General features: G+C 69.7%; 44 protein-coding genes and 1 pseudogene. 27 read left to right on the forward strand and 18 right to left on the reverse strand.

Going from position 1 to position 57671, the window contains the following annotated elements; genetic code table 11:
• The 4 genes and pseudogenes from ACWD3I_RS41340 to ACWD3I_RS41355 form a co-directional block, all read right to left on the reverse strand.
• A pseudogene (locus ACWD3I_RS41340) lies at positions 1–126 on the reverse strand (sulfate adenylyltransferase subunit CysD); the annotation flags it as partial.
• Complete coding sequence (gene cysC / locus ACWD3I_RS41345) at positions 123–674, reverse strand: adenylyl-sulfate kinase (RefSeq protein ID WP_365398979.1); 552 nt, start codon at positions 672–674, stop codon at positions 123–125. The gene cysC and the pseudogene ACWD3I_RS41340, both read right to left, overlap by 4 nt.
• Positions 675–789: 115 nt before the next feature.
• Positions 790–1602: a PaaX family transcriptional regulator gene (locus tag ACWD3I_RS41350; RefSeq protein WP_365398976.1), complete on the reverse strand. Its 813-nt coding sequence runs from the start codon at positions 1600–1602 to the stop codon at positions 790–792.
• Between the two features lie 15 nt (positions 1603–1617).
• Entirely contained in the window at positions 1618–3210 is a 1593-nt protein-coding gene (locus ACWD3I_RS41355) for an AMP-binding protein (protein ID WP_365398974.1), read from the reverse strand.
• Between the two features lie 221 nt (positions 3211–3431).
• On the opposite strand from ACWD3I_RS41355, the gene ACWD3I_RS41360 reads away from it, so the two are divergent.
• Positions 3432–4742 (forward strand): acyl-CoA dehydrogenase family protein, encoded by a 1311-nt coding sequence (locus tag ACWD3I_RS41360; RefSeq protein ID WP_365398971.1) that lies wholly within the window; start codon positions 3432–3434, stop codon positions 4740–4742.
• Entirely contained in the window at positions 4739–5137 is a 399-nt protein-coding gene (locus ACWD3I_RS41365; protein ID WP_365398968.1) for a RidA family protein, read from the forward strand. Before ACWD3I_RS41360 ends, ACWD3I_RS41365 begins: the two co-directional genes overlap by 4 nt.
• 10 nt (positions 5138–5147) lie before the next feature.
• Here ACWD3I_RS41365 and ACWD3I_RS41370 read toward each other — a convergent pair whose 3' ends face one another.
• On the reverse strand, positions 5148–5330 hold the full coding sequence (locus ACWD3I_RS41370) for a DUF5999 family protein (protein WP_365398965.1): 183 nt from the start codon (positions 5328–5330) through the stop codon (positions 5148–5150).
• Between the two features lie 238 nt (positions 5331–5568).
• On the opposite strand from ACWD3I_RS41370, the gene ACWD3I_RS41375 reads away from it, so the two are divergent.
• Positions 5569–5985, forward strand: coding sequence for a DUF6299 family protein (locus ACWD3I_RS41375; RefSeq protein ID WP_365398962.1), 417 nt, complete (start codon positions 5569–5571; stop codon positions 5983–5985).
• Here the strand turns inward: ACWD3I_RS41375 and ACWD3I_RS41380 are convergent.
• Positions 5966–7129, reverse strand: a complete 1164-nt coding sequence (locus tag ACWD3I_RS41380; RefSeq protein WP_365398959.1) for a helix-turn-helix domain-containing protein — start codon at positions 7127–7129, stop codon at positions 5966–5968. The two genes, ACWD3I_RS41375 and ACWD3I_RS41380, sit on opposite strands and share 20 nt — an antisense overlap.
• Before the next feature lie 220 nt (positions 7130–7349).
• Here ACWD3I_RS41380 and ACWD3I_RS41385 point away from each other — a divergent pair, with 220 nt between their 5' ends.
• Positions 7350–9146 (forward strand): FAD-binding dehydrogenase, encoded by a 1797-nt coding sequence (locus ACWD3I_RS41385; protein ID WP_365398956.1) that lies wholly within the window; start codon positions 7350–7352, stop codon positions 9144–9146.
• A 57-nt stretch (positions 9147–9203) separates the two neighbouring features.
• Here ACWD3I_RS41385 and ACWD3I_RS41390 read toward each other — a convergent pair whose 3' ends face one another.
• The 3 genes from ACWD3I_RS41390 to ACWD3I_RS41400 form a co-directional block, all read right to left on the reverse strand.
• Positions 9204–10733, reverse strand: coding sequence for a helix-turn-helix domain-containing protein (locus ACWD3I_RS41390; protein WP_365398953.1), 1530 nt, complete (start codon positions 10731–10733; stop codon positions 9204–9206).
• A 74-nt stretch (positions 10734–10807) separates the two neighbouring features.
• A complete protein-coding gene (locus ACWD3I_RS41395; protein ID WP_365398950.1) occupies positions 10808–11008 on the reverse strand; it encodes a DUF4236 domain-containing protein in 201 nt (66 codons plus the stop codon).
• A 38-nt stretch (positions 11009–11046) separates the two neighbouring features.
• Positions 11047–11826, reverse strand: a complete 780-nt coding sequence (locus ACWD3I_RS41400) for a DUF6985 domain-containing protein (protein ID WP_365398947.1) — start codon at positions 11824–11826, stop codon at positions 11047–11049.
• Between the two features lie 295 nt (positions 11827–12121).
• On the opposite strand from ACWD3I_RS41400, the gene acnA reads away from it, so the two are divergent.
• The 5 genes from acnA (at position 12122) to ACWD3I_RS41425 (ending at position 19164) form a co-directional block, all read left to right on the forward strand.
• Positions 12122–14836 (forward strand): aconitate hydratase AcnA, encoded by a 2715-nt coding sequence (gene acnA, locus ACWD3I_RS41405; protein ID WP_365398944.1) that lies wholly within the window; start codon positions 12122–12124, stop codon positions 14834–14836.
• A gap of 153 nt (positions 14837–14989) precedes the next feature.
• Positions 14990–15715: a response regulator transcription factor gene (locus ACWD3I_RS41410; RefSeq protein ID WP_365398941.1), complete on the forward strand. Its 726-nt coding sequence runs from the start codon at positions 14990–14992 to the stop codon at positions 15713–15715.
• Positions 15712–17208, forward strand: coding sequence for a sensor histidine kinase (locus ACWD3I_RS41415; RefSeq protein ID WP_365398938.1), 1497 nt, complete (start codon positions 15712–15714; stop codon positions 17206–17208). Before ACWD3I_RS41410 ends, ACWD3I_RS41415 begins: the two co-directional genes overlap by 4 nt.
• A gap of 302 nt (positions 17209–17510) precedes the next feature.
• Positions 17511–18593 carry a lytic polysaccharide monooxygenase auxiliary activity family 9 protein gene (locus ACWD3I_RS41420; RefSeq protein WP_451084324.1) on the forward strand — a complete coding sequence of 361 codons (1083 nt, stop codon included), beginning with the start codon at positions 17511–17513 and terminating at the stop codon, positions 18591–18593.
• Between the two features lie 148 nt (positions 18594–18741).
• Positions 18742–19164 carry a hypothetical protein gene (locus tag ACWD3I_RS41425; RefSeq protein ID WP_365398932.1) on the forward strand — a complete coding sequence of 141 codons (423 nt, stop codon included), beginning with the start codon at positions 18742–18744 and terminating at the stop codon, positions 19162–19164.
• On the opposite strand, the gene ACWD3I_RS41430 is transcribed toward ACWD3I_RS41425, so the two are convergent.
• Complete coding sequence (locus ACWD3I_RS41430) at positions 19143–19898, reverse strand: helix-turn-helix domain-containing protein (protein WP_365398929.1); 756 nt, start codon at positions 19896–19898, stop codon at positions 19143–19145. The two genes, ACWD3I_RS41425 and ACWD3I_RS41430, sit on opposite strands and share 22 nt — an antisense overlap.
• 103 nt (positions 19899–20001) lie before the next feature.
• Here ACWD3I_RS41430 and ACWD3I_RS41435 point away from each other — a divergent pair, with 103 nt between their 5' ends.
• Positions 20002–20745, forward strand: a complete 744-nt coding sequence (locus tag ACWD3I_RS41435) for a methyltransferase domain-containing protein (RefSeq protein WP_365398926.1) — start codon at positions 20002–20004, stop codon at positions 20743–20745.
• A 7-nt stretch (positions 20746–20752) separates the two neighbouring features.
• Here the strand turns inward: ACWD3I_RS41435 and ACWD3I_RS41440 are convergent, their stop codons facing one another.
• The gene (locus tag ACWD3I_RS41440) at positions 20753–21343 is read right to left on the reverse strand and encodes an HD domain-containing protein (protein ID WP_365398923.1); all 591 of its coding nucleotides are present in this window, start codon (positions 21341–21343) and stop codon (positions 20753–20755) included.
• Positions 21344–21675: 332 nt separating this feature from the next.
• Between ACWD3I_RS41440 and ACWD3I_RS41445 the strand changes: the two genes are divergently transcribed.
• The gene (locus ACWD3I_RS41445; RefSeq protein WP_365398988.1) at positions 21676–24900 is read left to right on the forward strand and encodes a GH92 family glycosyl hydrolase; all 3225 of its coding nucleotides are present in this window, start codon (positions 21676–21678) and stop codon (positions 24898–24900) included.
• A 1-nt stretch (position 24901) separates the two neighbouring features.
• Here ACWD3I_RS41445 and ACWD3I_RS41450 read toward each other — a convergent pair whose 3' ends face one another.
• Both ACWD3I_RS41450 and ACWD3I_RS41455 read right to left on the reverse strand, forming a co-directional pair.
• The gene (locus ACWD3I_RS41450) at positions 24902–25387 is read right to left on the reverse strand and encodes a hypothetical protein (protein ID WP_365398920.1); all 486 of its coding nucleotides are present in this window, start codon (positions 25385–25387) and stop codon (positions 24902–24904) included.
• Between the two features lie 28 nt (positions 25388–25415).
• Positions 25416–26405 (reverse strand): acetylxylan esterase, encoded by a 990-nt coding sequence (locus ACWD3I_RS41455; protein WP_365398918.1) that lies wholly within the window; start codon positions 26403–26405, stop codon positions 25416–25418.
• Between the two features lie 227 nt (positions 26406–26632).
• On the opposite strand from ACWD3I_RS41455, the gene ACWD3I_RS41460 reads away from it, so the two are divergent.
• Genes ACWD3I_RS41460 through ACWD3I_RS41485 form a run of 6 tightly spaced genes read left to right on the forward strand, consistent with a single transcriptional unit; the run spans position 26633 to position 34357 of the window.
• Entirely contained in the window at positions 26633–27616 is a 984-nt protein-coding gene (locus tag ACWD3I_RS41460; protein ID WP_365398915.1) for an ABC transporter permease, read from the forward strand.
• Positions 27610–28482, forward strand: coding sequence for a carbohydrate ABC transporter permease (locus tag ACWD3I_RS41465; protein ID WP_365398912.1), 873 nt, complete (start codon positions 27610–27612; stop codon positions 28480–28482). The genes ACWD3I_RS41460 and ACWD3I_RS41465 overlap by 7 nt, the downstream gene beginning before the upstream one ends.
• Positions 28483–28519: 37 nt before the next feature.
• A complete protein-coding gene (locus ACWD3I_RS41470; protein WP_365398910.1) occupies positions 28520–30175 on the forward strand; it encodes an ABC transporter substrate-binding protein in 1656 nt (551 codons plus the stop codon).
• Complete coding sequence (locus ACWD3I_RS41475) at positions 30172–31683, forward strand: GH39 family glycosyl hydrolase (RefSeq protein WP_365398907.1); 1512 nt, start codon at positions 30172–30174, stop codon at positions 31681–31683. The genes ACWD3I_RS41470 and ACWD3I_RS41475 overlap by 4 nt, the downstream gene beginning before the upstream one ends.
• The gene (locus ACWD3I_RS41480) at positions 31680–32360 is read left to right on the forward strand and encodes a hypothetical protein (RefSeq protein WP_365398904.1); all 681 of its coding nucleotides are present in this window, start codon (positions 31680–31682) and stop codon (positions 32358–32360) included. Before ACWD3I_RS41475 ends, ACWD3I_RS41480 begins: the two co-directional genes overlap by 4 nt.
• Positions 32357–34357, forward strand: coding sequence for a beta-galactosidase (locus ACWD3I_RS41485; protein ID WP_365398902.1), 2001 nt, complete (start codon positions 32357–32359; stop codon positions 34355–34357). The genes ACWD3I_RS41480 and ACWD3I_RS41485 overlap by 4 nt, the downstream gene beginning before the upstream one ends.
• A 6-nt stretch (positions 34358–34363) precedes the next feature.
• Here the strand turns inward: ACWD3I_RS41485 and ACWD3I_RS41490 are convergent, their stop codons facing one another.
• Both ACWD3I_RS41490 and ACWD3I_RS41495 read right to left on the reverse strand, forming a co-directional pair.
• Complete coding sequence (locus tag ACWD3I_RS41490; RefSeq protein WP_365398900.1) at positions 34364–36316, reverse strand: alpha-glucuronidase; 1953 nt, start codon at positions 36314–36316, stop codon at positions 34364–34366.
• Positions 36317–36336: 20 nt separating this feature from the next.
• Entirely contained in the window at positions 36337–40107 is a 3771-nt protein-coding gene (locus tag ACWD3I_RS41495) for a GH92 family glycosyl hydrolase (RefSeq protein ID WP_365398897.1), read from the reverse strand.
• 346 nt (positions 40108–40453) lie between these two features.
• On the opposite strand from ACWD3I_RS41495, the gene ngcE reads away from it, so the two are divergent.
• The 9 genes from ngcE to ACWD3I_RS41540 all read left to right on the forward strand — a co-directional run bounded on the left by ngcE (position 40454) and on the right by ACWD3I_RS41540 (position 52616).
• Positions 40454–41899, forward strand: coding sequence for an N-acetylglucosamine/diacetylchitobiose ABC transporter substrate-binding protein (gene ngcE, locus ACWD3I_RS41500; RefSeq protein WP_365398895.1), 1446 nt, complete (start codon positions 40454–40456; stop codon positions 41897–41899).
• Between the two features lie 74 nt (positions 41900–41973).
• Positions 41974–42903 (forward strand): carbohydrate ABC transporter permease, encoded by a 930-nt coding sequence (locus ACWD3I_RS41505; RefSeq protein ID WP_365398892.1) that lies wholly within the window; start codon positions 41974–41976, stop codon positions 42901–42903.
• Positions 42904–42923: 20 nt separating this feature from the next.
• Entirely contained in the window at positions 42924–43859 is a 936-nt protein-coding gene (locus ACWD3I_RS41510; RefSeq protein ID WP_365398889.1) for a carbohydrate ABC transporter permease, read from the forward strand.
• A 194-nt stretch (positions 43860–44053) separates the two neighbouring features.
• Entirely contained in the window at positions 44054–45253 is a 1200-nt protein-coding gene (locus ACWD3I_RS41515) for an ROK family protein (RefSeq protein WP_171143186.1), read from the forward strand.
• 133 nt (positions 45254–45386) lie between these two features.
• Positions 45387–46472, forward strand: coding sequence for a sugar ABC transporter substrate-binding protein (locus ACWD3I_RS41520; RefSeq protein ID WP_365398985.1), 1086 nt, complete (start codon positions 45387–45389; stop codon positions 46470–46472).
• A 247-nt stretch (positions 46473–46719) separates the two neighbouring features.
• The gene (locus ACWD3I_RS41525; RefSeq protein ID WP_365398885.1) at positions 46720–47511 is read left to right on the forward strand and encodes an ATP-binding cassette domain-containing protein; all 792 of its coding nucleotides are present in this window, start codon (positions 46720–46722) and stop codon (positions 47509–47511) included.
• Entirely contained in the window at positions 47508–48839 is a 1332-nt protein-coding gene (locus ACWD3I_RS41530; protein ID WP_365398883.1) for a sugar ABC transporter permease, read from the forward strand. Before ACWD3I_RS41525 ends, ACWD3I_RS41530 begins: the two co-directional genes overlap by 4 nt.
• 215 nt (positions 48840–49054) lie before the next feature.
• Positions 49055–50974, forward strand: a complete 1920-nt coding sequence (gene dxs / locus ACWD3I_RS41535) for a 1-deoxy-D-xylulose-5-phosphate synthase (RefSeq protein WP_365398880.1) — start codon at positions 49055–49057, stop codon at positions 50972–50974.
• 142 nt (positions 50975–51116) lie between these two features.
• Entirely contained in the window at positions 51117–52616 is a 1500-nt protein-coding gene (locus ACWD3I_RS41540) for an amino acid permease (RefSeq protein WP_365398877.1), read from the forward strand.
• Between the two features lie 6 nt (positions 52617–52622).
• On the opposite strand, the gene ACWD3I_RS41545 is transcribed toward ACWD3I_RS41540, so the two are convergent.
• Positions 52623–52994, reverse strand: a complete 372-nt coding sequence (locus ACWD3I_RS41545) for a PIN domain-containing protein (protein ID WP_365398874.1) — start codon at positions 52992–52994, stop codon at positions 52623–52625.
• A 79-nt stretch (positions 52995–53073) separates the two neighbouring features.
• Between ACWD3I_RS41545 and ACWD3I_RS41550 the strand changes: the two genes are divergently transcribed.
• Positions 53074–54093, forward strand: coding sequence for a hypothetical protein (locus tag ACWD3I_RS41550; RefSeq protein WP_365398871.1), 1020 nt, complete (start codon positions 53074–53076; stop codon positions 54091–54093).
• Positions 54094–54258: 165 nt separating this feature from the next.
• Here the strand turns inward: ACWD3I_RS41550 and ACWD3I_RS41555 are convergent, their stop codons facing one another.
• Both ACWD3I_RS41555 and ACWD3I_RS41560 read right to left on the reverse strand, forming a co-directional pair.
• Positions 54259–56397: a 3-hydroxyacyl-CoA dehydrogenase NAD-binding domain-containing protein gene (locus ACWD3I_RS41555; protein ID WP_365398868.1), complete on the reverse strand. Its 2139-nt coding sequence runs from the start codon at positions 56395–56397 to the stop codon at positions 54259–54261.
• Complete coding sequence (locus ACWD3I_RS41560; RefSeq protein WP_365398865.1) at positions 56394–57620, reverse strand: thiolase family protein; 1227 nt, start codon at positions 57618–57620, stop codon at positions 56394–56396. Before ACWD3I_RS41560 ends, ACWD3I_RS41555 begins: the two co-directional genes overlap by 4 nt.
• Positions 57621–57671 lie beyond the last annotated feature (51 nt).

Genomic DNA, 57671 nt, shown 5'->3' on the forward strand with positions numbered 1-57671 from the left:
GCCGGAGAAGAGGATCACCGGCCGCTCGAACTCGCCCGCCACCTCGCGGAAGATGTGCACGGCCTCGGATTCGAGAGCGTCCAGGTGGGAGAGGGTGAAGTTCCTCCCGGTGGTCACGGTGCTCACACCAGCCCCCGCTCCGCCAGCACCGCGTAGACCGCGGCCGCCGACTCCTGCGGGGTCTGCGCCTGCGTCTCCAGCACCAGCGCCGCGTCCACCGGCGGCTCGTACGGGTCGTCGATGCCGGTCAGCCCGGACAGCTCGCCCGCGGCCTGCCTGGCGTACAGGCCCTTGACGTCCCGCTCGCTGCACACCTCGACCGGGGTGGCGACATGCACCTCGATGTACGGCGTCCCGCTCGCCTCGTGCCGCTTGCGGACGGCCTCGCGGCTGTCGGCGTAGGGCGCGATGACGGGGACGACGGACAGCACGCCGTTGCGGGCGAGAACCTCGGAGACCAGCCCGATGCGCTGCACGTTCGTGTTGCGGTCCTCGCGGGAGAAGCCCAGGCCCGCGGAGAGGAAGCGGCGTATCTCGTCGCCGTCGAGGACCTCCACCCGGTGTCCCTCGGCCTTCAGCCGCTCACCGAGGTGACGGGCGATGGTCGTCTTGCCCGCGCTCGGCAGCCCGGTGAGCCAGACCGTGGCTCCCTGCACCCTTGCCGTGGTGGTCATGCGCAACAGTCCTCTTCCTTACCTTCGGGCGACCTGAGGGACCCTAGGTAAGAAACTTGAGAAGAGGGGCAGAGGAACCTGAGGGTTCCCTTAGCTACCTGTGTTGTGCGTGAGGTCACAGACCGGCGAAGCCGGCCCCCGCGTCCCGGAGCCGCCGGTGCAGCCCCCGGAACACCGCCGCCGAGCGGCTGCCCGGCCAGTCCTCCGGGAGCAGCCGGGCGGGCAGGCCGGGATCGGCGTAGGGGAGGTGGCGCCAGGAGTCCAGGGCGAGGAGATAGTCGCGGTACGCCTCCTCGGGCGGTGTGTCCTCGCGCTGCTCCCAGTCCCGCAGCACGCGCGCGTGGCGGTCGAGGAAGTCCTCGTGCTCCTTGGCGATCGCCGCGAGATCCCACCAGCGGGCCACGGACTCGACGGTCGGGGCGAAGCCGAGGTGCTCGCCGCGGAAGAAGTCGACGTACGGGTCGAGGCGGAGCCGCTGGAGCACGTGCCGGGCCTCCTCGTACAGCCGCGCGGGCGCGATCCAGACGCCCGGTGCCGCGGTGCCGAAGCCGAGGCCCGCCAGTCGTGAGCGCAGCACGTGCCGCTTCTGCCGCTCGGACTCCGGCACGGAGAACACGGCGAGCACCCAGCCCTCGTCCTCGGGCGGCTCGACGGCGTAGATGCGCCGGTCGCCGTCCTCCATCAACTGGCGGGCGTCCGGCGACAGTCCGTACCCGGCCGCGCCCTGCGCCGTACGGGCCGGCACGAGCAGCCCGCGCCGTTTGAGTCTGGAGACCGACGAACGTACCGAGGGGGCGTCCACGCCGACCGCCGCGAGCAGCCGGATGAGCTCGGCGACCGGTACCGGGCCGGGCACGAAGCGGCCGTAGGCGCCGTAGAGCGTGACGATGAGAGACCGTGGTGCATGCTGGTCGGACACGTTGATCATCTTAGGTCTTCGGCATCACTGCTGGTCACCCTCGGTGCGCAACCTGAACCTCTGGAGCTTGCCGGTCGCCGTGCGGGGCAGCGCGTCCAGGAAGACGATCTCGCGCGGGCATTTGTAGGGCGCCAACTCCGTCTTCACGAACCCGCGCAGCGCCTCGGCGTCCCGCTCGGCGCCCTCCTTGACCACGGCATACGCCACCACGACCTGCCCCCGCGCCTCGTCCGCCCGCCCCACGACCGCGGTCTCCACGACGTCGGGGTGGCGCAGCAGCGCGTCCTCGACCTCGGGGCCCGCGATGTTGTACCCGGCCGAGATGATCATGTCGTCCGCGCGGGCGACATAGCGGAAGTAGCCGTCGCCCTCACGGACGTAGGTGTCCCCGGTGATGTTCCAGCCGCCGCGCACGTACTCGCGCTGCCGCGGATCGGCGAGATAGCGGCAGCCGACGGGACCGCGCACGGCGAGCAGCCCGGGCTCCCCGTCGGGCCTGTCCCGGCCGTCCTCGTCGACCACGCGCGCGTGCCAGCCCGGTACCGGCACCCCGGTGGTCCCCGGCCTGATGTGCTCGTCGGCGGCCGAGATGAAGATGTGCAGCAGTTCGGTCGCGCCGATGCCGTTGATGATCCGCAGCCCGGTCCGCTCGTGCCAGGCCCGCCAGGTGGCCGCGGGAAGGTTCTCGCCTGCGGAGACACAACGGCGCAGGGAGGCGATGTCGTACGCGTCCAGCTCGTCGAGCATGGCGCGGTAGGCGGTCGGCGCGGTGAACACGACCGAGACCCGGTGTTCGGCGATCGCGGGCAACAGCTGCTTGGGACCGGCCTGTTCGAGCAGGAGCGCGCTGGCGCCGGCTCGCAGAGGGAAGACGACGAGCCCGCCGAGGCCGAAGGTGAACCCGAGCGGGGGACTGCCGGCGAAGACGTCGTCCGACCGTGGGCGCAACACATGCCGCGAGAAGGTGTCGGCTATCGCGAGCACGTCCCGGTGGAAGTGCATGCACCCCTTGGGGCGCCCGGTGGTGCCGGAGGTGAAGGCGATCAGCGCCACGTCGTCGGCGGCGGTCTCCACGGCGGGGTACGGCGTGTCCGGCGCCGTCCGGTTCAGCAGGTCGTCGGGCGCGTCACCGCCGTAGGCCGTGATCCTGAGCCCCGGTATCTCGGCCTTCGCGAGGTCGTCGACCGCCCGGATGTCGCACAGTGCGTGCCTGACCTGCGCGATCTCGCACATCGTGGCCAGCTCGTGCGGCCGCTGCTGCGCCAGCACCGTCACCGCGACCGCGCCCGCCTTCAGGACCGCCAGCCAGCAGGCCGCGAGCCAGGGTGAGGTCGGTCCGCGCAGGAGCACGCGATTGCCGGGTACGACGCCGAGATCCCCGGTGAGCAGATGCGCGAGCCGGTCGACGCGGGCGCGCAGGGTGCCGTACGTCCAGGTCTCCTCGGTGGGGGTGTGGAACACCGGGTTGTCGTCGGGCGGGCCGGTCAGCAGCTCGGCGGCACAGTTCAGCCGATCGGGGTACCGCAGCTCCGGCAGATCGAAACGGAGTTCGGGCCACTGGTCCGGGGGCGGGAGATGGTCGCGCGCGAAGGTGTCGACGTGCGCCGAGAGGTTCATGGCGGTTCGCCCCCTGCCTGATGGCTGCCTTGTGGGCGTGGTGAGTGGGCCTAGGGCCTGTCCGGCGGGCCATGCCGGCGTCGCGGGGTCTGGTGCGCACTGTTCATCGCGGCCGGGCTGGTCCGCCGGACAGGCCCTAGCGCAACGAGCGTATCGTCTTGGTGACGACAGTCAATGGGACGCGATATCGTCGAAGGCCCAGTGGTGAGAGGGGACCGGCAATGCCCGCATTCTCGCTCGATCCGGTACAAACCGCCTGGTGTGCGGAGCTGCGTGCCATGGCCGCGGAGCGGCTGCGCCCGCTGGCGGAGAAGGGCGAGCCGGGACGCGTGAACCGGCCGCTGGTCGCCGAACTCGGTCAACTGGGCCTGCTGCGAAGGCTGTTCACCTCCGGCGCGCTCGATCTGTGCCTGATGCGGGAGTCCCTCGCCTATGCCTGCACCGAGGCGGAGACCGCGCTCGCGCTCCAGGGACTGGGTGCCTGTCCCGTCCACGCGTACGGGACACCGGCGCAGCGGGAGCGCTGGCTCCCCGCGGTGAGCGAGGGCCGCGCAGTGGCCGCGTTCGCGCTGAGCGAGCCGGGGGCCGGGTCTGACGCGGCGGCACTGGCGCTGCGAGCGGAGCGGGCCGGGGCGCCTGGCGACGGGCCGGACGCGGGCGCTCCCGGTGACGGAGGGCGGCGGGCAGATGCTTCCCGTGGTGAATCGCGCGCGGAGGTTTCCGTAGGCGGCCCGCGCGCGGATGTCCCCGGCGTCGAGGCGCCTGTCGGTGTCGAGCCGGAAGGCGGAGTGCTCGGCGCCGAGCCCGACGGTTCCTCCCGCTGGCGTCTCAGCGGTGAGAAGTGCTGGATCTCCAACGCGCCCGAGGCCGACTTCTACACCGTCTTCGCCCGCACCACCCCCGGTGCCGGAGCACGTGGTGTGACCGCCTTTCTCGTCCCCGCAGATCGTCCCGGACTCACCGGCACCGCACTCGACATGCTCTCCCCGCACCCCATCGGCGCCCTCGGCTTCGACGACGTGCCCGTCACCGCCGACGACGTCCTCGGCGAGCCCGACCGCGGCTTCCGGGTGGCGATGGGCACCCTCAACCTGTTCCGCCCCAGCGTCGGCGCCTTCGCGGTCGGCATGGCCCAGGCGGCCCTGGACGCGACCCTCGCCCACACCGCGCAACGGGACGCTTTCGGCGGCAAGTTGAAGGACCTCCAGACGGTCGCCCACCGGGTCGCCGAGCTCGCCCTGCGCACCGACGCGGCCCGCCTCATGGTGTACGCGGCGGCGACGGCGTACGACGAGGGCGCCCCCGACGTCCCCAAGCGCGCCGCGATGGCGAAGCTGCTCGCCACCGAGACCGCGCAGTACGTCGTCGACGCCGCCGTCCAACTGCACGGCGCCCGCGCCCTGCAACGCGGCCACCTCCTCGAACACCTCTATCGCGAGGTACGCGCCCCACGCATCTACGAGGGGGCGAGCGAGGTCCAACGCGGCATCATCGCCAAGGAGTTGTATGCGGAGACGGAGGCACCCAGGTGAGCACCGAGCGCGTGAACCCGCCCCACCTCTCCCCACCGGCCGGCTTCTCCCACGCCGTCGTCGCCACCGGCACCCGCGTGGTCTTCCTGGCCGGCCAGACCGCCCTCGACACCGACGGGAAAGTCGTGGGGGCGGGGCTCGTGGAGCAGTTCGAGAGGGCGCTCACCAATCTGCTGGGAGCGTTGACAGCGGCCGGCGGCACCCCCGCCGACCTCGCCCGCGTCACCGTCTACGCCACGGATGTCGCCGACTACCGCACCCGAGCCGCTGAACTCGGGGGTATCTGGCGGAGGTTGGCGGGCCGGAACTTCCCCGCGATGGCCGTCGTCCAGGTCGTACGCCTGTGGGACGAGGAGGCGCTGGTGGAACTGGACGGCTTCGCGGTCCTGCCCTAGATCCCGGGGATCAGGCCGCCATGGCCAGTCGCTCGACCGGCCCCACGGCACTCCCGTCCGGCCGCAGCTCACCGGTGTCGTCGAAGACGATCGCCCCGTCGCACAACAGGCTCCACCCCTGCTCGGGATGGGCGGCCACGATGTGCGACGCGGCGGTGTCGGAGGAAGGGCACGAAGGCTGGTGGGAACACATGACGCACCTCCACGTCGGAGGACGATCCGTACGGGGCCGTCCCTATGGATAGACCATGCTCCCACCGAGAACTCATCGGAACGGCCGGACGCCAACCGTGACAACACGCGGACAACACCAGGACCGATCCACGAAGACCGCTGCGGACTCGCCACCGAAGGAGTGACGATCACGCCCGTCGGGGCGCCCGACCGGTACGAGTGGGGGATCCTGTTCCGCTCATTCGGAAGGCACCCCCATGCCCGTACGCCCCGCCCTCGTCCTCGCCGCGCTGCTCCTCCTGGCCACGGCCCCCACCGCCACCGCCGACCCCTACGAGACGGTCACCGTCGACCCGGCCGGCAGCATCGCCGCCGACGGCACGGTCACTCTCTCCGGCACCTACCGCTGTCTCGGCAACTCGGGCCCGGTCTTCGTGAGCTCCTCCGTGGGACAGAAGTCCCCGTCCGTCCGCCACGGCATCGGCGGCACCCAGGCGGTCTGCGACGGCGTCGAGCGCCGCTGGGAGAACACGGGCAAGCCCTCGCCCGGAGCGCTCGAGCCGGGCGCGGCCCAGGTCGAGGCCACCGTCATGGAACTCGCCCCCCAGGGCGGCCTGCCCCTGCCCCGCTTCCACGCGTCCCGGCAGCAGGACGTCACGCTGACCGAGGGCTGACCTCCAGCCAGGTGGTGAGCGCCCACCGCCAGTGAAGCGTGTGCAGCGGCCCCGAACCGCCGTCCGCGAGCGGCTCGTTCAGTGATCCGGCGGTGATCTCCCGGAGCCTGCCGAGCCGGTAGCGGACGGTGTTGGGGTGGGTGAACAGGGCCGCGGCCGTCTGGTCGAGACGGCGGCCGTTGTCCAGGTACGTCAGCGCGGTGAGCGCCAGTTGGCGGTGGAAGTCGTCGGAAGGGTTGAGGGCGCCGAGCAGCTCGCGGCTCAGATACGCCCCCAGCAGCGGCTGCTCCGCCAGGGCGATCTCGGCGGCGAAGTCCGTGAGGTCGTACAGGCCCTCCCGGCCCTGCCGCCGGCCGATGTCCAGCGCGCGCACGCACAGCCGGTACAGCGCGCGCAGCTCGGGCGGGGGAGCGGCCGGTGCGACCACCACCAGGGCGCCCGGACCGATCTCCGCCGGCTGCGGCGGCCTCGGACACAGCCCGGCCAGGTGCCCCTCCACGACCGCCGTCGCCGCGCGCAGGGCGGGCAGCGCGTGCGGGTCCGCGGGGTCGGCGGCGAGGCAGTGGTACCGGCCCTCGGCGTTCGGGCGCAGTCCCGCCCGCGCCAGCTCCCCGGCGGGCGGCACCAGTCCGCCGAGCAGCAGCTGGCCCAGCAGCCGGGTGCGCAGGGCGCCGGTCTCGCGCGGCGGCTCCTGCTCGGCGGCCCGGTAGCCGCCCACGACATGCCGCTCGACCGTGTCGCCGTACTCCTTCATCCGCAGCACCACGGACAGCAGTACGGCGTCGGAGACGCCCGCCGACCGGCAGCGCTCCAGGGTGATCTCGACCGCGCGCGTCAGTGCTGCCTGTACTCCGCGCAGTACGGCGGTCATCGGGACACCCTGGACGGCGCGGTCGGCGCCGAGGAGCAGCGCGGCGGCGAAGTCCTGGTCGGCCAGGGCCTCCACCTGGTCGAACGTGGTGAACCAGGCGCCGGCCGCGCGGATCAGCGCGGTGACGTGCGAGCGGGTCTCGGCCTCGGTGAGCCGGGCCAGTTCGGGGGAGCGGGCGCGGGCCGCGCGGACCAACTCGCCGCAGACATCCGTGTCGACGGCCATGGCACGCAGGACCTCGATGACCGGCTCGGGTTCGTGGACGACGGTCATGGGCCCCTCCCCGCTTCGCTGCGAGCGCTGCGCCGAGCTCTGTCTCCGGGCCACAACGAAGCGGCGTCGGCGTTGACGTCCGGCGACTACCGCACTGTCTTGGCGAGCTGTTTACCTTGTGGGCTACCGAAGGTAACAGCACCTCTCTCGCATCAACACCCCTCACCTTTCCCCCGCGTCCCCTCCCGCACCCGCAGTGCCGCTATCCGGAAGGCCGCCCATGGAGACCACCGAGAACCCGGCGAACGGCGACGGCCCCGCCACCTTCTCCCGCCGTCGTGCCCTCACCGTCGCCGGCGGCGTCCTCGCCGGTGCCTACCTCACCGGGGCCATGCCGGCCTCCGCCGCCGAGTCGCAGGACGCGGACGCGATCGTCGTCGGTCACGGTCTCGCGGGGCTCGTCGCCACGGCCGAACTCGCCGCCGCGGGACACAAGGTGCTCCTCCTCGACCAGGAGCCGGAGGCGAGCCTCGGTGGCCAGGCGTTCTGGTCCTTCGGCGGACTGTTCCTCGTGGACTCCGCCGAGCAGCGTCTGATGGGCGTCAAGGACTCCCACGACCTGGCCTGGCAGGACTGGCTGGGCACGGCCGGCTTCGACCGGGGCATCTCCGACCCGGCCGGGCAGGACCACTGGGCGTACAAGTGGGCCGAGGCGTATGTGGACTTCGCGTCCGGCGAGAAGCGCTCCTGGCTCGCCGGCCTCGGTATGCAGTGGTTCCCGATCGTCGGCTGGGCCGAGCGCGGCGGCGGTCTCGCGGACGGCCACGGCAACTCGGTGCCCCGCTTCCATGTCACCTGGGGTACCGGGCCCGCGGTGGTGGAGCCCTTCGAGAAGAAGGTCCGCGCGGCGGTCTCCGACGGCAAGGTGACCTTCAAGTTCCGCCACCGGGTGGACGGGTTGGTGACCACCGGCGGTGCCGTCACCGGCGTCCGCGGCGCGATCCTGGAGCCGAGCAGCGCCGCCCGCGGAAAGTCCAGTTCCCGCACGGTGGTCGGTGAGTTCGAGCTGCGCGCCCCGGTCGTGATCGTCACCTCGGGCGGCATCGGCGCCAACCACGATCTCGTACGCGCGAACTGGCCCGCCCGGATGGGCACGCCCCCCAAGTCGATGATCACCGGTGTGCCCGCGCACGTGGACGGCCGGATGCTGGCCATCACCGAGCAGGCCGGCGGCCGCATCGTCAACCCCGACCGCATGTGGCACTACACCGAGGGTCTGCAGAACTACGACCCGATCTGGCCGAAGCACGGCATCCGCATCCTGCCGGGCCCGTCCTCGATGTGGTTCGACGCCACCGGCAAGCGGTTCTCCAGCCCCGACATCCCGGGCTACGACACCCTCCACACCCTCAAGTCGATCACCGACACCGGTTACGACTACTCGTGGTTCGTCACCACACAGAAGATCATCGCGAAGGAGTTCGCGCTGTCGGGCTCGGAGCAGAACCCCGACCTGACCAACAAGGACATCTGGATGCTGCTGTCACGCATCTGGCAGACCCCGGAACCGATCGAGCGGTTCAAGAAGAACGGGGCCGACTTCGTCGTCGCGGACAACCTGACCGCACTCGTCGCGGGCATGAACAAGCTGACCGGCGACAACCTGATCGACCTCGCCGACCTCAAGCGCCAGATCGACGCCCGGGACCGCGAGATCGACAACCCGTACACCAAGGACGCCCAGGTCATGGGTATCCGCAACGCCCTCAACTACCCCGGGGACACGCTGAGTCGTACGGCGGCGATCCACAAGATCACGGATTCGGGCGCCGGTCCGCTGATCGCCGTACGCCTCAACATCCTCACCCGCAAGACCCTCGGGGGCCTTCAGACCGACCTCTCCGGCCGCGTCCTCCACCAGTCCGGTAACCCCATACCGGGCCTGTACGCGGCCGGGGAGGTCGCCGGTTTCGGCGGCGGCGGAGTCCACGGCTACCGCTCCCTGGAGGGCACCTTCCTCGGCGGCTGCCTGTTCTCGGGCAGGCAGGCGGGGAAGGCGGCGGCCGCGGCGCTCTGAGACCCGGACGCGAGAACGGCCCCCGCGCGCGGGGGCCGTTCCGTGATGCCGTCGGGCTCAGATGTCGCGGAAGATCTCGATCTGCGCGCCGACCGAGTTGAGGCGCTCGGCGAGGTCCTCGTAACCGCGGTTGATGACGTACACGTTGCGCAGCACGGAGGTGCCCTCCGCCGCCATCATCGCCAGCAGCACGACCACGGCGGGTCGCAGGGCCGGCGGGCACATCATCTCGGCGGCACGCCAGCGGGTCGGGCCCTCGACCAGGACGCGGTGCGGATCCAGCAACTGGAGGCGGCCACCGAGGCGGTTGAGGTCGGTGAGATAGATCGCGCGGTTGTCGTAGACCCAGTCGTGGATCAGCGTCTTGCCCTGCGCGGAGGCCGCGATGGCCGCGAAGAACGGGACGTTGTCGATGTTCAGACCCGGGAACGGCATCGGGTGGATCTTGTCGATCGGCGCCTCCAGCTTGGAGGGGCGGACGGTGAGGTCCACCAGGCGCGTACGGCCGTTGTCCGCGACGTACTCCGGCGTACGGTCGTGGTCGAGGCCCATCTCCTCCAGGACCGCCAGCTCGATCTCCAGGAACTCGATCGGCACCCGGCGCACCGTCAGCTCCGACTCCGTCACGACCGCCGCGGCCAGCAGGCTCATCGCCTCGACCGGGTCCTCGGAGGGGGAGTAGTCCACGTCGACGTCGATGGTCGGCATGCCGTGCACGGTGAGTGTGGTGGTGCCGATGCCCTCGACCTTGACGCCGAGCGCCTCCAGGAAGAAGCAGAGGTCCTGGACCATGTAGTTGGAGGACGCGTTGCGGATGACGGTGACGCCGTCGTGGCGGGCGGCGGCCAGCAGCGCGTTCTCGGTCACGGTGTCGCCGCGCTCGGTCAGCACGATCGGGCGGTCGGGGGAGATCGAGTGGTCCACCTGTGCGTGGTACAGGCCCTCGGTGGCGGCGATGTCCAGCCCGAACCGGCGCAGCGCGATCATGTGCGGCTCGATGGTCCTCGTACCGAGGTCGCAGCCACCGGCGTACGGCAGCTTGAAGCTGTCCATGCGGTGCAGCAGCGGACCGAGGAACATGATGATCGAGCGGGTGCGGCGGGCCGCGTCCGCGTCGATGGCACCCATGTCCAGCTCGGCCGGCGGCACGATCTCCAGGTCGACGCCCTCGTTGATCCAGCGGGTGCGCACCCCGATGGAGTTGAGCACCTCCAGAAGGCGGTAGACCTCCTCGATACGGGCGACGCGACGCAGCACCGTGCGCCCCTTGTTGAGCAGCGAGGCGCACAGCAGTGCCACGCACGCGTTCTTGCTCGTCTTGACGTCGATGGCGCCGGAGAGCCGGCGGCCGCCGACGACCCGCAGATGCATCGGGCCCGCGTAGCCCAGGGAGACGATCTCGCTCTCCAGGGCTTCACCGATTCGAGCGATCATCTCAAGGCTGATGTTCTGGTTGCCACGCTCGATGCGGTTCACAGCGCTCTGACTGGTACCGAGAGCTTCTGCCAGCTGCGACTGTGTCCAGCCCCGGTGTTGCCGGGCGTCACGGATGAGCTTGCCGATGCGTACGAGGTAATCGTCTGCCATGGGGGTGAGGCTATCTCAGATATGAGATGCCGCATCCCGAGGGGGGCCGTACGGGTGATGGATCTGATGGTGCGTCAATGCCGCCTGGCGCTACGGGTGCGGCGCCACCCGAAAGGTCCGGGCAAATCAACCGATGTCGTACGACGTCCTGTGCTGCTGCGGGTGTGCTTCGGCCCGTGCTTGCCGCCGCCGGTGGTGATGGACCAGGAGCGCCGGTTGATGTTCAGCCGTACGCCGGGAAGGATCCGGAAACTCTTGCGGAACGTGAGGGGCATCTGTGGCTCCCGTCTGAGTCGCGGAACGTACCTGTCGGTTACCCCGACTTGGCGTACTGATGGCCGAACTCGACGGGTTCTTCGAAGGTGACCGACGTCACCGGCGGGGTGGCGACGGCGTACGGGTGCCGTGACACGAGACCGTCCTCGTCCCGCAACTCCAGCACCCCTGCCTCCGGGCAGCGCCAGGAGAGCCGGGTGACGTACTCCCCGGCGAGGTTGGCCAGCAGGCTCCACCCCGTCCCGTCGGCGCGCAGCTCGAACTCGGACGACTCCATCACGCCGTACTCGAAGGGGGAGCTGTCCCAGTGCCCGAGGAGCGCTTCGTCCAGGCCGGTGCGGGGATTCGTGGCGTCCCGTTCGGCGATCCAGAGGAGGAACGCGGTGTCCGCGCCGCCGATGCCGACGACGCGGGTGCCGTGCAGAAGCACCCCCAGGCCGTGCTCCTCGTCCCATGGGCACGAGAACTCGACGCCCACGTAGGGGACGCGGTCGCGGGCGACCTGGTGGACGTACACGGCGTGGACGCGTATGCCGTCGTCGAGTGCGGAGGCGGCCGCCAGGTCCTGCGGCTCCAGCGTGCGGACGGCATGGGCGTGGACCGTCCGCCGGGCGGCGGTCAGCAGGGCGGGGAGATGCTCGGCCGCCCGGGTCGCCGACGCGAGCTCGGCGTCGTCCAAGGGGTGGTCCTCCCGGCCCTCGGGGGCGTAGCGCAGGGGGAGGGGCCCGGGTGGGGCGGCCCAGGTGTCCGGCGGCAGGGCGATGTGTGCCGTCCAGGCGTATGCGTCCTCGTCCCACGAGAAGCCGGGCCCGATCATGCGGCGCCGGCGATCGTGAGGGCCCTGCCCGCGCCGAAGTTCGCGTTCGGCCAGATAATCACCGAGTGAGCCTAGCCGTGGGGGACATCACAAACGGAGGCGGGGCATGACCATCCCGCGCCCGTGTACTAGAGTTATCTCGACATCGAGATATCTGCCCAGGCGCACCGCAGCCGCCCGCATCGTCAGTCCGGCGGTAAGGGTTACCTAACTTAGCCTTACCTTAGCGGATCGGCCAAGTTGCCGTGGCGGCAGGATCGTGGTGAGTACGCGCACATCAATGAAGGAGACTGTCGTGTCGGCGAACAGCTTCGACGCCCGTGCCACGCTGAGCGTGGGCGACGAGTCGTACGAGATCTTCCGGCTGGACCAGGTGGAAGGCTCGGCTCGCCTTCCGTACAGCCTCAAGGTTCTGCTCGAGAACCTGCTCCGTACCGAGGACGGCGCGAACATCACCGCCGACCACATCCGCGCCCTCGGCAACTGGGACTCCCAGGCCCAGCCGTCGCAGGAGATCCAGTTCACGCCCGCCCGCGTGATCATGCAGGACTTCACCGGCGTGCCCTGTGTCGTGGACCTCGCCACCATGCGTGAGGCCGTGAAGGCGCTCGGCGGCGACCCGGCGAAGGTCAACCCGCTCTCCCCGGCCGAGATGGTCATCGACCACTCCGTCATCGCCGACAAGTTCGGCACCAACGACGCCTTCAAGCAGAACGTCGACCTGGAGTACGGCCGCAACAAGGAGCGCTACCAGTTCCTGCGCTGGGGCCAGACCGCCTTCGACGACTTCAAGGTCGTCCCCCCGGGCACCGGCATCGTCCACCAGGTCAACATCGAGCACCTCGCTCGTACGGTCATGGTGCGCAACGGCCAGGCCTACCCCGACACCCTCGTCGGCACCGACTCGCACACCACGATGGTCAACGGCCTCGGTGTGCTGGGCTGGGGCGTCGGCGGTATCGAGGCCGAGGCCGCGATGCTCGGCCAGCCGGTCTCGATGCTCATCCCGCGCGTCGTCGGCTTCAAGCTGACCGGTGAGCTCACCCCCGGCACCACCGCCACCGACCTCGTGCTCACGATCACCGAGATGCTCCGCAAGCACGGTGTCGTCGGCAAGTTCGTCGAGTTCTACGGCGAGGGCGTCGCCGCGACCTCCCTCGCGAACCGCGCCACCATCGGCAACATGTCGCCGGAGTTCGGCTCCACCGCCGCGATCTTCCCGATCGACGGCGAGACCATCAAGTACCTGAAGCTGACCGGCCGTGACGCCCAGCAGCTCGCGCTCGTCGAGGCGTACGCCAAGGAGCAGGGTCTCTGGCTGGACCCGCAGGCCGAGCCCGACTTCTCCGAGAAGCTGGAGCTGGACCTGTCGACGGTCGTCCCGTCGATCGCTGGCCCGAAGCGTCCGCAGGACCGTATCGTCCTCGCGAACGCCTCCCAGCAGTTCGCCCAGGACGTGCGCAACTACGTCGCGGACGACTCCGAGGCGGGCAAGGAGTCCTTCCCGGCCTCCGACGCCCCGGCCGTCTCCAACGGCGTCCCGTCCAACCCGGTCACCGTGACCGCCCCCGACGGCTCGACCTACGAGATCGACCACGGCGCGGTGACGGTCGCGGCCATCACCTCCTGCACCAACACCTCGAACCCGTACGTCATGGTCGCCGCCGCGCTCGTCGCGAAGAAGGCCGTGGAGAAGGGCCTGACCCGCAAGCCGTGGGTCAAGACCACGCTCGCCCCGGGCTCGAAGGTCGTCACCGACTACTTCGACAAGGCGGGGCTCACCCCCTACCTCGACAAGGTCGGCTTCAACCTCGTCGGCTACGGCTGCACCACCTGCATCGGCAACTCCGGCCCGCTGCCGGAGGAGGTCTCCAAGGCCGTCAACGACCACGACCTCGCGGTCACCTCGGTCCTCTCCGGCAACCGGAACTTCGAGGGCCGTATCAACCCCGACGTGAAGATGAACTACCTGGCCTCCCCGCCGCTGGTCGTCGCGTACGCCCTCGCGGGTTCCATGAAGGTGGACATCACGCGTGACGCGCTCGGTGTGGACCAGGAGGGCAAGCCGGTCTACCTGACCGACATCTGGCCGACCGAGGCCGAGGTCAACGACGTCGTGGCGAACGCCATCGGCGAGGACATGTTCAACAAGTCCTACCAGGACGTCTTCGCGGGCGACGCCCAGTGGCAGGCGCTGTCGATCCCGACCGGCAACACCTTCGAGTGGGACCCGCAGTCGACGTACGTCCGCAAGCCCCCTTACTTCGAGGGCATGACGATGGAGACCACCCCGGTCTCCGACATCACGGGCGCCCGAGTCCTGGCCAAGCTGGGCGACTCGGTCACCACCGACCACATCTCCCCGGCCGGTGCCATCAAGGCCGACACCCCGGCCGGCAAGTACCTCACCGAGCACGGTGTGGAGCGTCGTGACTTCAACTCCTACGGCTCCCGCCGAGGCAACCACGAGGTCATGATCCGCGGCACGTTCGCCAACATCCGCCTGCGCAACCAGCTCGCGCCGGGCACCGAGGGCGGCTACACCCGCGACTTCACCCAGGCCGACGGTCCGGTGTCGTTCATCTACGACGCCTCGCGCAACTACATCGAGCAGGGCACCCCGCTGGTCATCCTGGGCGGCAAGGAGTACGGCTCCGGCTCGTCCCGAGACTGGGCCGCCAAGGGCACCGCGCTCCTCGGCGTCAAGGCCGTCATCACCGAGTCGTACGAGCGCATCCACCGCTCGAACCTCATCGGCATGGGCGTCCTGCCGCTCCAGTACCCGGAGGGCCAGAACGCCGAGACCCTCGGCCTGACCGGCGAGGAGACCTTCTCTTTCACCGGCGTCGAGGAGCTCAACAACGGCACCACGCCGCGCACGGTCAAGGTCACCACCGACACGGGCGTCGAGTTCGACGCGGTCGTCCGCATCGACACCCCCGGTGAGGCCGACTACTACCGCAACGGCGGCATCATGCAGTACGTGCTGCGCTCGCTGATCCGCAAGTAAGCGGACCGGCAGGCCGGCCGAAGGCCGTCGAGGGCCGCATCCCCGGTGACGGGGGTGCGGCCCTTCGCCGTACTCGCGCACGGACGTCCAGGTCATCACCCACCCTCAGGCTGAACACAGGATTCCCCCAGCCCACAGGGACAGAATCGGGACATGACTGGCAGCGCTGGGTACCGAAACGGCCGCGTCCGCGTGCTCATCGTCGACGACGAGCCCGCGCTCACCGACGTGCTCTCCGTGGCCGTCGAGGAGGCGGGCTGGCGCGCCTATCCGGCGCTGGACGGACAGAGCGCGCTGAGGACCGCGCGCGGCTGCGCCCCGCACGTCGTCGTCCTCGACGGGATGCTGCCCGACCTGGACGGCCTCCAGGTGCTGCGCCGGCTGCGCTACGAGAACCCGAGGCTGCCCGTCCTCATGCTCACCGCCCGCGACGCCCTGGAGCACCGGCTCGACGGCCTGGAGGCGGGCGCCGACGACTACGTCACCAAGCCCTTCTCCCTGGAGGAGGTCGTGCTGCGGCTGCGCGGACTGCTGCGCCGGGCCGGGGCCGAACACGCCCGCGCCGACGAGTCCGTACTCGTCCTCGGCGACCTCGTGCTGACCGAGGAGACCCGCGAGGTGCACCGCGCCGGGACGCCGGTCCGGCTCACCGCCAAGGAGTTCGACCTGCTCAGCCTGATGCTGGGCCACCCGCGTCAGGTCCTCAGCAAGGCGCAGATCCTCGACCACGTCTGGAGCACCGGCTTCGACGGCGGCGGCAACCTCGTCGAGGTCTACATCTCCAACCTCCGCCGGAAGATAGACAAGGGCCGGGCGCCGATGATCCACACCGTGCGCGGCCTCGGCTACGCCATCCGCCCGGTGGAGGACGGCAGATGACCGCCCGCCGACGCCTGCGCTCCCTGCGCACCCGCCTGCTCGTCTTCATCGGCGTCACCCTGGCCGTCGTCTGCGCGGCGATGGCGCTGACCACGGTCTTCGTCCAACGCACCTATCTGCTGGGCAACTTGGACGACCGCGTCGACAACGCCGCCCAGCGCAGCCTCGGCGGCGCCCGGCTCCACCCCGAGCAGGAGAGCAGCCTCGCCTTCCTCATGGAGAGCGGCCACCCGGCCGGCATGCTCGCCGCCCGCCTCGACGACGACGGTGGCCTCCTCACCGCCGAGGTGGTCGGCCAGGATGCCGCGCCGACGGCCCTGACCGACAGCCAGCGCACCGCCCTCGACGGCATCGCGACGGACGGCTCGACGCACACCGTCACGGTGTCGGGCCTCGGGACCTACCGGATCACCGCGGTCGACAGCGACGGGGTGCGGGTCCTCGTCGGTCTCCCCATGGACGACGTCCAGCAGATGATCAACGGCCTGGTCGCGGTCGAGGTGGTCGTGGCGGCGGCGGGCCTCGCCGTGGCGGGCTGCGTCTGCGCCGTGGTGATCCGTCGCCAGCTGCGTCCTCTCGGCCGGGTCGCCGCCACCGCGGTCGAGGTCTCCCGCGCGCCCCTGGACCGCGGCGAGGTCACCGCCCTCACCCGGGTCCCGGCCGGGGACACCGACCCCGGCAGCGAGGCGGGCCAGGTGGGTGCCGCGCTGAACCGGATGATCGACCACGTGGAGTCCTCGCTGTCGGAACGCCAGCGCACCGAGGAACGCATGCGCCGCTTCCTCTCCGACGCGAGCCATGAGTTGCGTACGCCGCTGGCCTCCATCGCGGGCTACGCGGAACTGATGAACCGCGGCACGGACCGGATCGAACCGGTACTGGCCTGGCGCCGGGTCTCCGCCGAGTCGGCGCGGATGACGGGCCTGGTGGAGGATCTGCTTCTGCTGGCCCGGCTGGACGAGGGCCGCCCCCTGCAGTCGGACGAGGTCGACATGGCCGCCCTGGTCGCCGAGGCGGTCTGGGACGCGCGGGCCGCGGGCGGCGACCACGACTGGCAGCTGGAACTGTGCCTCGACGCACCGGCACTGGTCGTCGGCGACGAGTCCCGGCTCCACCAGGTGATCGCCAATCTGCTGGCCAACGCGCGTCTGCACACCCCCGCGGGAACCAGCGTCGTGGCCACCGTGGAGACACGGGGCGCCACCTGCGTCGTACGCGTCCGTGACGACGGCCCCGGCATCCCGCCCGCCCTCGTCCCGACGGTCTTCGAACGCTTCACCCGCGCGGATGTCTCCCGCACCCGCGCCGGAGGCCTGGAGGGCGGATCCGGGCTGGGCCTCGCCATCGTCGCCGCGATCACGGCGGCGCACGGCGGGCACATCGAGGTGCGGAGCGAGCCCCGCCGTACGGAATTCACCCTGGAGCTGCCGCTCGCCGACACCGTGAGCGGCGCGTTGTGCGACGCCAACTCGCCAAGGGGCATGCGTACTTGAGCCGACGGTGAGACGATCCGGTTGACCCGGAGCCCCCGTCGGGGCCGGTTCCCTCAGTCTCGAAGACGTCCAGCCGGTAACCGCGTGAACATCCAGGTCTTCTCCTGCCCTTGACGGCCACCTCTCGCGCGCCACCCGTTTACAGCCGCCCCCGTTCGCGCTAACTTCCGCAACAGGCGGGGTGGGAGCGCTCCCATATGGCGGACCGGAACCTGCCCCCAGGGAATCCCCCCACCCCGCTCATCCGCACACACGCATCCGCACGGCCCGTACCTCAAGGAACGGACTGGACTGTCATGATCATGACAAAGTCAGCGGCGTCCCCAGGTCGCCGATTAGCCCTCCCCACCCGCGCCAGAGCCCTCTTCCTCGTCCTGGTCTCCCTGCTCGCCACGATCCCGGCCGTCACGCTGGTGATGTCGACCGGCGGTGAGGCGGAGGCCCACGGCACCCCGATGAAGCCCGCCAGCCGCACCTTCCTGTGCTGGCAGGACGGACTCACCGACACAGGTGAGATCAAACCGATCAACCCCGCCTGCAAGAACGCACAGGCGGTCAGCGGCACCACGCCGTTCTACAACTGGTTCTCCGTACTGCGCTCGGACGGCGCGGGGCGCACCCGCGGCTTCGTGCCGGACGGCGAACTGTGCAGCGGCGGCAACACCAACTTCACCGGCTTCAACGCCGCCCGCAGCGACTGGCCGTTGACCCATCTCACCTCGGGCGCGACCGTCGACTTCTCCTACAACGCCTGGGCCGCGCACCCGGGTTGGTTCTACGTCTACGTCACCAAGGACGGCTTCGACGCGACCCAGACCCTCACCTGGGACGACATGGAGGACCGGCCCTTCCTCTCCGTCGACCACCCGCCGCTCAACGGCAGCCCGGGCACGGTCGAGGCCAACTACTCATGGTCCGGGCAGCTACCGGCGAACAAGTCGGGCCGCCACATCATCTACATGGTCTGGCAGCGCTCGGACAGCGCGGAGACCTTCTACTCCTGCTCCGACGTCGTCTTCGACGGCGGCAACGGCGAGGTCACCGGCATCCACGAGCCGGGCAACCCGAGCGAGCCGGTGCCGGGCACCTGCACCGCGACCCGTAGGACGACCGGCAGTTGGTCCGGCGGCTACCAGTCCGAGGTGACCGTCACCAACTCCGGCGACGTCCCGATGCTGGGCTGGATGGTCGACTGGACGCTGCCGGGCGGCCAGAAGGTGAACAGCCTCTGGAACGGCAACGCGACGTACAGCGGCCAGGACGTGATGGTCCACAACGCCAACTGGAACGGATCCCTCGCTCCAGGCGCGAGCGCCTCGTTCGGCTACGTCGTCCAAGGCGGCGCCGGCGACACGGCAACGACCCTTCCCTGTCGGGTGGGTTGAGCCGAAGCGGCACCGGCGGGCGGGAGCCGCTGCCCGCCGGGTCCGCGCACCGGCCCATTCCCCGCGGGGAATTGTCGGTCTCCGCGGCACACCGCAGGATCTGGTCGAAGCGACCCGCGCGACCTGCGCGACTGCCAAGGAGACGTACATGACCGAGATCGACCCGCGGGACCTGGCCCGCGCCTACATCGCCCAGTGGAACGTCCCGGACGCCACCGAACGCCGCGCGGCCATCGAGCGGCTGTGGGCCGAGGACGGCACGCACATCCTTCAACCACCCGTGGAGATACGGGAGATCGCGGCGGGCCTCGGCTTCGACCGCGTCACCCTGGAGGCCCGGGGGTACGACGCCATCGAGACCCGGGTGACGCGCAGCTACGAGGAGTTCGTCGCGCAGAAGGGGTACACCTTCCGGTCCCGCGCCGACGCGGTACGTCTGCACGGACTGGTCAAGTTCGGCTGGGAGGCGGTGTCCGCCGAGACCGGCGACGTGCTGGGCGGGGGCCTGGAGGTCCTCGTACTCGACGACGACGGCCGGATCAAGGCCGACTACATGTTCCCCGGAGCCTGACCGGCAGCCGCAGCGAGAGCCTCCGCCGTCGCCGGGTCGGCCGGCAGGAACGCCTCCAGCTTCAGCTCCGCCAGTGTCACATCGACGGCGGTGGCGAAGGTGGTCACCGTCGTCATCAGGCTCAGCTCACCGTACGAGGACCGCAGACGCAGCGGCACCGCGAACCCCAACAGCCCAGCGGAAGCCTCCAGTTCGGGGACGTACGCGGCCAGCTCGGCCCGCAGCTCGGGCTGGTGGTCGAGGCGTACGAGGATGTGGCGGGCCCACTCCGCGAGGTTGAGGATGCGCGGCGCCACGCCGTCGGGATGCAGCGCGAGGCGGTACACGTTGCGCCCCGGCCCCACCAGCTCGGTGGCCGCCCCCTCGGTGATCACGTCGAACGCGCTGTTCGCGGCGATCAGCCCACCGCCACCGTCCACGACCAGCGCCGGATACGGCAGATGCCCGCGCAGGATGTGCTCGATCGCCGTACGCGCGGGCGCGAGCACCGGGTCCTCGAGGGAGCTCTCCGGGTAGACGGGCGCGTAACCGGCGGCCAGGAGAAGCTCGTTGCGCTCCCTGAGCGGCAGTTCCAGCGACTCGGCCAGACGTACGACCATCTTCCGCCCGGGCACGGACCGGCCGGACTCGATGAAGCTGAGATGCCGCTGGGTGGTGCCCGCCCGCAGCGCCAGGTCGAGCTGGCTCAGATGACGGTGGGTACGGCGTTCACGAAGCGCACTGGGGAAGTCCACGGGCCTGTTGTAACGGGGAGAGCGGGTCGCGGGCCATTCCTCGCGGGGAATGGCGGCGATCGCGCACGGGGAATCGCGGGGAGTCGCGGGAAGGATGGCCGGCATGGCGACCTACGACACGCTCGGCACGACCTACGCCCGTACCCGGCGGCCCGATCCGCGGATCGCCGCGCGGATCCACGCCGCCCTCGGGAACATCACGGACGTGATCAACGTGGGAGCGGGCACCGGGTCGTACGAACCGGCCCGGACCGTGCTCGCGGTCGAGCCCAGCGCGGTCATGCTCGCCCAGCGCCCACCGGGATCCGCGCCCGCCGTGCAGGCGGTCGCCGAGCACCTGCCCGTGCGGGACGCCGCCGCCGACGCGGTCATGGCACTGCTCACGCTCCACCACTGGACCGACCCGGCGGCCGGAATCGCGGAGCTGCGCCGGGTCGCCCGCCGTCGTGTCGTCGTGCTGACCTGGGACCAGCGTGTGTTCCGCGAGCGGTTCTGGCTGGTGAGGGAGTACCTGCCGGAGGCGGCCGCGTTCGACGACAATCGCGCCGTCCCGACCGATCGGCTGGCCGAACTCCTGGGTGGGGCACGTGTGGAACCGGTCCCCGTCCCCCACGACTGCACGGACGGCTTCGCCGCCGCGTACTGGCGCCGCCCCCACGCCTACCTCGACGCCCAGGTGCGCGCGGGCGTCTCCCTGCTGTCCCAGCCCGCCGAGGACGCCATCGCGCCCGGACTGGCCCGTCTCGCGGACGACCTGGCCACCGGCCGCTGGCACACCCGCCATGCCGAACTGCTGACGCGCGACTCCTTCGACGTGGGCTACCGGTTGCTGGTGGCCGACCGCTGACCCCGACTCACACCGGATACGCCCCCTGGAACGCCAGCCGTGCGTCCGCCCCCTCACCCACGGACGTCAGCAGGTCGTCGAGGTCCAGGAACTCCTCCCACACCGTCCGCCCGCTCACCGCGGCCAGCTCCCTGACGACCAGGTCCTCCAGCTCCGGTACCCGCTTGTTCTTCCAGATCTTGTCGGCGAGGCTCACCAGCAGATCCTCGATGCCGAGGTCCGGCAGGGTCCAGGTGGCGTGGGTGGCGGCGAAGCGGGCCAGGTGGGGGGCTGTGCCGTGGGAGAGGAGCAGCTCGCGGCCGGCGTCCTCGTGGGCCGAGCCCGGGCCGGAGAGTTCGGCGGTGTGGGCCGTCTTGCCGACGTCGTGCGTGGCCGCGCCGAACAGCACGGCGTCACGGTCGAGCGGAAGCCCCGGGTGCCGCTGCGACACCCACGCGACGAGCTCGTACGCCACGTCGTGCACCGCCCGCAGATGGGCGGCCAGGCGCGGTGGCGCGTCGAGTTCCCGCAGCAGTTCCGCCGCCCGGTCCGGCAGCGGACGCAGCGGCGGGTCGCCAGGCTCTTCGAGGGCGCGAAGGAGGAGGTCGGTGCGAGTCACGCGGACAGGGTAGGCGCGGAGGCCTGCTTCCGGTGCCCGAACCACAGCCGTCAGATGGCCTGTGCGGACCCGGTGGGTACCCCCACCGGGTCCGCGGGCCGGGCAGGCGAACGGGGGGAGTCCCTGCCCGGGTGTCGGTCGGTCTGTGGCGACGTTGTGGTGCGCGATGCCGCGTCGGTGCATCGCCCGACAACGTTGTCTAGTGGTCTAAACCTCACTCTACCGTGTCAACGGAAGGCGAAGTCAAGCGAGTTGGAGTTGCCCCGACCGGGTGGTGTCTCCGCGTGGCAGAACCCCCGCCCACCGGCCCCGTGGTACGGCTGGCGCACGTGATGTCCCTGATCCTCGCCGCCGCCCTCACACTCGCCGGCGTGACCCCCACCGCCCCCGCCGCGCCGCCCGGACTCGTCGACGACCCCACCCCGTACGTCGACCCGCTCATCGGCACCAGGAACGGCGGCAACGTCTTCCCCGGCGCCGTCACCCCCTTCGGCATGCTCTCCTGGAGTCCCGAGAACACCCGGGGCGACGCCACCCGCACGGCAGCGCCCGGCGGCTACCACCACGACGCCACCCGCATCCGGGGCTTCAGCCTCACCCACATGTCCGGCACGGGCTGTGCGGGCGGCAGCGGCGACATCCCGTTCTTCCCGTACGCCGGTGAGGTCACCACCTCGCCCGCGAGCGACACCAAGGACGCGGTGTACGCCGCCGACTTCGGCCACGCCGACGAGACCGCCGAGCCCGGCCACTACGAGGTCGCCCTGGTGTCCGGCGTCACGGCCGACCTGACCGCCACCACCCGCACCGGCTCGGCCCGCTTCACCTACCCGGACGGCAAGCCGGCCTCGCTGCTGATCCGCACCGCCAACTCCGAGGTGGGCTCGACCGATTCGCGGATCGAGATCGACCCGGCCGGCCGCACGGTCTCCGGGTCCGTCACCTCCGGGAACTTCTGCGGTCACCTCGACCCCGAAGGCCGGCGCGCCTACTACACCCTCCACTTCACCGCCCGCTTCGACCGCGCCTTCAAGGCGACGGGCACCTGGGAGGACGACCGCCTCGCTCCCGGGTCCCGGAAGGCGTCCGGCGGCACCGGCGGTTTCGCGGACGAAGGACGGCCCGTCGCGGGCAGGGGCGCGGGCGGCTACGTCGAGTTCGCACCCGGCGCCGGACCGGTGAACGTCAAGGTCGGCATCTCCTACGTCGGTCGCGAGGGCGCCGAGGCGAATCTGGCGGCGGAGAACCCGGCGTACCGCACCTTCGACGACGTACGGAAGGCCGCCCGCCGTGCCTGGCGCGACCGGCTGGACGCGATCCGGGTCGGCGGCGGCACGGACGCCGAGCGCACCACCTTCTACACCGCGCTCTACCACTCCCTCCTCCACCCGAACGTCATCAGTGACGTCGACGGCCGATACCGCGGCGCCGACGGCGAGGTGCACACCACCGCTCGGGGTGCCCAGTACGGAACCTTCTCCGGCTGGGACGTCTACCGCGACCAGGTGCAGCTGCTCACCCTGCTGGAGCCGGACACCGGCTCCGACATCGCCCAGTCCCTGTTCGAACTGGCCGGGCAGAACGGCGGCATCTGGGACCGCTGGCTGCACGGCGCGAGCGGCACCCATGTCATGAACGGGGACCCGTCGCCCATCGCCCTGGCCGGTATCCACGCCTTCGGCGGCACGGACTTCGATGTGCGTGGTGCGCTCGCCTCGCTGGTGAAGGCGGCGACCGTGCCGACCGGGCAGGACCTGTCGTCCGCCGGGCGGCCGGTGCTGTCCGTCGGTCAACGACCGTCCCTGGACACGTACTTGGAGCGCCACTACATGCCGTCCGTCTCCAACGCCTGGGGCGGGGCGGCCGAGACGCTGGAGATGTCCGGCGCCGACTTCGCGCTCTCCCGACTGGCCGCCGCGGCAGGGGAGAAGGGCATGGCGGCCGACTTCGCCGGGCGTTCCCAGTGGTGGCAGAACAGCTTCAACCTGGCGGCCGACCCCGGCGGCGGCTACATCGCCGACCGCAACGCCGACGGCAGCTGGGTCACCGGCTTCACCCCGGGCACGGGCAGGGGATTCGTCGAGGGTACGGCGGCGCAGTACACGTGGATGGTCCCGCACAATCCGGCCGGGCTCTTCGCCGCGATGGGCGGCAGGAGCGAGGCGGTGGCGCGGCTCGACGGCTTCTTCCGTGACGAGGAGGGCGGTTGGGCCCTGACCGGCAGCGGCGGGGAGAAGTCCGAGCTGGACAACGAGCCGTCGATCAACGTCCCCTACCTGTACGCCTACGCGGGCGCCCCGTACAAGACGCAGGAGACCGTCCGCGCCGCGATGCGGCGGCTCTGGTCGACGCAGCCGGGCGGCATCCCCGGCAACGACGACCTCGGCGCGATGTCGGCCTGGTACGTCTTCTCGGCGCTCGGTATGTATCCACAGATCCCCTCGCGGGCCGAACTCGTCCTCGCCTCACCGCTGTTCCCGCGGATCGAGATCGACCGGCCGGGCGGCAACGACATCTCCGTCAGTGCGGAGGGCGCCGCCGCCGACTCGCCGTACATCCACTCCCTGGAGGTCAACGGCCTCGCGAGCAACCGCCCTTGGCTCCCGGCCGCCTTCGTGCGGGACGGCGGCCGGCTGGAGTACACGCTCTCCGGCACCCCGGACCGGGCCTGGGGCACCGCCTCCGAGGACGCCCCGCCGTCCTTCCGTGAGGGCGAGCAGCCGTACCAGATCGGTGTCGGCCCGACCACGGCGACGCTCGCCCCGGGCGGCAGCACGAAGGTCGGCATCAAAGCCCTGCCGATGAGCGGGGGCGAGGTGCGCTTCCGCGTGGAGACGCCCGAGGGCATCACCGCGACTCCCGCCGAGGGCAGGGGCGTCGAGGGGACACGGGAGATCGTGCTGACGGCCGACAAGGACATCGCGCAGGGCTTCTACGACGTGAAGGTCGCCGTGACCTCCTACGTCCAACCCGTGGCCCTGACCGTCGCCGCGCCCGGCACCCTCCTCGCCGCCTACAACGGCAGCGGCGTCTCGGACGACTCCGGCGACCACACCGAGGCCGACTTCGACGGCGGCGGCTGGAGCTACTCCCGTCAGGCGCTGGCCGCGGCGGGACTGACGCCGGGTGAGCGGGGCACGGTCGGCGCTCTGGCCTTCACCTGGCCGGACTCACCGAGCGGGCGGCCGGACAATGCCTCGGCCGCGGGGCAGACCCTGCAACTGGACGAGCCAGTGAGCCAGTTGTCCTTCATCGGCGGCGCGGTCTTCGGCAACCGGCAGTCCAAGGCCACCGTCACCTACACCGACGGCACCACCGACCCGACCGACCTCTCCTTCACCGACTGGACGCGGGGCGGGGGCGGCGGCGGTGTCCAGTACGGCAACGAGGTCGTCGCCGAGGCCGCGTACCGGAACATCGCGGGAGCCGGACGGGACCCGGTCGCCACGTACGTCTTCGCCACCGAGCCGTTCACCGCGCCCGCGGGGAAACGCATCGCGAGTGTGCGGCTGCCGGACGATCCGCGGCTGCACGTGTTCACCCTCGCCGTCGGCTGACCTACGGGTCGGCGCGGGAGACGAGCTCGAAGGCGAGGGGCTCGGACGAGTTCGGATCGATGACGAAGCCCTGGCCCTCCTCCTCGGCCCACGTCCCGTCCGGCTGATCGACGTGGGCCACGACCAGCGTGGTGCGCGGCCGGGGCAGCCATCCCCGGTCCGCCGGCGGGTCGTGGCTCTGGATGTCGAGGACCCGGATCAGGGTCTCGGGCACGCCGACGAGGCAGGTGTCCCCGGCCGACAGTTCCCAGGGCTTCGGCTCCGTGTGGAACACGCCCTGCCACCACTCGAGGGAGTCCGGGTCGGTCGGCATGGCCGTCCGGCCGTCCCACCGGTACCGCGAGTCCGGGTCGATCTCGGCCCACGGCCAGACGATGAAGGCATGACCGCCCGCGACCCCGGCCACCTTCGCGGGGGCCCACGGGCAGGTCACGCGCAGAATGTCGCCCACGCGGTGGTCGGGGCCCGGGGTCACTGTCTTCTCCACCCGCGCATCGTAGGACGTCAGCCCTCCGTCAGCCCTCCCACGTCCGGTGCAGCCAGTCCAGTTGCCGGCGCACCTGCACCGCGTCCCCGCCCTCGTGCCCGTTGTACGGATAGGCGTGGATCTCGGTGCGCGGGCCGGCGCCGGACAACTCGGCGTAGCGGTTGAATGCGGCGTACGCCCCGCTCGGCGGGCAGACCGTGTCGCGCAGGCCCACCCCGAAGTGGGCCGGGGCGTGGGCGCGGCGGGCGAAGGAGATGCCCTCCATGTGGGCGAGCGTGCGGTGGGCGGCCCGCTCGGAGCCGCGGTGGACGGAGAGGTACGCGGTGATCTCGCCGTACGGGCTCGCGTCGGTGAGATCAAGGGCGCGGCGGATGCCGCACAGGAAGGGCGCGGTCACGAGCGCGGCCGCCAGGTCCGGGACGAGTCCCGCGACGGCCAGTGCGAGGCCGCCGCCCTGGCTGTTGCCGGCGGCCGCGACGCGGCCGGCGTCCACCCCGGGCAGCTCACGGACGGCCGCGACCGCGCGTACCGCGTCCGTGATGAGGCGCCGGTAGTGGTAGTCGTGCGGGGCGAGCAGACCGCGTACCGCCGGGCCCGGGCCGCCGGGCGTCTGTGCGTGCGGGTCGGGGGTGTGGCCGCCGTTGCCGTACTGGTCGCCCTGGCCGCGGTTGTCCATCAGCAGATGGGCGTATCCGGCGTTCACCCAGGTCAGGCGCTCGTGGGGGAGGCCGCGGCCACGGCCGTAACCGGCGAACTCGACCACTGCGGGCAGAGGTTGGGACACACCCGCCGGTCTGCTGAACCAGGCGCTCACCGGGTCGCCCGCGAAGCCCCGGAAGGTCACGTCCCAGGTCTGCGTCAGACGCAGTCCGGTCTCCACCGGCCGGACCGACACCAACACCTCGGGCTGCGCCGCCTCTTTGAGGGTCTCGTGCCAGAACTCGTCGAAGTCGGCGGGCTCTTCGGGGAGCGGGCGGTGGTGCACCAGTTCCGTCAGCGGCAGGTCGAACGCGGGCACGGGGCACCTCGCAGGAGTCGGACGACAGAGGGAAACTTGCGGAGATCAATGTGCCGGTTTTCCGTGTTCTACCCCGCACGCAAGGGACTTCAACTCCGTACGTCTGTCTCAGAAGCCCGCTGCAGCACCCATTGACAGCGCTTTCCGAGTGCCTTTAGGTTGCCGCGAAGTTACCGGTAAGAGCTCGAAAGTTTCGGTTCAACTCCCCCCTCCTGAGAGGACCGAGCATGAGCACCTCCACCAAGTCGGCCTCTCCGCCTGGCATCCAGGGCCCACCGGAGCCCGACCCACCGCCTCCGCCCTCCGCCCGCGTCCCCTGGAGACGGGCACTGCGCCGCGACTGGCAGCTGTACTCGCTGGCGCTGCTGCCGCTGCTGTTCTTCCTGGTCTTCCGCTATCTGCCGATGCTCGGCAACGTGATCGCGTTCCGGCGCTTCCAGCCCGGCGGCTCGATCTTCGGCGAGCAGTGGGTGGGCCTGCGCTACGTCGAGATGTTCCTCAGCGACCCCACCTTCTGGCAGGTGTTCCGCAACACCCTGTGGATCGGCGGGCTCACCCTCGTCTTCTGCTTCCCCATCCCGATCGTGCTGGCCCTGCTGCTGAACGAGGTGCGCCGGCGTTCCCTGAAGCGCTTCGTGCAGTCGGTGTCGTATCTCCCGCACTTCCTGTCGATGGTGATCGTCGCCGGCATCACCATGCAGATGCTCGCCACGGACGGCGCGGTCAACCACGTCCTGGGCTGGTTCGGCCACGACCCGATCCGGTTCATCCAGGAACCCGAGTGGTTCCGCGCGATCTACGTCGGCTCCGAGATCTGGCAGACCGCCGGCTGGGGCACGATCCTCTACCTGGCCGCGCTCACCACCATCGACGAGGACCTGTACGAGGCCGCCCGCATCGACGGCGCCAACCGCTGGCAGCAGATCTGGCACGTCACCCTGCCCGGCATCCGCCCCACCATGATCACGCTGCTGATCCTCAACATCGGCACGTTCCTCGCGGTCGGCTTCGAGAAGGTCCTGCTGCTCTACAACGCGCTGACGTATCCGACCGCCGACGTGATCTCCACCTACGTCTACCGGACCGGTGTGGAGTCCAGCAGCTTCAGCTACGCCGCCGCCATCGGACTGTTCGAGGCGATCATCGGCCTGGTGCTGATCGTGTCCGCCAACCAGCTGTCGCGCCGCACAGTGGGGACCAGTCTGTGGTGAAGCCGAGCCGTTCCTACCGGGTCTTCCAGGGCGTCAACGGGGTGGTCCTCAGCCTCGTGGTGCTGGTGACGCTGTACCCCTTCGTCAACATCGTCGCCCGGTCCTTCAGCGGGGAGCGGCAGATCCGGGCCGGTGAAGTCACCTTGTGGCCCAAGGGGTTCAACCTCACCACGTACAAGATCGTTTTCCAGGACTCGATGTTCTGGCGCAACTACGGCAACACGGTGTTCTACACGGTCGTGGCGACCGCCGTGGCCATGGCCCTGACGACCTGTTACGCGTACGTCCTGTCGAAGAAGCACCTCAAGGGGCGGACCGCGCTCGTCGGTGTCGCGGTGTTCACCATGTTCTTCACCGGCGGGCTGATCCCGCAGTACGTCCTGATCACCAGCCTCGGCCTGAAGAACAGTGTGTGGGCGATCGCGCTGCCCAACGCGATCAGTGTCTTCAACCTCCTGGTGATGAAGGCCTTCTTCGAGAGCCTGCCGTCCGAACTGGAGGAGGCCGCGCAGATCGACGGCCTGAGCACCTACGGCATCCTGTTCAGGATCGTGCTGCCGCTGTCCAAGGCGGTCGTCGCGACGATGGTGCTCTTCTACTCGGTGTCCTTCTGGAACTCCTGGTTCAGCGCGTTCCTCTACATGGACAGCACCGATCTGATGCCGGTCACCGTCTATCTGCGCAACCTCATCCAGGGCGCCACCGGAGGCTCCAACGCCGGAGCCGGCACGGAACAGCTCAGCCAGGTCGGGGCGAACATCCAGGCGGTCACCATCGTGCTCACCGCGCTGCCGATCCTCTGCGTGTACCCGTTCGTCCAGCGCTACTTCGTCTCGGGCGTGATGCTCGGCGCGGTCAAGGGCTGACGCTCACTCAATTCACCTACGGAACAAGGGAGTATCCGTGAGGAACGAAGGGCAGCTGTCGCGGCGTCAGATCCTGGCGGCCGCAGGCTTCATCGGACTCGCCGGCCTCACCGGGTGCGGCAGCGGCGACGACGGCGGGGACAGCAAGGACCTCTCCAAGAAGCAGAACGGCGCCATGAAGGAGTACCGCGCCGGACAGCAGTTCAAGGCCGCGAAGCCGCTGTCCTTCTCGATGCTGCACAACAACAACCCGGTCTACCCGACGAAGAGCGGCTGGCTGTTCTGGAAGGAGGTCACCAGGCGCACCGGGATCACCATCAAGCCGGTCGACGTCCCGCTGGCGGACTACGAGAAGAAGCGCAGCGTCCTCATCGGCGCGGGCGACGCCCCCTTCCTGATCCCGAAGACGTACCACCCGGGCGAGGTCGCCTTCGTGTCCTCCGGCGCGATCCTCCCGGTCAGTGAGTACGTGCACCTGATGCCCAACTACCAGGACAAGGTGAAGAGGTGGCGGCTGGAGCCCGAGCTGGACTCCATACGCCAGTCCGACGGCAAGTACTACCTGCTGCCCGGCCTGCACGAGAAGGTCAAGTCCGGCTACTCGCTGTCCTTCCGCACCGACATCCTCGACAAGCACGGCCTGACCCTGCCCACCAGCTGGGACGAGGTGTACGAGGTGCTCAAGGCACTGAAGGCGGAGTACCCCGACAAATACCCCTGGACAGACCGCTGGAGCACCAACACCCCCTTCCCGTGCGGTGCGCTGTTCGGCTATCTCGGCCAGGCGTACGGGGTCAAGGCGGGCTGGTCGTACAACAACATCACCTTCGACTCCAAGGCGCAGAAGTTCGTCTTCAACGCGGCGACGGACGCCTACCGCCAGATGGTCGAGTACCTGAGGAAGATCGTCGTCGAGAAGCTGCTCGACCCGGAGAGCTTCACCCAACAGGACGACCAGGCCGTGCAGAAGCTGCTGGCCGAGAAGTCCTATGTGATCAGCGCAAATCCGCAGGAGCTGGTGCAGAACTACCGCTACAACCTGGAGAAGCAGGTCAAGGGCGCGAAGATCGAGATGGTGCCGGTGCCCCTCGGACCGGCGGGCCCGGTGGTGCTGGGCGGCACCCGGCTGGAGAACGGCGTCATGGTCTCCAGCAAGGCGCTCAAGGCCGACACCTTCGTCGCGATGATGCAGTTCGTGGACTGGCTCTGGTACTCCGACGAGGGCCAGAAGTTCTGCAAGTGGGGCGTGGAGGGCACCACTTACACGGAGTCCGGCGGCCGGTACGAGCTGGAGCCCGGCATCACCCTCATGGGCTCCGACCCGGACGCCCCCAAGGACCTCCAGAAGGACTTCGGCTTCTTCAACGGCGTCTTCACCTACGGCGGCAGCTGGGCCCTGGTCTCCTCCAACTTCGGCCCGGACGAGAAGAAGTTCCAGGACGTCATGGCCGAGCGCACCGAGCTTCCCATCGACCCCGCCCACCCCCTGCAGTCCGTGGAGCAGGAGCAGGCGACGCTCTGGGAGACACCGCTCAAGGACACCGTCATCCAGAACACCCTCCAGTTCGTCCTCGGCAAGCGCCCGATGTCCGAATGGGACGACCACGTCGGCGAGTTGAAGTCGAAGAACATGCAGCAGCTCGTCGACCTGCACAACAAGGCGTACGAACGGTTCAAGAAGGAGAACGGGTGATCCGCGTCCCGATCGAGGGCACCGGCCGGTTCCCCGACGCCTGGCGCCACTGCGTCGGCACCGGCCGCGTCGAACTCGCCCTGCGCCGGGACTACCAGGACTCGCTGAAGCTCCTCCAGGACGAGATCGGCTTCCGGTACATCCGGGGCCACGGACTGCTCAGCGACGGCATGGGCGTCCACCGGCCCTACGAGTGGGAGGGCGCCCGGCGCGTCCACCACTCGTTCACCTACGTCGACCAGGTCGTCGACGCCTACCTGGCGCTCGGCATCCGCCCCTTCCTCGAACTCGGCTTCATGCCCGCGGGGTTGGCGTCGGGGGAGCGGACGGTGTTCTGGTGGCGGGGCAATGTCACCCCGCCCCGCTCGCACCAGGAGTGGGCGGCGCTCGTGAAAGCGACCCTCACCCACCTCGTCGACCGCTACGGCCTCGACGAGGTCCGCACCTGGCCGATAGAGGTGTGGAACGAGCCCAACCTCCCCGACTTCTGGGAGGGTGCGGACGAGAAGGCCTACCACCGGCTGTACGAGGTGACCGCGCGGGCGGTGAAGGAGGTGGACGCGTCCCTCCAGGTCGGGGGTCCGGCCCTCTCACCCGGCGCCGACGATTGGCTGGACCGCTTCGCCGAGTTCGTCGAGCGGCACGACGTCCCCGTCGACTTCGTGTCGAAGCACGCCTACACCTCCGGGCCCGCCCGGCACGTGCCGTTCGGTGTGCACCAGACGCTGGGTCCCGCGCAGGGCCTGCTCGACCAGTTCGCCACGCCCCGCGAGCGGCTGAAGGGCACCCGGCTGGCCGAACTGCCCGTCCACATCACGGAGTTCAACTCCTCCTACCGTCCCGACAACCCGGTCCACGACACCGCCTTCCACGCCGCGTACCTGGCCCCCGTGCTGGCGTCGGGCGGCGACCACGTGGACTCCTTCTCGTACTGGACGTTCAGCGACATGTTCGAGGAGGCCGGCCCGCCGACCGCGCTCTTCCACGGCGGCTTCGGCCTGCTCACCCACCGACAGGTGAGGAAGCCGACGTACCACCTGTACGCGTTCATGGCCCGGATGGGCGAGGAGCTCCTGCGGCGCGGCGACGACCACCTGGTCACCCGGCACCCGGGCGGCCGCGTCACGGTCCTCGCCTGGGCGCCGGTCGACCCGAGCGGCGAGACCCCCGGGCCATCACAGCACCGGCTGCGCCTGTCCGTACCGGTGGAGGGGGCCAGGGAGGCGTTCGTGCGCCGGTCCGGCGTGGACGAGGAGCACGGCAACGCGCGTACGGCCTGGCAGCGGATGGGCAGCCCCCGCTCACCCCGGCCGGACCAGCTCGACGTACTCCATGAAGCGGCCGAACCCGCCCGGCGGCATCTGCGGCTGCCGGTGGAGGACGGCCGGGTGGGCCTGGACCTGACGCTGAGCCGCCACGAGGTGACGCTCGTCGAGGTCAGCGCGGTCGTGGACGAGGCACCGCCCTGGACGGACGAGCGGAGACTGCTCGGAAGGGAGGCGCGATGAGCACCCCGTCCACCGCCTTCGGCATCGGCCCCCTCTCCCGGGCCGCCGCCCTCGTCCACACCCTCGTCACGGTCGAAGCCCTCCTCCTGGTCGCGACCGCCCCCGGCCTGGCCGGCCTCTTCCTGCTCGGCCCCGACCCCTCCAACATCCCCCTCGCCGCCCTCTGCCTGCTCCCGCTCGGCCCCGCCTGCGCCGCCGCCCTCTACGCCCTGCACCACCGCGACCGCGACCTCACCGACCTCCACCCGGCCCGCACCTACTGGCGCGGCTGGCGGCTCAACGCGCTCCCCGCCCTGAGACTGTGGACGCCCCTGCTCACCTGGCTCACGGTCATCGCCTTCACGCTCACCCACTTCTCCGCGACCGGCCTGCCCGGCTGGTGGGCGGTGCTGCTCGCGGCGAGCGGCCTCGGCTCCCTCCTCTGGGGAGCCCACGCACTCGTCCTGACCTCCCTCTTCAGCTTCCGCGCCCGCGACACCGCCCGCCTCGCCGGCTACTTCCTCTTCCGGCACGGCCGCGCCACCCTCGCCACCGCGTCGCTGCTCGTCCTGACCGCCGCGGGGACCGCCCTGCTCACCGAGGCCCTGCCCGCCCTGCTGGCCGCCCCGCTGCTGCTGTCCCTGCTGCACGGCGACCGCCCGGTGATCGCCGAGACCCAGGAGGACTTCACCGTATGAGTCGCAAGATCCGGTACGGCGGCGACTACAACCCCGAGCAATGGCCGCGGTCCACCTGGGACGAGGACCACCGGCTCTTCACCCGGGCCGGCATCGACACGCTCACCGTCGGCGTCTTCTCCTGGTCGCTCACCCAACCCGCCGAGGACACCTACGACTTCACCGTCCTGGACCGCGTCCTCGACCGCGCCGCCGCCGAGGGCCGCCAGGTCTGCCTCGCCACCGGCACCGCCGCGCTCCCGCCCTGGCTCGCCAGGAAGTACCCCGAGGTCAACCGCACCGACTTCGAGGGCCGCCGCCACCGCTACGGCCAGCGCCACAACTTCTGCCCCAGCTCACCGGCGTACCGCCGCCTCTCCACGGCGATGGCCGGCCGTCTGGCCGAACGGTACGTGGAGCACCCGGCGTTGCTCGCCTGGCACATCAACAACGAGTACGGCGGCGTCTGTTACTGCGAGCACTGCGCCGAGGCCTTCCGTGAGTGGCTCCGGGGCGAGTACGTCACCCTCGACGCCCTCAACGACGCCTGGTGGACCACCTTCTGGTCCCACCGCTACACCGACTGGGCCGAGATCGAACCGCCCAGCGCCCTCACCGAGCACTGGCGCGGCCCCGACCACACCGCCTTCCAGGGCATCACCCTCGACTACTTCCGCTTCACCACCGACGCCCTCCTCGGCTGCTTCCTCGCCGAGAAGGAGGTGATCCGCGCCCACGACCCCCAGACCCCCGTCACCACCAACTTCATGGGCATGTTTCGCCCCCTCGACTACCACCGCTGGGCCCCGCACCTCGACTTCGCCTCCTGGGACAGCTACCCGCCCCTCGACGCCCCGCCGACCTGGCCCGCCCTGGCCCATGACCTGATGCGCGGCCTGAAGGACGGCGCCCCGTTCTGGCTGATGGAGCAGACGCCGTCCACGACCGCGTGCCGGGACGTCAACCCCCTCCGTCGCCCCGGTGAGTTGAGGCTGGCCACCTTTCAGGCCATCGCCCATGGCGCCGACGCGGCCCTCTACTTCCAGATGCGCGCCTCGCGTGGCGCCTGCGAGAAGTACCACGGCGCGGTCATCGGCCACGCGGGCCGCGACGACACCCGGGTCTTCGGCGAAGTGGCCGAGCTGGGAGCGGAGTTGGCGGCCCTGGGCGACTCCACGCTCGGCGCCCGCACCCCCGCCCGCACCGCGCTGGTCTTCGACTGGGACAGCTGGTGGGCCCTGGAGATCTCCGACGGACCCTCCCGGCTGGTCAAGTACCAGGAGGTGGTCCACGCCTACTACCGCGCCGCCCGCGAGGCGGGTGCCGACGTGGACGTCGTCCCGCAGACCGCCGACCTGACCTCGTACGACGTGGTCCTCGCCCCCGTCCTGCACCTGGTCAAGGGCGATCTCGCGGAGCGCCTCGAAGCGGTCGCCGCACGCGGCGGCACGGTCCTGACCACGTTCCTCTCGGGGCGCGGCGACCAGCACGACCGGGCGTTCCTCACCGACGTACCGGGACCGCTCGCGCCCCTGATGGGCGTGCGGATCGACGAATGGGACTCCCGGCAACCGGAGTTCACCCAGCCCGTACCCGAGCTGGGGTCGCAGGCCCGCCTCGTCTTCGAGATCGTCCAGCTGCGCGGCGCCGAGCCGGTCGCCACCTACGGCACCGACTTCTACGCGGGCACCCCGGCCGTCACCCGCAACGTCTTCGGGGAGGGCGAGGCCTGGTACGTCGCCACCGCCCTCGACCAGCCCGGCGTCGACGAGGTGGTCCGCCGCGTCCTCGCCCGCCACGACCTGCTCGGCCCCTACGCCGACCACCCGGCCGTCGAGACAGCGACCCGGATCGCCCCCGACGGCACCCGCCTCCTCTTCCTCCTCAACCACACCCCCGGACCGGCCCGTCTCACCGCCCACACCACCGCCACCGACCTGCTCACCGGCAAGCGGATCGAGAAGGGCGAGCCCCTGACCCTCGGCCCGCTGGGCACGGCGATCCTGCGGATCCAGTAGCCGCGGCTAGTGGATCCTGCGCCCCCGGGCGTCGGGCACACCGGACTTCCGGAAGAAGTAGCTGTTGATCTGGTCGCGCCACTCGCGGGCACAGCGGAGCTGCTCCTCGAACCGCTCCGTCACCCGCGAGTGGCGTTCGGCGTCCACCAGGTCCACCAGCGATGCCCACACCCGCCGGGCGGCCTCCACCTCTTCGACGCCCTCGAAATGGGTGTCGTAGATGTGCTGGATCACCGTCTCACCGCTGTGCAGCACATGCCCGTACGGCACATGGTGGAAGAACAGCAGCAGCTCGTCGGGGCAGGTCTCCGGCGACTCGTACACCTCGGCCCAGGGCTTGGCGTACTGCGCCGCGTACCCCGTGCCGGTCGCCGCGCTGCGGTCCACGCCGATGCCGTCCCGGTCGGCGAAGTGGTAGGTCCCCCACGGGCTGTACTCGTATCCGTCGACGCTCGGCCCGTAGTGGTGACCGGGCTGCACCATGAAACCGACCCCGAGCGGCGCGGTGTACTTCTCGTACGTGCGCCACGACCCCTCCGTCACCGCGCGCACTCCCGCCGCCGGCTCCGTCCCGAAGGTGAGCCGGATCCACTCGTCGAGGATCTCCAGCGGATCCGCGTCCGGCCGCCAGGCCAGCCGGCCGAAGGTGTAGAGGTTCGCCTGGGCCAGCGGATGCCCGGTCCAGAACGGGTCGTCACCGACGTTGGAGACGGCGACCACGGCATCCGCCAGCTCCGCCACCGGCGTACCGTCGGGCCGGAACCGCAGCACCTCGCTCCACATCGGCCCCAGCCAGCACACATGCCGTTGCTGCCCGGTGTACTCCTGCGTCGCCTGCAACTCCACCGCGAGCCGGGTGCCGGGCATCGCGCCGATCAGCGGTGAGACCGGCTCCCGCACCTGGAAGTCCATCGGCCCGTGCTTGACCTGGAGCACGGCGTTCGACGCGAACTCCCCGTCCAGCGGCACGAAATGGTCGTACGCCGCACGCGCCCGGTCCGTCGTCCGGTCCCGCCAGTCCTGCCGGTGGTCGTAGACGAACGCCCGCCAGTGCACGGTGCCGCCGTACGGCTCCAGCGCGGCGGCCAGCATGTTCGCCCCCTCGGCGTGCGAGCGGCCGTAGGCGAATGGCCCGGGCTGCCCCTCCGAGTCGGCCTTCACCACGTACCCGCCGAAGTCAGGTATCGCCTCGTACACCCGCGCGGTCACCTCGGCCCACCACGTCCGCACCCTCTCGTCGAGCGGGTCGGCCGTGCCAAGCCCGCCGAGCACGACCGGCGCGGCGAAGCTCACGGACAGATGCGTCCGGATCCCGTACGCCCTCAACGCGCCCGCGATCGAGGCGACTTCACCGATGCGGTCGGTCAGCAGCCGCGCCTCGGCCCGGTGCACGTTGACGTTGTTCACGGCCACGGCGTTGATCCCGCACGAGGCGAGCAGCCTGCCGTACGCCAGAACCCGCTCCAGATCCCCGCGCGCCCGCCCGTCCTCCCAGAACAGCGAGCCACCCGCGTACCCGCGCTCCACCTGGCCCATCACCGGGTGCACGGCCACGTTGTCCCAGTGGTCCAGCATGCGCAGTCCCAGGGCCGGGCGATGCGTCTGGCGACGGGGTTCGCCCCCGAAGGCGTCCTCGGCGAGCCGTACGGTGTGGAAGAGGCCGTACAGCAGGCCTGGCCGGCCGGACGCGGTGACCGTCGTCAGGCCGGCATCCCGTGCGAACGTGAACCCCTCGGTCCCGTCGTCGCCGGTCAGGTCCAGCAGCAGGTCGTACGGTCCGGAGGACGCGTCGCGCTCGACGTGTCCCCCGAACCGGGCGCAGGCCTGAGCCACTTCCTCGTGCACCGAGTCCACGACCGGACCCTCACCACCCCGGACGAGCGTCCGTCGGCTGCCGATCGCCCGGAAGGCGCCGGGGGTCAGCCAGGCAGGGTCGACACTTTCGGGAAGGTGCGGCACGCGACTCCCAACTCAGTGGTTCAGGCCAGCAGTTCGACCTCGGACACGGTCGCCTCGCCATTCAGCACGAGGCGGTACCTCTCGTACGTACCCGGCGACCCCACCGTGAACGCGCGTGTCTGTCTGTCCCAGGCGAAGGATTCGCCGGACCGCTCGTCCAGCGTCTCCCACGAGATCCCGTCGGCCGAGCCCTGGAGCACCCAACCCGTGGGCGCCTTCGAGCGGTCCGAGGTCGAGGTGAGCGTGTACTGCACCGCCTCGACCTCCTCGGTGACCGGCAACTCGACCTCCGACAGCGCGACTTCGGTCGCCGACGTGTTGTCGAAGAGCCCGCCCTCGCCCTTCAGCACATCCGCCCGAGGTGTCGGCACCTTGTCGTCCTTGGTGATCGACACCGGCGCCGCGTTCTTGCCGGTGCCCCAGGACGAGGGCCGCGGCCCCATGTCGAAGGTCAGCGTGCCGCCCTTCGAGATCAGGGAGTGCGGAAGCGAGGTCGACGTCCAGGCCTTCCCGTTGACCTTCAGGCCCTGCACATACACATTGCGGGTGCTGTTCCTCGGAGCCTTGACGACGAGGTCCCGTCCGTTCTCCAGATGCACGGTCGCCTTGGTGAACAACGGTGAGCCGACGGCATACTCGCCGCTGCCCATCACCAGCGGATAGAAGCCCAGCGCGGAGAAGAGGAACCACGCCGACTGCTCGCCGTTGTCCTCGTCACCGTGGTAGCCCTGCCCGATCGCACTGCCGGTGTAGAGCCGGGACAGCACCTCACGGACGTTGCGCTGGGTCTTCCACGGCTGTCCCGCCGCGTCGTACATGTAGTTCACATGGTGGGCGACCTGGTTGGAGTGCCCGTACATGCCCATGCGGACGTCCCGGGCCTCCGTCATCTCGTGGATGACCCCGCCGTAGGAGCCGACGAAGTCGGGCGAGGCCGTCTCCGGGGTGGCGAAGTACTCGTCGAGTTTCTCGGCGAGCCCGCGGCGGCCGCCGTACAGATTGGCCAGGCCGCGGCTGTCCTGCGGGGCGGTGAAGGAGTACCCCCAGCCGTTGGTCTCCGTGTAGTCGAAACCCCAGACGCGAGGGTCGTACTTCGACGACTCCACACGCCAGTCACCGGCGAGATCCCGCCCCTGGAAGAAGCCGGCCCGGGAATCGAAGAGGTTCACGTACTCCCGGGCCCGGTTGAGGAAGTACTCCGACTCCTCCTCGTACCGCTTCTCACCCGTCTTCTCGTACAGCGCCTGTCCCATCCGCGCGATGCCGTAGTCGTTGAGATAGCCCTCCAGCGCCCACGACAGGCCCTCGTGCGTCTCGGTGCTGGTGTAGCCGAGGAACGGGGAGGTCTCCATCCCCTTGCGGCCCACGCCCGACGTCGGCGGCACGACGGTCGCGTTCTTCACGGCCGCCTCGTACGCCGACCCGGCGTCGAAGTCGACGCCCTTGACGTACGCGTCGGCGAAGGCGACGTCCGAGGACGTGCCGGTCATCAGGTCCGCGTAGCCGGGGGAGGACCAGCGCGAGGTCCAGCCGCCGTCCTTGTACTGCTGCACGAACCCGTCGACCATCTCGCCCGCCTGAGAGGGCGTCAGAAGCGAGTACGCCGGCCAGGTCGTCCGATAGGTGTCCCAGAAGCCGTTGTTGACGTACACCTTGCCGTCGACGATCTTCGCCCCGGTGTGCGTCGGAGTGTCGGGACCGGGCATCGGCGAGAACGGCGAGGCGTACTGGTACTTCGAACCGACCTTCTCGAAGCCGGAGTCGGGGTACAGGTACAGCCGGTACAGGCTGGAGTACAGCGTGGTCAGCTGGTCCTCGGTGGCGCCCTCGACCTCGACCTTGCCGAGGAGCCGGTCCCACTGCCGTTGCGCGCGCGATTTCACCGTCTCGAAGGAGGTGCCGTCCGGGATCTCCTGGCGCAGGTTGTCCTTGGCCTGGTCGATGCTGATGAGCGAGGTGGCCAGCCGCAGCGTGACCGTCCGGTCCTTGAACCGCAGATAGCCCTTGACCCCGCTGGAGTCGCCCTCGACCACCGGCTTGTCGAAGACCCCGTACACGAAGAGCCGCGTCGCCCCGGTCGACAGCCCGGACTTCACGTCCGAGTACCCGGTGACGACCCCGGCCGCCTTGTCGAGCGTCAGCCCCGCCTGGTCCGTCACGTTGTCGAAGAGAACGCTCGCCTCGTCGCCGGGGTAGGTGAAGCGCAGCGCCGCCGCATGGTCGGTCGGTGCCATCTCCGCCTTCAGCCCGTTCTCGAACCGCACGCCGTAGTAGTACGGCCGCGCGGTCTCGTTCTCGTGCCGGAAGGCCAGCTCCCGCGCCTCGCGGCCGGTCTCCGGGACCCCGGCGGCCACCGACGGCATCACCTGGAAGGTCTGCCGGTCGCCCATCCAGGGGCTCGGCTCGTGGCTCGCGCTGAACGCCTGGATCGTCGGCAGGTTGTCGTCGTTGTTGCCCCGCGCGTAGTCGTACAGCCAGCTCAGCGAGCCGGCGTTGGTGACCGGCGTCCAGAAGTTGAAGCCATGGGGAACGGCGGTCGCGGGGAAGTTGTTGCCGCGCGAGAAGGCCCCGCTGGAGTTGGTGCCCCGGGTGGTCAGCGCGTAGTCCGAGAGGTGGGCCTTCGGCTTCTCGGGGGCCACGGGCCCGAGCCGTACGTCGTCCAGCCAGCCGCGGAACTTCGCCGGGCCGCCGGGGGAGTCGTAGGCCACCAGGATCCGGTCGACCGTCTTCCCGGCCGCCACCGACCCGATCCGCGAGGCCACGTCGTTCCACTGGTTGACGTACAGCACCTTCGAGGCGCCCTGCCCCTGCGGCGACAGCTCGAAGCCGTGCAGGTCCCGGGCCCCGAGTCCGCTCAGATACGTGCCGTCCGTGAAGGCCAGGTCCACCGCCACGTTCGTCGCCGCGTAGTCCCGGTCGCCGTCCGCCATCGACGGGAAGACGCGGTACGCCAGCCGGGTGTCCCGGCCGACGGCCACGTTCACGTCGTAGACCTTGTTGTACGAGTACGCCCGCCCGTCCGCCGTGTGCCGCCCGGCGTACCGCAGCGCCCGCTTCCCGGTGAAGCCCGTCCGCGCCTTCGCGGTGGGGGAGCCGTTCGGCCCGCGGTCGACCAGCGAGAGCATGTCGGGCGGTACGGGCCCGTTGCCGCCGCCCGTGGAGAACTGCACGTCGGCGAGTTGCAGGATGTCGGAGGCGCCGTTGTTCGCGGTGACGTCGAGGCGGAGACGCTGGTACTCGGCCGGCTCCGCGAGGTCGTACGACTTCGTCTGGAATCGCTCGGCGAAGGACTCCCCGGAGCGGGTGTCGAGGGTCTTCCAGTCCTTGCCGTCCGCCGAGCCCTGAAGCGTCCAGTCCTTGGGGTCGCGCTCGGCGTGGTCGTTGGCCGAGACAAGGGCGTACGTCACGATCTTCCTGGGTTTGTCCAGGTCGAACTCCACCCAGCCGGTCGGCTGGAACGCCAGCCACTTGGTGCCCGGCTCGCCGTCGACGAGGTTCTCCTTCACCTCGCCGCCGGAGGTGTTCTCGGCGCTCGCGCGGACGTCCGTGACCCGGTCGGTCACATTGCCCGGGATACCGCTGCTGTAGCCGCCGTCGACGCCCGAGGCGCGCTCCACCGTGCCGGTCCAGTCCGGCACCGGATCGTCCGCCTCGAAGGAGGACGCGAACTCCCGGTCGGCGCCGGGCGCCTCCGGCAGGGCGGTCGCGGCCCCCTGGGAACCCATGGCCAAAGCGAAGGCGGTCGTGAGAACGACCGCCGGGCCTCGTCTGTACCGAGCTCTGTGCCGCATGCGCCAGCACCCTCCTGCCATCGCGGACAACGTTGTCAACTTCGATGCGCAAGGATCAGTTGTGACCCAAGTGGTCAGCGATGTCAAGGGTGTTGGGTGTGGCATTCGGGCATAATGGCGGGCATTTTTCCGTCAGGGAGTACACAGCCCGCACATATTTCCGGGAGGTCTCAACTCGGAAAAGACCCATGGCCAACCTTGCATTCGATCTTGCTCCGCTGGCGGGAAGTGGACTATACCTGTCGGCGATTCACCGCACTTCCTGCACGACCCAGCGTGACCCGAACGCGGTGCCCGGGAGGATCCGGTTCACCGCCTGAGTCCTGGAGAAGGCGAGGACTTGAGCATGGGATCCACTTCCGCCGAGAACAGCAACAAAGGCTCCGTCGGCCGCCGCGATCTGATCAAGCGGTCCGCCGCGCTCGGTCTGATCTCCGTACCCACCATGAGCGTCCTCTCCGCCTGCGCCAGCGGCGGCGGGGACGACAGTTCCGACAACGACACCGGGGGCAAGACCTCCAAGTCCAACCCCTTCGGCGTGAAGGACGGCAGCAAGCTCGACGTCGTCATCTTCAAGGGCGGCTACGGCGACGACTACGCCAAGGCCTGGGAGGCGAGCTTCAAGAAGAAGTGGGGCGTGACCTCCGTCCACACCGGCACCCAGGAGATCACCGGCAAGCTCCAGCCCCGCTTCAACGCGGGCAACCCGCCGGACATCGTGGACGACTCCGGTGCCCAGCAGATCCCGATCGACGTGCTGTACAAGAACGGCCAGCTGCTCGACCTCGCCGTGGTCCTGGACGCCCCGTCGATCGACGACCCGGCCAAGAAGGTCCGCGACACGCTGATCCCGGGCACCCTCGACGCGGGCATGCAGGGCGGCAAGGTCGTCGCCCTGAACTACATCTACACGGTGTGGGGCCTGTGGTACTCCGGCAAGCTCTTCAAGGAGAAGGGCTGGACGGAGCCCAAGACCTGGGACGAGTTCCTCGCCATCTGCAAGGACGCCAAGTCCCAGGGCATCGGCGGCCTGGCCCACCAGGGCAAGTACCCGTACTACATCAACGTCGCCATCATGGACCTGATCGCCAAGACCGGCGGCCTGGAGGCCATGAAGGCGATCGACAACCTCGAGCCCGACGCGTTCGTGGGCTCCGACGCCGCGAAGGCCGCCGTCGAGGCGATCTACGAGGTCGTCGAGAAGGGCTACCTGATGCCCGGCACGAACGGTCTGACCCACACCGAGTCCCAGACCCGGTGGAACCAGTACAAGGCCGTGTTCATCACCAGCGGCTCCTGGCTGGAGAACGAGCAGCTCAAGACGACGCCGTCCGACTTCGACATGAAGTTCCTGCCGATGCCGCTGCTGCCCGGCAGCAAGCTGCCCTTCCAGGCGATCCGGGCCGGTTCCGGCGAGCCCTTCATCATCCCGGCCAAGGCCAAGAACCTGCCCGCGGCCAAGGAGTTCGTGCGGATGATGCTGTCCAAGGAGTGGTCGACGACCTTCGCCAAGGAGGCGAACTCGCTGACCATCGTCAAGGACGGCGTCGACACCGGTGTCCAGCTGCGGCCGGGCACCCAGTCGACGGTCGAGGCGTCCAAGGCGGCCGGTGACGACACCTTCCGTTACCTCTACACCGAGTGGTACAGCGAAATGGGTACGGCGATCGAGAACGCGTCCAACGAGCTGATGGCCAAGCGGATCCAGCCGGCGGAGTGGCTGAAGCGGGCCCAGGCCGCCGTCGACAAGCAGGCCAAGGACCCGGAGTCGAAGAAGAACCACCGGGACTAGATCACACAGTGCCCCGCGCCCTCGGAAAAGGGGGCGCGGGCGTACCGCCGGGAGACCAGGGGCAGGAAACGCCAATGCGCAAAGGGCAGTACCGGTTCGTCGCGGGATTTCTGTTCGCTCCCGTGGCGCTCTATGTGATCTTCGTGATCTGGCCGTACATCCAGACGTTCGGATATTCGCTGACCGACTGGAAGGGGCAGTCCCAGACCTTCAAGTTCGTCGGCCTGGACAACTACAAAGCGCTGTTCCAGGACGACATCTTCATGGGGGCGATCTGGCACAACATCCTGTTCCTGATCTTCATTCCCCTGGTCACCATTCTGCTCGCGCTGTTCTTCGCCTTCATGCTCAACGTGGGCGGGCGCAGCCGGGCCGGCGGGGTCGCGGGGGTCGCCGGATCCAAGTACTACAAGATCATCTACTTCTTCCCGCAGGTGCTGTCGCTGGCGATCATGGCGGTGCTGTTCGGGGCCGTCTACCGCAGTGACGGCGGCGGCATGCTCAACGGGCTCCTCATCAAGCTGGGCCTGGTCGACGCCCAGAACCCCATCGAGTGGCTCAACGAGCCCGACGTCGTGCTGTGGGCGCTGCTCGTGGTGGTCGTCTGGCACGGCGTCGGCTTCTATCTCGTGCTGTTCTCCGCCGCCATGCAGTCCATCCCTAAGGACATCTACGAGGCCGCGCTCATCGACGGCGCCGGCCGCTCGCAGTCCTTCTTCCGCATCACGCTGCCCCTGCTGTGGGAGTCCGTGCAGACCGCCTGGGTCTATCTCGGCATCGCGGCGATGGACATGTTCATCCTGGTCTCCACGATGACCTCCGGGGACTACGGAGGCGGTCCCGACCACCACAGCGAGGTCATGGCGACCGTGATGATGCGCAACTTCCTGCTGTACGGCAAGAGCGGGTACGCCTGCGCCATGGGCGTGGTCATGCTCGTTCTCACCCTGATCGTGTCCGTGTTCACGTTGCGCGCCACCCGCCGCGACCGCGTCGAGTTCTGAGCGGGGAGAGAAGACACCTCATGAGCGCACCTCTCAAGGAGACCGCCGCCTCGGGCGGTTCGATCCCCGCCCAGCCCTCGATCGGCAAGACCCCGGCCCGTCCCGGCGACCAGCGTGGTGAAGGCCTCGCACTGAACGTCTTCTCGCACGGCTTTCTCGCCCTGTGGGCGCTGCTGATCGTGCTGCCGCTGCTGTGGCTGGTGCTGAGCTCCTTCAGGACCGATGCCCAGATCGGCGGTTCGGCCTTCGGGTGGCCGCAGAACTGGTCGCTGGACGTGTTCTCCCGTGCCTGGGACAAGGGCATCGGCGACTACTTCGTCAACACCGTCATCGTGCTGGTCTTCTCGGTGCCGCTGACGATGCTGTTCGGCTCGATGGCGGCGTACGTGCTGGCCCGCTACGAGTTCTGGGGCAACCGTTTCCTGTACTACTTCTTCGTGGCCGGCGCGATGTTCCCGGTGTTCCTCGCCCTCGTCCCGCTGTTCTTCATGGTCAAACGGCTGGACATGCTGAACACCTACCAGGGGCTGATCCTGGTGTACGTCGCCTACTCGATGCCGTTCACGGTCTTCTTCATGCACGCCTTCTTCCGGACCCTGCCGACCGCGGTCTTCGAGGCGGCGATCCTGGACGGGGCCTCGCACACCCGGACGTTCTTCCAGGTGATGCTGCCGATGGCGAAGGCGGGTCTGGTCAGTGTCGGCATCTTCAACACCCTCGGCCAGTGGAACCAGTTCATCCTGCCGACGGTCCTCATGCAGCCGCAGAGCGGTGACGATCCCGAGCGCTATGTCCTCACCCAGGGGCTCATCCAGCTCCAGCAGCAACAGGGGTACGCCTCCGATCTTCCGGTTCTCTTCGCGGGCGTGACCATCGCGATGATCCCGATGCTGGTCGTGTACCTGTCCTTCCAGCGTCAGGTGCAGGCAGGGCTGACATCTGCGACCTTGAAGTGAAGCACGCGTAGCGCTCCGGAACCGACCGTGCGCACGCCGTTCCCCGCCCTGGGAGCGGCGTACGCGCGCGTGCCCGGAGCCGCGGATACTGTTCAACCTCTTGACGGAAGGCGACCCGAACGGCTCAGCTTAGAGTTCACTAGTTGGACATTCACGGGGCCTCATAGAAGCGGTCCCGCGCGCAGGAGGTCGTCGTGGAGACTCCGGGGTCGCAGTCGTCGCTGCACCGAGCCAACCTGGAACGGGTCGTCCGGGCCGTCCGGCTGGCCGGGTCGCTCACCCAGGCGGAGATCGCCCGGACCACCGGTCTGTCCGCGGCGACGGTCTCCAATATCGTCCGCGAGCTCAAGGACGGCGGAACCGTCGAGGTCACGCCCACTTCGGCGGGCGGCCGGCGGGCCCGCAGCGTCTCGCTCAGCGGGGACGCCGGCATTGTGATCGGCGTCGATTTCGGCCATACGCACCTACGGGTCGCGGTCGGCAACCTCGCCCACCAGGTGCTCGCCGAGGAGTCCGAGCCACTGGACGTGGACGCCTCCTCGACGCAGGGCTTCGACCGGGCGGAAGAGCTGGTCAACCGCCTGATCGCGGCCACCGGCGTCGACCGCTCCAAGATCGCCGGGGTGGGTCTCGGCGTCCCCGGCCCGATCGACCTGGAGTCCGGTTCCCTGGGCTCCTCCGCGATCCTGCCGGGGTGGATCGGCACCAAGCCCGCCGAGGAGCTGGGAGGCCGTCTGGGCGTCCCCGTGCACGTCGACAACGACGCCAACCTGGGCGCCCTCGGCGAGATGGTCTGGGGCGCCGGCAGAGGCGCCAGAGACCTGGCGTACATCAAGGTCGCCAGTGGTGTCGGCGCCGGCCTGGTCATCAGCGGCAAGATCTACCGGGGCCCGGGTGGCACAGCGGGAGAAATCGGGCATATTACTCTTGACGAGTCCGGCCCGGTCTGCCGCTGTGGAAACCGTGGCTGCCTGGAGACCTTCGCGGCCGCGCGCTATGTGCTGCCGCTCCTCCAGTCCAGTCACGGCACCGACCTGACGATGGAAGGCGTCGTACGGCTGGCCAGGGACGGAGACCCAGGCTGCCGTCGGGTGATCGCCGACGTCGGCCGACACATCGGCAGTGGAGTAGCCAATCTCTGCAATCTCCTGAACCCGAGCAGGGTGGTCCTGGGCGGTGATCTCGCCGAGGCCGGTGAGCTGGTGCTGGGCCCCATCAGGGAGTCCGTGGGCCGGTACGCCATCCCTAGCGCGGCACGTCAACTCTCCGTTCTCCCGGGGGCACTTGGGGGCCGTGCGGAGGTGCTCGGAGCGCTCGCTCTCGCGCTCAGCGAGATGGGCGATTCGACCCTTTTGGACGGCACGCTGCATGCAGCAGCCCCTGCCTTCACTTAGAGAACGAAACCCGCCGTTGCCAACCCGTTAAGTATTTACTTCTTGACGTCGCACGTACGGCCGAGTTGACTTCCAGCCACCTCGGCCGCAACGACGCGGCCTCGTCAGGGAGGTTTCAAAAGTGAACACGCTTATGCGTCGTGCGGCCGTACCCGTTCTGGTCTCGGCTCTTGCTCTCTCCGCCGCCGCCTGTGGCAAGGCCGGAGACGACGACAACGACAGCGGCAGCAGCGGCTCCGACAACAAGTCGATCGGCCTGCTCCTGCCCGACAGTGTCACCACGCGTTACGAGCAGTTCGACCGGCCGTTCTTCGAGGCCAAGGTCAAGGAGCTGTGCGACGACTGCACGGTCTCCTACAACAACGCCGGCGCCGACGCCGCCAAGCAGGCCCAGCAGGTCAGCACCATGGTGACCAAGGGCGTGAAGGTCATCGTGGTCTCCGCCCAGGACTCGGCGGCCATCAAGTCCTCGATCGACGCCGCGGTCAAGAAGGGCGTCAAGGTCATCGCGTACGACCGTCTGGCCCAGGGCCCGGTCTCCGCGTACGTCTCCTTCGACAACGAGAAGGTCGGCCAGCTCCAGGGCCAGGCCCTCCTCGACTCCCTCGGCGACAAGGCGACCCCCAAGGCCAACGTCGTCATGATCAACGGTGACGACGCCGACCCGAACGCCGCGCTGTTCAAGAAGGGCGCCCACAGCGTCCTCGACGGCAAGGTCAAGATCGCCTACGAGCAGTCCGGCCTGTGGAAGGACTCCGTCGCCGCGCAGAAGATGAAGGCGGCGATCACCCAGCTCGGCAAGAAGAACATCGCCGGCGTCTACGCCGCCAACGACGGCATGGCCGGTGGCATCGCCACCACCCTCAAGGGCGCCGGCATCTCCGGCATCCCGCTGACGGGCCAGGACGCCGAGCTCGCCGGTATCCAGCGCATCGTCGCCGGTACGCAGTCCAGCACGGTCTACAAGGCCTTCAAGCCGGAGGCCGACGCCGCCGCCCAGCTCGCGGTCAACCTGCTCGAGGGCAAGAGCATCGACTCCCTCGCCACGCAGACCATGACCAACGGCTCCGGCGACAAGGTTCCGTCGCAGCTGCTGACCCCGGTCTCCGTCACCGTCGACAACATCAAGGACACGGTGATCAAGGACAAGCTGTACACCGTGGCGCAGATCTGCACCGCCGAGTACGCCGCCAAGTGCAAGACGGCCGGTCTGCAGTAACCCCACCGCCCCGAGGGCGTGCCTTTGATCCGGCACGCCCTCCTGGCAGGTACAAGCCCCTCCGGCGCCCGCCCCGCCTTCATACCCCGCTGCGGGACGGGCGCCGGACGGAAGCATGGCGAGCGCGCCCGTTGCCAAGAGGCACGGGCTGCGCGCAAGTTCATCAGTAAGTCGGTGCCCCCTTCGGCATCCCCCTCCGCGCTCTCATCCCAAGCGCGGCATCCCCGCCGGTCAGGCGGCGAAGGAGATGGTTCACGTGTCCGCTACGCCCGTGCTGGCGTTGCGCGGAGTCTCCAAGCGATTCGGTGCTGTGCAGGCACTCACCGATGTCGAGCTGGAGGTCCACGCCGGAGAAGTAGTCGCCCTGGTCGGCGACAACGGCGCAGGAAAGTCCACGCTGGTCAAGACGATCGCCGGCGTCCACCCCATCGATGAGGGCGTCATCGAGTGGGACGGCAAGCCGGTCAGCATCAACAAGCCGCACGACGCCCAGGGACTCGGCGTCGCGACGGTCTACCAGGACCTCGCGCTGTGCGACAACCTCGACGTGGTCGGCAACCTCTACCTCGGACGCGAGCTGCTGCACCGCGGCGTCATCGACGAGGTCACCATGGAGCAGAAGGCCCGCGAGCTGCTGTCCACGCTCTCCATCCGCATCCCGAGCGTCCGCATCCCGATCGCGAGCCTCTCCGGCGGTCAGCGCCAGGTCGTCGCCATCGCGCGTGCGCTCATCGGTGACCCCAAGGTCGTCATCCTCGACGAGCCCACCGCCGCCCTCGGTGTCGAGCAGACCGCACAGGTCCTCGACCTCGTCGAGCGGCTGCGCGAGCGCAACCTCGGCGTCATCCTCATCAGCCACAACATGGCCGACGTGAAGGCTGTCGCCGACACCGTCGCCGTGCTGCGCCTGGGTAGGAACAACGGCTCCTTCTCCGTGAAGGACACCACCCACGAAGAGATCATCGCCGCCATCACGGGTGCCACGGAGAACGCCGTGACCCGTCGTGCGGGGCGTCGCAGCACGGAGGCGGCAAAGTGAGCGACACGTCGAAGACCGAGAAGGTCGACAAGACCGCCGGAGTGGTGGAGGCACAGACCACCGTGGCTCCCGCCGACGACCCCACGGCCGCGCCGGTCGCCGTCGTCGACCCGCGTCTGCTGGTCCGTGAAGAGGGCTTCAAGGGCTACTGGACCGAGTTCAAGCGCAAGGTGAAGGGCGGCGAGCTCGGCCAGCTGCCGGTCGTCGTCGGCCTCATCGTCATCTGGACGATCTTCCAGCTCAAGAACGACCTGTTCCTGAGCGCGGACAACCTGTCCAGCATCAGCTACTTCCTGTCGGCCACCGGCATGCTCGCCATCGGCCTGGTGTTCGTGCTGCTGCTCGGCGAGATCGACCTGTCCGTCGGCTCGGTGAGCGGCCTCGCCTCCACGATCTTCGCGGTGTTCGTGGTCACCCACGGCATGAACGAGTGGCTGGCCCTGGTCCTGGCCATCCTGACCGGTGTCGGCATCGGTGTCCTGCACGGCTGGTTCTTCGCCAAGATCGGTGTGCCGGCGTTCGTCGTGACCCTGGCCGGCTTCCTCGGCTGGAACGGCCTGATGCTGTGGCTGCTGGGCGACAGCGGCACGATCAACATCCCGGACGACAGCGGCCCGGTCCACATCCTCGGGCAGGGCTCCTTCTTCATGGACCAGGCCATCATCGGTGCCTACCTGCTGGCGGGCCTCGGTGTGGCGTCCATGCTCGTGGGCTCCCTGATGGAACAGCGCCGCCGCAAGGCCGCGGGTGTGCCGTTCCGTCCGACCAGCGAGATCCTGCTGCGCGTCGGTCTCCTCGCCGTGGCGTCCTTCGCCGCCGCGGCCGTGCTGAACAACGCCGCGGGTGTCTCCAACTCCCTGGTGATCTTCCTCGCCGCGCTGGTGATCGTGGACTTCGTGCTGCGTCGCACCACGTTCGGCCGCAAGGTCTTCGCGGTCGGTGGCGGTATCGAGGCGGCGCGTCGTGCCGGTATCAACGTGGCGGCGATCCGGATCTCGGTGTTCGCCATCGCGGGTGGCTTCGCCGCGATCGGCGGTATGTTCTTCGCCGGCCAGACGGCGTCCGCGACGCTGAACGCGGGTGGCGGCAACACGCTGATGCTGGCCATCGCGGCCGCGGTCATCGGTGGTACGTCGCTGTTCGGCGGCCGTGGCACGGTGTGGTCGGCGCTGCTGGGCATGCTGGTCATCCAGTCGATCCAGACCGGACTCGACCTGCTGAACATGAACACGTCGATCCAGTACATGATCACCGGCGGCGTTCTGCTCGGTGCGGTCGTCATCGACTCCGTCTCCCGCAAGAGCCAGAAGGCGGCGGGACGCGGCTAGCGCCCAAGCGCCCCAGGGGCGTGGGTGAACTTGCGGGTACCAGTCCCTCGTGGCTGGTCGCGCAGTTCCCCGCGCCCCTTCTCGGCGTTGTAGTACCGGGTGATTTTGGGTACAGCCGATCGCGTGACGTATCACCCACCGCCCGAGTCTCGTCCGCAAAGACGGAACATTAGACTCGACAAGCCCGGCAACAGCTCTACTGCAAGGAGGCACGGGTGCCGCTGCTGACCCGCATCAGGGGACCGCGCGATCTGGACCGGCTCAGCCTGGAGCAGCTGGACCAGCTGGCGGAGGAGATCCGGACCTTCCTCGTCGACGCCGTCTCCAAGACCGGCGGCCACCTCGGCCCGAACCTCGGCGTGGTCGAGCTCACCATCGCCCTGCACCGTGTCTTCGACTCACCGAAGGACAAGGTGCTCTGGGACACCGGACACCAGTCCTACGTCCACAAGCTGCTCACCGGCCGCCAGGACTTCTCGAAGCTCAAGATGAAGGGCGGCCTCTCCGGCTACCCCTCGCAGGCCGAGTCCGAGCACGACGTCATCGAGAACAGCCACGCCTCGACCGTCCTCGGCTGGGCCGACGGGCTCGCGAAGGCCAACCAGATCCAGAAACGCGACGACCACGTGGTCGCCGTGATCGGAGACGGCGCCCTCACCGGCGGCATGGCCTGGGAGGCGCTGAACAACATCGCCGACGCCAAGGACCGGCCACTGGTCATCGTCGTCAACGACAACGAGCGGTCCTACGCGCCGACCATCGGCGGCCTCGCCAACCATCTGGCGACCCTGCGCACCACCGACGGCTACGAGCGCTTCCTGGCCCGCGGCAAGGACCTCCTGGAGCGCACCCCCGTCGTCGGCAAGCCGCTCTACGAGACCCTCCACGGGGCCAAGAAGGGCCTCAAGGACTTCATCGCGCCCCAGGGCATGTTCGAGGACCTCGGCCTCAAGTACGTCGGCCCCATCGACGGCCACGACATCGAGGCCCTGGAGTCCGCGCTGGCCCGCGCCAAGCGCTTCGGCGGCCCGGTCATCGTCCACTGCCTCACCGAGAAGGGCCGCGGCTACCAGCCCGCCCTCCAGGACGAGGCCGACCGCTTCCACGGCATCGGCCCCATCCACCCCGACACCGGCCTGCCGGTCAAGGCCTCCGGCGCCGACTGGACCTCCGTCTTCGGCGACGAGATGGTCCAGCTAGGCAAGGAGCGCGAGGACATCGTCGCGATCACCGCGGCCATGCTCCAGCCGGTCGGCCTGAAGAAGTTCGCGGACGCCTTCCCGGACCGCATCTACGACGTCGGCATCGCCGAGCAGCACGGCGCCGTCTCCGCGGCGGGCCTGGCGACCGGGGGAGTGCACCCCGTCTTCGCCGTCTACGCGACCTTCCTCAACCGCGCCTTCGACCAGGTCCTGATGGACGTAGCCCTGCACAAGTGCGGTGTGACGTTCGTCCTCGACCGGGCCGGCGTCACCGGCACCGACGGCGCCTCCCACAACGGCATGTGGGACATGTCGATCCTCCAGGTCGTCCCGGGACTGCGGCTCGCCGCGCCCCGCGACGCCGACCAGGTGCGGGCGCAGCTGCGCGAGGCCGTGAAGGTCGACGACGCGCCTACCGTCGTACGGTTCTCGAAGGGCGCCGTCGGCCCCGCCGTGCCCGCGGTGGGCCGGGTGGGCGGCATGGACGTGCTCCGTGAGCCGGGGACGGACACGCCCGACGTGCTCCTCGTCTCCGTGGGCGCCCTCGCGCCGATGTGCCTGGAGATCGCGGGCCTTCTCGACAAGCAGGGCATCACCACCACCGTCGTCGACCCGCGCTGGGTCAAGCCCGTCGACGAGGCCATGGCCCCGCTCGCCGAGCGCCACCGCGTCGTCGTCACCGTCGAGGACAACTCCCGTGTCGGCGGCGTCGGTTCGGCGATCGCCCAGGCCCTGCGCGACGCCGGCGTCGATGTCCCGCTGCGCGACTTCGGCATCCCGCCGCGCTTCCTCGACCACGCCTCTCGCGCCGAGGTCATGGCGGAGATCGGTCTGACCGCCCCGGACATCGCCCGTCAGGTCACCGGTCTGGTCTCCAAGCTGGACGGCAAGTACGGCAGCGCGGCGGCCGAACCGGAGCCCGCGCGCGACTGACCCGTACGACCGGATGGGCCGGTTCCACCACCGCGAAGGGTGGTGGAACCGGCCCATTTGCGTGAATCACCACGCGCCGGGGCATACGCAGTACGCCCCCTCTCGATCATGTCGAGGACGACACAGCGTGGGAGGTACACCCGTGAGCAGCACACTCTTCCGGACGAAGAGAGTCGAGCAGTCCATCCTCGATACCGAGGAGCCGGAACACGCGCTGAAGAAATCCCTGTCGGCGCTCGATCTGACGGTCTTCGGTGTCGGTGTCATCATCGGCACCGGCATCTTCGTCCTCACCGGCACGGTGGCCAAGAACAACGCCGGCCCCGCCGTCGCCCTGGCCTTCGTCGTGGCCGGCGTCGTCTGCGCGCTCGCCGCGCTCTGCTACGCCGAGTTCGCCTCCACCGTCCCGGTGGCCGGCTCCGCGTACACCTTCTCGTACGCCTCCCTCGGGGAACTGCCCGCCTGGATCATCGGCTGGGACCTGGTCCTGGAGTTCGCGCTCGGCACGGCGGTGGTGGCCGTCGGCTGGTCCGGGTACATCGCGTCGTTGCTGGACAACGCGGGCTGGCATCTGCCGGAGGTGCTCAGCGGCCGGGACGCCGCCGACGGCTTCGGCTTCGACATCCTCGCCGCCGCGCTGGTCCTGGTGCTCACCGGCATCCTCGTCCTCGGCACCAAGCTCTCCGCCCGGGTCACCTCGCTCGTCGTCGCCATCAAGGTGACGGTGGTCCTGACCGTGATCGTCGCGGGCGCCTTCTTCATCAAGGGCGACAACTACGACCCGTTCGTCCCCAAGGCGCAGGCCGTGGAAGCCGGCGGGGACCTCCAGGCCCCGCTCATCCAGCTGATGTTCGGCTGGGCGCCGTCCAACTTCGGTGTGATGGGCATCTTCACCGCCGCCTCCGTCGTCTTCTTCGCCTTCATCGGCTTCGACGTGGTGGCCACGGCCGCCGAGGAGACCAGGAACCCGCAACGGGACATGCCCCGGGGCATCCTGGGGTCCCTGATCATCTGCACGGTGCTCTACGTCGCCGTGTCGATCGTGGTGACCGGCATGCAGCACTACAGCGAACTGTCCATCACGGCACCGCTCGCCGACGCCTTCAAGGCCACCGGGCATCCCTGGTTCGCGGGCTTCATCAGCTTCGGCGCCGCGGTCGGCCTGACGACGGTCTGCATGATCCTGCTGCTGGGCCAGACCCGGGTGTTCTTCGCGATGAGCCGTGACGGACTGCTGCCGCGGTTCTTCTCCCACGTCCACCCGCGGTTCAGGACCCCGCACCGGCCGACGATCCTGCTCGGCGTGGTCATCGCGATCGTCGCGGGCTTCACACCGCTGAGCGAGCTCGCCGAACTGGTCAACATCGGCACCCTGTTCGCCTTCGTCGTCGTGGCGATCGGCGTGATCATCCTGCGTCGCACCCGCCCCGACCTGCCCCGCGCCTTCCGCACCCCGTGGGTACCGGTCCTGCCGATCCTGTCGGTGCTCGCCTCGCTGTGGCTGATGCTGAACCTGCCGGCCGAGACCTGGCTGCGGTTCGCGATCTGGATGGTCCTCGGCTTCGTCGTGTACTTCCTCTACGGCCGCTCCCACAGCCGCCTCGGACAGGAGCAGGAGAAGACGGCCGGCAGCGCGCAGTAACCCTGTTCAGGGGCGGACGGTGCGCGGCCCCGCCACCTCCGCCCCCAACTCCGTGACACGCCGCCGCAGTTCACGATCGGCGGTGACGACCAGAACGCGGCGCCCCGCCGCCTCGGCGACCAGCTCGACCATCCGGTCGTCCCCGCTGCCGGGCGCCGCGTCGACCCGTACCCCGGGCACGGGCTCCACACCCCGGGCGGCCCCCTCGACCACGAGCACGAGCTCCACGGGCCCGTCGTGCCCCGGCACCCCGTCCGCCGCCAGCCGGTCCCGCAACCGCTCTGCGGCCCCCCGCCGGTCCCGCCACCACCCGTCGGGCACCGACCCGACGACGTTCGCGGCATCGACGATCACGAGGAGCGGGGCTTCGGCGTTCATGGGGCCAGGGTGTCACGGCCGGGGGCACTACCCGGGGGTGACCAGGCAGGGCTCAACAGCCCCCGCATAGAGTGAACCGGTGAACGGCGACTGGCTCCTCCGCGGCCGCGACGGCCGGCTCAGCGTCTATCTGCCGTCCGGCGAGTCCGTATGGTGCCGGGCCGAGCAGGGACCCGGCGGCTCCTGGGAAGCGGCCCCGCGCAAGGTCGGCGGCGACCAGAAACTCCGCCCGGGCCTCGCGATCGGCCAGGGCGGCGACGGCTACGCCCATCTCGTCTCCTGGCGGCCCACCAAACCCGGCGAGTCCGGGCTCGTGCACTCCACGCACTACCGCCCACGCCTCGCCGCCCTCGACTGGACGCCCATCGGCCACCCCAACAAGACGGGCGACCGCACCGGCACGCCCGCCGTCGCGGTCGACGCCCAGGGCCGGGCCCATGTCTTCGTCCGCAACAAGGGCGGCGGGGTGAGCATGGTCGCCCAGAAGGAGAAGGGCGGCTGGGACCCGTGGCGGGACCTCAAGGGACGTGACGTACAGGAGGACCTGGCGGCGGTGACGGGCGAGTCGGGGTGCGTGGAGCTGTACGCGGCCGTCCCCGGCGGTGTCCTCTACTGGCGCCAGGAGAAGCCGGGCGCCCAACCCGCCCTGGTGGAGGAACTGGAGACCCCGGTCCGCCCGGGCACCCTCCGCGCCCTGCCGACCTCCCCGGAGCACACCACCCTCTTCTACACCGACGACTCCGGCGACCTGTGCGCCTGGCGCCCCGGACACAAACCCCTCACCCTCCTCGCCTCGGCGGGCCCCGGCCCGGTCTCCGCCGTCCGCTGCGAACTGGACGGCCACGACTGCACGTTGCTGGCCCAACGCTCGGCGAGCGGCCGCGTGGCCTTCGCCGCGTACCCGACGGAACAGGAGTCGGCGGGCGCGTGGTGGACGGAGTCGGGGCCAGGGCTCTCGGCGGATGCCGGGGTGTCCCTGGCGACGGACGAGAACGGCGGTGTGGTGGCCGCGTCACTGTCCCCGTCGAGCGGCCAACTCCTTTTCACGCGACGCAAGGACGAGCCGGGCCTGGCCTTGGAGGCATGGCGCGCCCTCTAAGGGGCGCGGGGAACTGCGCAATCTTTTAGGGGGTCTGGGGGCAAAGCCCCCAGGGACGGGAAGGGTAGGGGCGGCGGGGGCGAAACCCGCTTTTGGCCAGCCCCAACGCCGAGTGCCCCGCACACCGAAACGGCATGCAGGGCACCGGCACAAACAGCGGAGCGCCTACGCGGGGACGCTGGCCGCACCCGGCGCCAGGAACTTCTTCCCGTTCACCCGCTCGGAGACACCCTCGCGGTCCAGGTACGGCGTGATGCCGCCCAGGTGGAAGGGCCAGCCCGCACCCGTGATCAGGCAGAGGTCGATGTCCTGGGCCTCGGCGACGACACCCTCGTCGAGCATGAGCCCGATCTCCTGCGCCACCGCGTCGAGGACCCGCTCGCGGACCTGCTCCTCGGTGAGGACGGAGTCGCCCTGCTCGAGGAGCGCGGCGACCTCGGGGTCCAGCTCCGGCTTGAACCCGTTTTCCGCGGAGTAGACGTAGAAGCCGCGCTTGCCCGCCTTGACGACGGCCGCGAGGTTCGGGGAGACCGTGAACCGCTCCGGGAAGGCGCGGTTGAGGGTCTCGGAGACGTGCAGACCGATCGCGGGACCGACCAGCTCGAGGAGGACCAGCGGCGACATCGGCAGACCCAGCGGCTCCACCGCCTTCTCCGCGACCTCGACCGAGGTGCCCTCGTCGATGACGTTCTGGATCTCGCCCATGAAGCGGGTGAGGATGCGGTTCACGACGAACGCCGGGGCGTCCTTCACCAGCACCGCGGTCTTCTTCAGCTTCTTGGCGACACCGAAGGCCGTGGCCAGCGAGGCGTCGTCGGTCTGCTCACCGCGGACGATCTCCAGCAGCGGGAGGATCGCGACCGGGTTGAAGAAGTGGAAGCCCACGACCCGCTCGGGGTTCTTGAGCTTCGACGCCATCTCGGTCACCGACAGCGAGGAGGTGTTGGTGGCGAGGATCGCGTGCGCCGGGGCGACCGCCTCGACCTCCGCGAACACCTGCTGCTTGACGCCGATCTCCTCGAAGACGGCCTCGATGATGAAGTCCGCGTCGGAGAAGCCCTCGGCCTTGTCCAGCACACCGGTGACCAGGGCCTTGAGACGGTTGGCCTTGTCCTGGTTGATACGGCCCTTGCCGAGCAGCTTCTCGATCTCGGCGTGGACGTAGCCCACACCCTTGTCGACGCGCTCCTGGTCGATGTCGGTCAGGACGACCGGCACCTCGAGGCGGCGCAGGAAGAGCAGCGCGAGCTGGGAGGCCATCAGACCGGCGCCGACGACACCGACCTTGGTGACCGGGCGGGCCAGCGACTTGTCCGGCGCACCGGCGGGACGCTTGCCGCGCTTCTGCACCAGGTTGAAGGCGTAGATGCCGGCGCGCAGTTCGCCACCCATGATCAGGTCGGCGAGGGCGACATCCTCGGCGTCGTAGCCCTGCTGGAGGTCGCCGTTCTTGGCGGCGGCGATGATGTCCAGGGCGCGGTAGGCGGCCGGGGCCGCGCCGTGCACCTTGGAGTCGGCGACGGACCGGCCGCGCGCGACGGCCTGGTCCCAGGCCTCACCGCGGTCGATGACGGGACGCTCGACCTTGACGTCGCCCTTCAGCACCTGGGCGGTCCAGATCAGCGACTGCTCCAGGAAGTCCGCACCCTCGAAGAGGGCGTCGGCGATACCGAGGTCGAAGACCTGCTGGCCCTTGAGCTGCTTGTTCTGGTTGAGGCTGTTCTCGATGATCACCGAGACGGCCTTGTCGGCGCCGATCAGGTTCGGCAGGATCGTGCAGCCGCCCCAGCCGGGCACCAGACCGAGGAAGACCTCGGGCAGCGAGAAGGCGGGGAGCGCCTTGGAGACCGTGCGGTACTCGCAGTGCAGACCGACCTCGACGCCACCGCCCATCGCGGCACCGTTGTAGTACGCGAAGGTCGGGACCGCGATGCCGGCGAGGCGCTTGAAGACCTCGTGGCCGCCCTTGCCGATGGCGAGCGCGTCCTTGTGCTCCTTGAGGAGCTCGACACCCTTGAGGTCGGCGCCGACCGCGAAGATGAACGGCTTGCCGGTGATGCCGACGCCGACGATGTCGCCGGCCGCGGCCTCCGCCTCGACCTGGTCGATGGCGGCGTCGAGGTTCGCCAGCGACTGCGGGCCGAAGGTGGTCGGCTTGGTGTGGTCGAAGCCGTTGTCCAGCGTGATGAGCGCGAAGCGCCCGGCGCCGAACGGCAGGTCGAGGTGGCGTACGTGCGCGGACGTCACGACCTCGTCGGGGAACAGCTCGGCCGCACCCTTCAGAAGCTCAGCGGTGGTGCTCACTTGTCGCCTCCGGCGTCCTTGTGGTTCGGGTTCTCCCAGATCACCGTGGCGCCCATGCCGAAGCCGACGCACATGGTGGTGAGGCCGTATCGGACCTCCGGCTGCTCCTCGAACTGACGGGCCAGCTGCGTCATGAGACGCACGCCCGAGGAGGCCAGCGGGTGACCGAAGGCGATCGCGCCGCCGTACTGGTTGACGCGCGCGTCGTCGTCCGCGATGCCGTAGTGGTCCAGGAAGGCCAGGACCTGGATGGCGAAGGCCTCGTTGATCTCGAACAGGCCGATGTCGGAGATCGACAGCCCCGCCTGCGCGAGCGCCTTCTCGGTGGCCGGGATCGGGCCGTAGCCCATGACCTCCGGCTCGACACCCACGAAGGAGTAGGAGACGAGGCGCATCTTCACCGGGAGGTTGTTCTCGCGGGCGAAGTTCTCGGACGCGATGAGCGAGGCGGTGGCACCGTCGTTGAGACCGGCGGCGTTGCCCGCGGTCACCCGGCCGTGGACGCGGAACGGTGTCTTGAGACCGGACAGGTTCTCCAGCGTGGTGCCCGGGCGCATCGGCTCGTCGGCGGTGACCAGGCCCCAGCCCGTCTCACCGGCCTCCGGGTTGGTGCGGCGCACGGAGATCGGGACCAGGTCGGCCTGGATCTTGCCGTCGGCGTACGCCTTGGCGGCCTTCTCCTGCGAGCGCACGGCGTACTCGTCGGCGCGCTGCTTGGTGATCTGCGGGTAGCGGTCGTGCAGGTTCTCGGCGGTCATGCCCATGAACAGCGCCGACTCGTCGACCAGCTTCTCGGAGACGAAGCGCGGGTTCGGGTCCACGCCCTCGCCCATGGGGTGGCGGCCCATGTGCTCGACGCCACCGGCGATGGCGATGTCGTACGCACCGAAGGCGACCGAACCGGCGACCGCGGTGACGGCGGTCAGGGCGCCGGCACACATGCGGTCGATCGAGTAGCCGGGCACCGACTGCGGCAGACCGGCGAGGATGCCGGCCGTGCGGCCGATGGTCAGACCCTGGTCGCCGATCTGCGTGGTCGCGGCGATGGCGACCTCGTCGATCTTCTTCGGGTCGAGACCCGGGTTGCGGCGCAGCAGCTCCCGGATCGCCTTCACGACGAGGTCGTCGGCGCGGGTCTCGTGGTAGATGCCCTTCGGGCCCGCCTTGCCGAACGGGGTGCGGACGCCGTCGACGAAGACGACGTCCCTGACGGTACGAGGCACGATGGCTCTCCTCCAGATGCGGGATGGCACTGCTGCACTGCACAAGCGCTG

The organism is Streptomyces sp. NPDC002817, from assembly GCF_053592055.1.

Bases quoted from the DNA above. Each gene is read 5' to 3' on its own strand.
- cysC (WP_365398979.1), bottom strand. From the start codon at position 674: ATGACCACCACGGCAAGGGTGCAGGGAGCCACGGTCTGGCTCACCGGG.
- ACWD3I_RS41350 (WP_365398976.1), bottom strand. From the start codon at position 1,602: ATGATCAACGTGTCCGACCAGCATGCACCACGGTCTCTCATCGTCACG.
- ACWD3I_RS41355 (WP_365398974.1), bottom strand. From the start codon at position 3,210: ATGAACCTCTCGGCGCACGTCGACACCTTCGCGCGCGACCATCTCCCG.
- ACWD3I_RS41360 (WP_365398971.1), top strand. From the start codon at position 3,432: ATGCCCGCATTCTCGCTCGATCCGGTACAAACCGCCTGGTGTGCGGAG.
- ACWD3I_RS41370 (WP_365398965.1), bottom strand. From the start codon at position 5,330: ATGTGTTCCCACCAGCCTTCGTGCCCTTCCTCCGACACCGCCGCGTCG.
- ACWD3I_RS41375 (WP_365398962.1), top strand. From the start codon at position 5,569: ATGCCCGTACGCCCCGCCCTCGTCCTCGCCGCGCTGCTCCTCCTGGCC.
- ACWD3I_RS41380 (WP_365398959.1), bottom strand. From the start codon at position 7,129: ATGACCGTCGTCCACGAACCCGAGCCGGTCATCGAGGTCCTGCGTGCC.
- ACWD3I_RS41385 (WP_365398956.1), top strand. From the start codon at position 7,350: ATGGAGACCACCGAGAACCCGGCGAACGGCGACGGCCCCGCCACCTTC.
- ACWD3I_RS41390 (WP_365398953.1), bottom strand. From the start codon at position 10,733: ATGGCAGACGATTACCTCGTACGCATCGGCAAGCTCATCCGTGACGCC.
- ACWD3I_RS41395 (WP_365398950.1), bottom strand. From the start codon at position 11,008: ATGCCCCTCACGTTCCGCAAGAGTTTCCGGATCCTTCCCGGCGTACGG.
- ACWD3I_RS41400 (WP_365398947.1), bottom strand. From the start codon at position 11,826: ATGATCGGGCCCGGCTTCTCGTGGGACGAGGACGCATACGCCTGGACG.
- ACWD3I_RS41410 (WP_365398941.1), top strand. From the start codon at position 14,990: ATGACTGGCAGCGCTGGGTACCGAAACGGCCGCGTCCGCGTGCTCATC.
- ACWD3I_RS41415 (WP_365398938.1), top strand. From the start codon at position 15,712: ATGACCGCCCGCCGACGCCTGCGCTCCCTGCGCACCCGCCTGCTCGTC.
- ACWD3I_RS41420 (WP_451084324.1), top strand. From the start codon at position 17,511: ATGACAAAGTCAGCGGCGTCCCCAGGTCGCCGATTAGCCCTCCCCACC.
- ACWD3I_RS41425 (WP_365398932.1), top strand. From the start codon at position 18,742: ATGACCGAGATCGACCCGCGGGACCTGGCCCGCGCCTACATCGCCCAG.
- ACWD3I_RS41435 (WP_365398926.1), top strand. From the start codon at position 20,002: ATGGCGACCTACGACACGCTCGGCACGACCTACGCCCGTACCCGGCGG.
- ACWD3I_RS41445 (WP_365398988.1), top strand. From the start codon at position 21,676: ATGTCCCTGATCCTCGCCGCCGCCCTCACACTCGCCGGCGTGACCCCC.
- ACWD3I_RS41460 (WP_365398915.1), top strand. From the start codon at position 26,633: ATGAGCACCTCCACCAAGTCGGCCTCTCCGCCTGGCATCCAGGGCCCA.
- ACWD3I_RS41480 (WP_365398904.1), top strand. From the start codon at position 31,680: ATGAGCACCCCGTCCACCGCCTTCGGCATCGGCCCCCTCTCCCGGGCC.
- ACWD3I_RS41485 (WP_365398902.1), top strand. From the start codon at position 32,357: ATGAGTCGCAAGATCCGGTACGGCGGCGACTACAACCCCGAGCAATGG.
- ACWD3I_RS41495 (WP_365398897.1), bottom strand. From the start codon at position 40,107: ATGCGGCACAGAGCTCGGTACAGACGAGGCCCGGCGGTCGTTCTCACG.
- ngcE (WP_365398895.1), top strand. From the start codon at position 40,454: ATGGGATCCACTTCCGCCGAGAACAGCAACAAAGGCTCCGTCGGCCGC.
- ACWD3I_RS41505 (WP_365398892.1), top strand. From the start codon at position 41,974: ATGCGCAAAGGGCAGTACCGGTTCGTCGCGGGATTTCTGTTCGCTCCC.
- ACWD3I_RS41510 (WP_365398889.1), top strand. From the start codon at position 42,924: ATGAGCGCACCTCTCAAGGAGACCGCCGCCTCGGGCGGTTCGATCCCC.
- ACWD3I_RS41520 (WP_365398985.1), top strand. From the start codon at position 45,387: ATGCGTCGTGCGGCCGTACCCGTTCTGGTCTCGGCTCTTGCTCTCTCC.
- ACWD3I_RS41525 (WP_365398885.1), top strand. From the start codon at position 46,720: ATGGTTCACGTGTCCGCTACGCCCGTGCTGGCGTTGCGCGGAGTCTCC.
- ACWD3I_RS41545 (WP_365398874.1), bottom strand. From the start codon at position 52,994: ATGAACGCCGAAGCCCCGCTCCTCGTGATCGTCGATGCCGCGAACGTC.